61 protein-coding genes (2 of these 61 only partly in view) are annotated in these 55,972 nt (G+C 42.6%); 36 read left to right on the top strand and 25 right to left on the bottom strand.

Annotated features, from left to right (window positions below):
* The 6 genes from BWD47_RS16325 to BWD47_RS16300 form a co-directional block, all read right to left on the bottom strand.
* A protein-coding gene (locus BWD47_RS16325) for a dipeptidase (protein WP_075594311.1) crosses the window boundary here: on the bottom strand, window positions 1-368 show its 5' end (the start). 826 nt of this gene lie to the left of the window's left edge; only the first 368 of its 1,194 coding nucleotides appear in the window; it begins with the start codon at window positions 366-368; its stop codon lies off the left edge, out of view.
* Between the two features lie 60 nt (window positions 369-428).
* Window positions 429-686 (bottom strand): YheU family protein, encoded by a 258-nt coding sequence (locus BWD47_RS16320; protein ID WP_036973480.1) that lies wholly within the window; start codon window positions 684-686, stop codon window positions 429-431.
* A complete protein-coding gene (locus BWD47_RS16315; RefSeq protein WP_074989876.1) occupies window positions 661-1,662 on the bottom strand; it encodes a hydrolase in 1,002 nt (333 codons plus the stop codon). The genes BWD47_RS16320 and BWD47_RS16315 overlap by 26 nt, the downstream gene beginning before the upstream one ends.
* Window positions 1,663-1,804: 142 nt before the next feature.
* Complete coding sequence (locus BWD47_RS16310; RefSeq protein ID WP_074989877.1) at window positions 1,805-1,945, bottom strand: DUF3149 domain-containing protein; 141 nt, start codon at window positions 1,943-1,945, stop codon at window positions 1,805-1,807.
* Window positions 1,946-2,189: 244 nt separating this feature from the next.
* Window positions 2,190-2,606 (bottom strand): TIGR02444 family protein, encoded by a 417-nt coding sequence (locus BWD47_RS16305; protein ID WP_075594310.1) that lies wholly within the window; start codon window positions 2,604-2,606, stop codon window positions 2,190-2,192.
* A complete protein-coding gene (locus BWD47_RS16300) occupies window positions 2,593-4,512 on the bottom strand; it encodes an ATP-binding cassette domain-containing protein (RefSeq protein ID WP_036973477.1) in 1,920 nt (639 codons plus the stop codon). The genes BWD47_RS16305 and BWD47_RS16300 overlap by 14 nt, the downstream gene beginning before the upstream one ends.
* Window positions 4,513-4,641: 129 nt before the next feature.
* Between BWD47_RS16300 and BWD47_RS16295 the strand changes: the two genes are divergently transcribed.
* Window positions 4,642-4,845: a YheV family putative zinc ribbon protein gene (locus tag BWD47_RS16295; protein ID WP_036973475.1), complete on the top strand. Its 204-nt coding sequence runs from the start codon at window positions 4,642-4,644 to the stop codon at window positions 4,843-4,845.
* A gap of 20 nt (window positions 4,846-4,865) precedes the next feature.
* Here BWD47_RS16295 and BWD47_RS16290 read toward each other — a convergent pair whose 3' ends face one another.
* Entirely contained in the window at window positions 4,866-5,078 is a 213-nt protein-coding gene (locus BWD47_RS16290; protein WP_036973473.1) for a SlyX family protein, read from the bottom strand.
* Complete coding sequence (locus BWD47_RS16285; RefSeq protein ID WP_075594309.1) at window positions 5,065-6,063, bottom strand: WD40 repeat domain-containing protein; 999 nt, start codon at window positions 6,061-6,063, stop codon at window positions 5,065-5,067. Before BWD47_RS16285 ends, BWD47_RS16290 begins: the two co-directional genes overlap by 14 nt.
* 201 nt (window positions 6,064-6,264) lie before the next feature.
* Here BWD47_RS16285 and fkpA point away from each other — a divergent pair, with 201 nt between their 5' ends.
* A complete protein-coding gene (fkpA, locus tag BWD47_RS16280) occupies window positions 6,265-7,020 on the top strand; it encodes an FKBP-type peptidyl-prolyl cis-trans isomerase (RefSeq protein WP_065979435.1) in 756 nt (251 codons plus the stop codon).
* A gap of 42 nt (window positions 7,021-7,062) precedes the next feature.
* Here fkpA and BWD47_RS16275 read toward each other — a convergent pair whose 3' ends face one another.
* The gene (locus BWD47_RS16275; RefSeq protein WP_174403897.1) at window positions 7,063-8,115 is read right to left on the bottom strand and encodes an LD-carboxypeptidase; all 1,053 of its coding nucleotides are present in this window, start codon (window positions 8,113-8,115) and stop codon (window positions 7,063-7,065) included.
* 147 nt (window positions 8,116-8,262) lie between these two features.
* A complete protein-coding gene (locus tag BWD47_RS16270; RefSeq protein ID WP_036973468.1) occupies window positions 8,263-8,733 on the bottom strand; it encodes an Rsd/AlgQ family anti-sigma factor in 471 nt (156 codons plus the stop codon).
* Window positions 8,734-9,346: 613 nt separating this feature from the next.
* On the opposite strand from BWD47_RS16270, the gene hemE reads away from it, so the two are divergent.
* Window positions 9,347-10,411 (top strand): uroporphyrinogen decarboxylase, encoded by a 1,065-nt coding sequence (gene hemE, locus BWD47_RS16265; RefSeq protein ID WP_036973467.1) that lies wholly within the window; start codon window positions 9,347-9,349, stop codon window positions 10,409-10,411.
* A gap of 59 nt (window positions 10,412-10,470) precedes the next feature.
* On the opposite strand, the gene sthA is transcribed toward hemE, so the two are convergent.
* Together sthA and BWD47_RS16255 are read right to left on the bottom strand one after the other, a co-directional pair.
* On the bottom strand, window positions 10,471-11,901 hold the full coding sequence (sthA, locus tag BWD47_RS16260) for a Si-specific NAD(P)(+) transhydrogenase (protein ID WP_036973466.1): 1,431 nt from the start codon (window positions 11,899-11,901) through the stop codon (window positions 10,471-10,473).
* Between the two features lie 13 nt (window positions 11,902-11,914).
* Window positions 11,915-13,048 (bottom strand): fatty acid desaturase, encoded by a 1,134-nt coding sequence (locus BWD47_RS16255; protein ID WP_065979432.1) that lies wholly within the window; start codon window positions 13,046-13,048, stop codon window positions 11,915-11,917.
* A 116-nt stretch (window positions 13,049-13,164) separates the two neighbouring features.
* Between BWD47_RS16255 and fabR the strand changes: the two genes are divergently transcribed.
* The 6 genes from fabR (at window position 13,165) to BWD47_RS16225 (ending at window position 19,553) form a co-directional block, all read left to right on the top strand.
* Window positions 13,165-13,782 (top strand): HTH-type transcriptional repressor FabR, encoded by a 618-nt coding sequence (gene fabR, locus BWD47_RS16250; RefSeq protein WP_036973464.1) that lies wholly within the window; start codon window positions 13,165-13,167, stop codon window positions 13,780-13,782.
* A 370-nt stretch (window positions 13,783-14,152) separates the two neighbouring features.
* Complete coding sequence (gene leuA / locus BWD47_RS16245) at window positions 14,153-15,700, top strand: 2-isopropylmalate synthase (RefSeq protein WP_036973462.1); 1,548 nt, start codon at window positions 14,153-14,155, stop codon at window positions 15,698-15,700.
* Entirely contained in the window at window positions 15,697-16,773 is a 1,077-nt protein-coding gene (leuB, locus tag BWD47_RS16240; protein ID WP_036973461.1) for a 3-isopropylmalate dehydrogenase, read from the top strand. The genes leuA and leuB overlap by 4 nt, the downstream gene beginning before the upstream one ends.
* A gap of 57 nt (window positions 16,774-16,830) precedes the next feature.
* Window positions 16,831-18,231: a 3-isopropylmalate dehydratase large subunit gene (gene leuC / locus BWD47_RS16235; protein WP_036973457.1), complete on the top strand. Its 1,401-nt coding sequence runs from the start codon at window positions 16,831-16,833 to the stop codon at window positions 18,229-18,231.
* On the top strand, window positions 18,231-18,830 hold the full coding sequence (leuD, locus tag BWD47_RS16230) for a 3-isopropylmalate dehydratase small subunit (RefSeq protein ID WP_065979429.1): 600 nt from the start codon (window positions 18,231-18,233) through the stop codon (window positions 18,828-18,830). The genes leuC and leuD overlap by 1 nt, the downstream gene beginning before the upstream one ends.
* A 129-nt stretch (window positions 18,831-18,959) precedes the next feature.
* Complete coding sequence (locus tag BWD47_RS16225; RefSeq protein WP_075594308.1) at window positions 18,960-19,553, top strand: hypothetical protein; 594 nt, start codon at window positions 18,960-18,962, stop codon at window positions 19,551-19,553.
* Between the two features lie 74 nt (window positions 19,554-19,627).
* On the opposite strand, the gene BWD47_RS16220 is transcribed toward BWD47_RS16225, so the two are convergent.
* Complete coding sequence (locus BWD47_RS16220; protein ID WP_371915646.1) at window positions 19,628-19,951, bottom strand: hypothetical protein; 324 nt, start codon at window positions 19,949-19,951, stop codon at window positions 19,628-19,630.
* A gap of 168 nt (window positions 19,952-20,119) precedes the next feature.
* Here BWD47_RS16220 and BWD47_RS16215 point away from each other — a divergent pair, with 168 nt between their 5' ends.
* Window positions 20,120-20,566 (top strand): TerB family tellurite resistance protein, encoded by a 447-nt coding sequence (locus BWD47_RS16215; protein ID WP_036973451.1) that lies wholly within the window; start codon window positions 20,120-20,122, stop codon window positions 20,564-20,566.
* A 4-nt stretch (window positions 20,567-20,570) separates the two neighbouring features.
* Here the strand turns inward: BWD47_RS16215 and BWD47_RS16210 are convergent, their stop codons facing one another.
* Window positions 20,571-21,140, bottom strand: coding sequence for an NADPH-dependent FMN reductase (locus tag BWD47_RS16210; RefSeq protein ID WP_036973450.1), 570 nt, complete (start codon window positions 21,138-21,140; stop codon window positions 20,571-20,573).
* A 113-nt stretch (window positions 21,141-21,253) separates the two neighbouring features.
* On the opposite strand from BWD47_RS16210, the gene BWD47_RS16205 reads away from it, so the two are divergent.
* Window positions 21,254-22,147: a LysR family transcriptional regulator gene (locus tag BWD47_RS16205; protein ID WP_036973449.1), complete on the top strand. Its 894-nt coding sequence runs from the start codon at window positions 21,254-21,256 to the stop codon at window positions 22,145-22,147.
* Here the strand turns inward: BWD47_RS16205 and norR are convergent.
* Window positions 22,144-23,706 (bottom strand): nitric oxide reductase transcriptional regulator NorR, encoded by a 1,563-nt coding sequence (gene norR, locus BWD47_RS16200; protein WP_036973447.1) that lies wholly within the window; start codon window positions 23,704-23,706, stop codon window positions 22,144-22,146. The two genes, BWD47_RS16205 and norR, sit on opposite strands and share 4 nt — an antisense overlap.
* A gap of 158 nt (window positions 23,707-23,864) precedes the next feature.
* On the opposite strand from norR, the gene BWD47_RS16195 reads away from it, so the two are divergent.
* On the top strand, window positions 23,865-25,097 hold the full coding sequence (locus tag BWD47_RS16195) for an NnrS family protein (RefSeq protein ID WP_074989185.1): 1,233 nt from the start codon (window positions 23,865-23,867) through the stop codon (window positions 25,095-25,097).
* Window positions 25,098-25,119: 22 nt separating this feature from the next.
* Window positions 25,120-26,283, top strand: a complete 1,164-nt coding sequence (gene hmpA, locus BWD47_RS16190) for an NO-inducible flavohemoprotein (RefSeq protein ID WP_074989186.1) — start codon at window positions 25,120-25,122, stop codon at window positions 26,281-26,283.
* A 107-nt stretch (window positions 26,284-26,390) separates the two neighbouring features.
* Here hmpA and BWD47_RS16185 read toward each other — a convergent pair whose 3' ends face one another.
* The 3 genes from BWD47_RS16185 to BWD47_RS16175 form a co-directional block, all read right to left on the bottom strand.
* Window positions 26,391-26,765: a hypothetical protein gene (locus BWD47_RS16185; protein ID WP_074989187.1), complete on the bottom strand. Its 375-nt coding sequence runs from the start codon at window positions 26,763-26,765 to the stop codon at window positions 26,391-26,393.
* On the bottom strand, window positions 26,758-28,392 hold the full coding sequence (locus tag BWD47_RS16180) for a S41 family peptidase (protein ID WP_074989188.1): 1,635 nt from the start codon (window positions 28,390-28,392) through the stop codon (window positions 26,758-26,760). The genes BWD47_RS16185 and BWD47_RS16180 overlap by 8 nt, the downstream gene beginning before the upstream one ends.
* 98 nt (window positions 28,393-28,490) lie before the next feature.
* Window positions 28,491-29,150, bottom strand: a complete 660-nt coding sequence (locus BWD47_RS16175) for an endonuclease (protein WP_074989189.1) — start codon at window positions 29,148-29,150, stop codon at window positions 28,491-28,493.
* 114 nt (window positions 29,151-29,264) lie between these two features.
* On the opposite strand from BWD47_RS16175, the gene BWD47_RS16170 reads away from it, so the two are divergent.
* Complete coding sequence (locus BWD47_RS16170) at window positions 29,265-29,618, top strand: VOC family protein (RefSeq protein ID WP_036973434.1); 354 nt, start codon at window positions 29,265-29,267, stop codon at window positions 29,616-29,618.
* On the opposite strand, the gene BWD47_RS16165 is transcribed toward BWD47_RS16170, so the two are convergent.
* Window positions 29,593-30,318, bottom strand: coding sequence for a hypothetical protein (locus BWD47_RS16165; RefSeq protein WP_065979421.1), 726 nt, complete (start codon window positions 30,316-30,318; stop codon window positions 29,593-29,595). The two genes, BWD47_RS16170 and BWD47_RS16165, sit on opposite strands and share 26 nt — an antisense overlap.
* A 147-nt stretch (window positions 30,319-30,465) precedes the next feature.
* On the opposite strand from BWD47_RS16165, the gene BWD47_RS16160 reads away from it, so the two are divergent.
* Window positions 30,466-30,846 (top strand): hypothetical protein, encoded by a 381-nt coding sequence (locus tag BWD47_RS16160; protein WP_065979420.1) that lies wholly within the window; start codon window positions 30,466-30,468, stop codon window positions 30,844-30,846.
* 3 nt (window positions 30,847-30,849) lie between these two features.
* On the opposite strand, the gene BWD47_RS16155 is transcribed toward BWD47_RS16160, so the two are convergent.
* Window positions 30,850-31,287 carry a PaaI family thioesterase gene (locus BWD47_RS16155; protein WP_036973431.1) on the bottom strand — a complete coding sequence of 146 codons (438 nt, stop codon included), beginning with the start codon at window positions 31,285-31,287 and terminating at the stop codon, window positions 30,850-30,852.
* 173 nt (window positions 31,288-31,460) lie between these two features.
* Here BWD47_RS16155 and lexA point away from each other — a divergent pair, with 173 nt between their 5' ends.
* The 5 genes from lexA to BWD47_RS16130 all read left to right on the top strand — a co-directional run bounded on the left by lexA (window position 31,461) and on the right by BWD47_RS16130 (window position 36,800).
* The gene (lexA, locus tag BWD47_RS16150; RefSeq protein WP_036973430.1) at window positions 31,461-32,078 is read left to right on the top strand and encodes a transcriptional repressor LexA; all 618 of its coding nucleotides are present in this window, start codon (window positions 31,461-31,463) and stop codon (window positions 32,076-32,078) included.
* Window positions 32,079-32,621: 543 nt separating this feature from the next.
* A complete protein-coding gene (coxB, locus tag BWD47_RS16145) occupies window positions 32,622-33,764 on the top strand; it encodes a cytochrome c oxidase subunit II (protein WP_036973429.1) in 1,143 nt (380 codons plus the stop codon).
* Window positions 33,764-35,359 carry a cytochrome c oxidase subunit I gene (ctaD, locus tag BWD47_RS16140; RefSeq protein ID WP_036973428.1) on the top strand — a complete coding sequence of 532 codons (1,596 nt, stop codon included), beginning with the start codon at window positions 33,764-33,766 and terminating at the stop codon, window positions 35,357-35,359. The genes coxB and ctaD overlap by 1 nt, the downstream gene beginning before the upstream one ends.
* Window positions 35,359-35,889, top strand: a complete 531-nt coding sequence (locus BWD47_RS16135; protein WP_036973427.1) for a cytochrome c oxidase assembly protein — start codon at window positions 35,359-35,361, stop codon at window positions 35,887-35,889. Before ctaD ends, BWD47_RS16135 begins: the two co-directional genes overlap by 1 nt.
* A 35-nt stretch (window positions 35,890-35,924) precedes the next feature.
* Entirely contained in the window at window positions 35,925-36,800 is an 876-nt protein-coding gene (locus BWD47_RS16130) for a cytochrome c oxidase subunit 3 (protein WP_036973425.1), read from the top strand.
* Here BWD47_RS16130 and BWD47_RS16125 read toward each other — a convergent pair.
* A complete protein-coding gene (locus tag BWD47_RS16125) occupies window positions 36,700-37,011 on the bottom strand; it encodes a DUF2909 domain-containing protein (protein ID WP_075594307.1) in 312 nt (103 codons plus the stop codon). The two genes, BWD47_RS16130 and BWD47_RS16125, sit on opposite strands and share 101 nt — an antisense overlap.
* Before the next feature lie 14 nt (window positions 37,012-37,025).
* On the opposite strand from BWD47_RS16125, the gene BWD47_RS16120 reads away from it, so the two are divergent.
* From BWD47_RS16120 to BWD47_RS16060, 13 genes are all read left to right on the top strand, one after another.
* A complete protein-coding gene (locus tag BWD47_RS16120; protein WP_036973424.1) occupies window positions 37,026-37,766 on the top strand; it encodes an SURF1 family protein in 741 nt (246 codons plus the stop codon).
* Window positions 37,756-38,250, top strand: coding sequence for a hypothetical protein (locus tag BWD47_RS16115; RefSeq protein ID WP_036973422.1), 495 nt, complete (start codon window positions 37,756-37,758; stop codon window positions 38,248-38,250). The genes BWD47_RS16120 and BWD47_RS16115 overlap by 11 nt, the downstream gene beginning before the upstream one ends.
* 21 nt (window positions 38,251-38,271) lie before the next feature.
* Window positions 38,272-39,261, top strand: a complete 990-nt coding sequence (locus tag BWD47_RS16110; RefSeq protein ID WP_036973421.1) for a heme A synthase — start codon at window positions 38,272-38,274, stop codon at window positions 39,259-39,261.
* Between the two features lie 9 nt (window positions 39,262-39,270).
* Window positions 39,271-40,179, top strand: coding sequence for a heme o synthase (cyoE, locus tag BWD47_RS16105; protein ID WP_036973419.1), 909 nt, complete (start codon window positions 39,271-39,273; stop codon window positions 40,177-40,179).
* The gene (locus BWD47_RS16100) at window positions 40,176-40,790 is read left to right on the top strand and encodes an SCO family protein (protein ID WP_036973418.1); all 615 of its coding nucleotides are present in this window, start codon (window positions 40,176-40,178) and stop codon (window positions 40,788-40,790) included. The genes cyoE and BWD47_RS16100 overlap by 4 nt, the downstream gene beginning before the upstream one ends.
* Before the next feature lie 172 nt (window positions 40,791-40,962).
* Entirely contained in the window at window positions 40,963-41,235 is a 273-nt protein-coding gene (locus tag BWD47_RS16095) for a lipid asymmetry maintenance protein MlaB (protein WP_036973417.1), read from the top strand.
* 9 nt (window positions 41,236-41,244) lie between these two features.
* A complete protein-coding gene (locus BWD47_RS16090; protein WP_036973415.1) occupies window positions 41,245-41,607 on the top strand; it encodes a response regulator in 363 nt (120 codons plus the stop codon).
* Window positions 41,608-41,622: 15 nt separating this feature from the next.
* Window positions 41,623-43,701, top strand: coding sequence for a chemotaxis protein CheA (locus BWD47_RS16085; RefSeq protein ID WP_065979416.1), 2,079 nt, complete (start codon window positions 41,623-41,625; stop codon window positions 43,699-43,701).
* Complete coding sequence (locus BWD47_RS16080) at window positions 43,698-44,183, top strand: chemotaxis protein CheW (RefSeq protein WP_065979415.1); 486 nt, start codon at window positions 43,698-43,700, stop codon at window positions 44,181-44,183. The genes BWD47_RS16085 and BWD47_RS16080 overlap by 4 nt, the downstream gene beginning before the upstream one ends.
* Before the next feature lie 29 nt (window positions 44,184-44,212).
* The gene (locus BWD47_RS16075; protein ID WP_075594306.1) at window positions 44,213-46,540 is read left to right on the top strand and encodes a methyl-accepting chemotaxis protein; all 2,328 of its coding nucleotides are present in this window, start codon (window positions 44,213-44,215) and stop codon (window positions 46,538-46,540) included.
* A gap of 258 nt (window positions 46,541-46,798) precedes the next feature.
* Complete coding sequence (locus tag BWD47_RS16070; RefSeq protein WP_075594305.1) at window positions 46,799-47,629, top strand: protein-glutamate O-methyltransferase CheR; 831 nt, start codon at window positions 46,799-46,801, stop codon at window positions 47,627-47,629.
* Window positions 47,613-48,230, top strand: coding sequence for a chemoreceptor glutamine deamidase CheD (gene cheD / locus BWD47_RS16065; RefSeq protein ID WP_036973407.1), 618 nt, complete (start codon window positions 47,613-47,615; stop codon window positions 48,228-48,230). The genes BWD47_RS16070 and cheD overlap by 17 nt, the downstream gene beginning before the upstream one ends.
* Before the next feature lie 8 nt (window positions 48,231-48,238).
* A complete protein-coding gene (locus BWD47_RS16060; protein WP_075594304.1) occupies window positions 48,239-49,270 on the top strand; it encodes a chemotaxis response regulator protein-glutamate methylesterase in 1,032 nt (343 codons plus the stop codon).
* Here the strand turns inward: BWD47_RS16060 and BWD47_RS16055 are convergent.
* The gene (locus BWD47_RS16055; protein WP_036973405.1) at window positions 49,260-50,291 is read right to left on the bottom strand and encodes a polysaccharide deacetylase family protein; all 1,032 of its coding nucleotides are present in this window, start codon (window positions 50,289-50,291) and stop codon (window positions 49,260-49,262) included. The two genes, BWD47_RS16060 and BWD47_RS16055, sit on opposite strands and share 11 nt — an antisense overlap.
* On the opposite strand from BWD47_RS16055, the gene dinF reads away from it, so the two are divergent.
* The gene (gene dinF / locus BWD47_RS16050; RefSeq protein ID WP_075594303.1) at window positions 50,268-51,602 is read left to right on the top strand and encodes an MATE family efflux transporter DinF; all 1,335 of its coding nucleotides are present in this window, start codon (window positions 50,268-50,270) and stop codon (window positions 51,600-51,602) included. The two genes, BWD47_RS16055 and dinF, sit on opposite strands and share 24 nt — an antisense overlap.
* 4 nt (window positions 51,603-51,606) lie before the next feature.
* Here the strand turns inward: dinF and BWD47_RS16045 are convergent, their stop codons facing one another.
* Window positions 51,607-51,876, bottom strand: coding sequence for a hypothetical protein (locus BWD47_RS16045; RefSeq protein ID WP_065979411.1), 270 nt, complete (start codon window positions 51,874-51,876; stop codon window positions 51,607-51,609).
* 12 nt (window positions 51,877-51,888) lie between these two features.
* Window positions 51,889-52,464 (bottom strand): Fe-S biogenesis protein NfuA, encoded by a 576-nt coding sequence (gene nfuA, locus BWD47_RS16040; protein ID WP_036973401.1) that lies wholly within the window; start codon window positions 52,462-52,464, stop codon window positions 51,889-51,891.
* A gap of 144 nt (window positions 52,465-52,608) precedes the next feature.
* Between nfuA and BWD47_RS16035 the strand changes: the two genes are divergently transcribed.
* Complete coding sequence (locus tag BWD47_RS16035) at window positions 52,609-55,158, top strand: M14 metallopeptidase family protein (protein ID WP_075594302.1); 2,550 nt, start codon at window positions 52,609-52,611, stop codon at window positions 55,156-55,158.
* On the opposite strand, the gene BWD47_RS16030 is transcribed toward BWD47_RS16035, so the two are convergent.
* Window positions 55,155-55,856, bottom strand: a complete 702-nt coding sequence (locus BWD47_RS16030) for a ComF family protein (RefSeq protein ID WP_036973399.1) — start codon at window positions 55,854-55,856, stop codon at window positions 55,155-55,157. The genes BWD47_RS16035 and BWD47_RS16030 overlap by 4 nt on opposite strands.
* A 58-nt stretch (window positions 55,857-55,914) precedes the next feature.
* Here BWD47_RS16030 and bioH point away from each other — a divergent pair, with 58 nt between their 5' ends.
* A protein-coding gene (gene bioH / locus BWD47_RS16025) for a pimeloyl-ACP methyl ester esterase BioH (protein ID WP_075594301.1) crosses the window boundary here: on the top strand, window positions 55,915-55,972 show its 5' portion. The gene runs 680 nt beyond the window's last position; 58 of the gene's 738 nt are visible here — the first part of the coding sequence; its start codon is at window positions 55,915-55,917; the stop codon falls past the right edge of the window.

Here is a 55,972-nt window from a genome sequence, read left to right as displayed (position 1 = left end):
TCAGCCATTGCAAATTTATCTGGGGCACGCTGTACAATGGCTTCCATGCTATCGATTAACTGATTAGCAAGTTGGTAGCTTTTACCTTTGCCTTCAAACTCGAGGTTAGCTGGAATGTAAATTGACATAAAAGGGGCGTTTAGGCCGCCTTGCACTGCACGCGGATAGTCAAAATCGCCGTCATCAGTCGCTTTAGTTACATCGGCCCATTTATCGTGAATACGGTAAGGCACATCAATGTGTGTATCAATTAAAATCGTGTCTTTTGCTAGTTTGATGGCTTTATCTGATGCCGTCGTCTCACTTGCATGAGCTTGGCTGATTAAGGCCAACGAAACAGCGGCAACCAATGAGCTTAGTTTTTTCATTCTTAATGGCTCTTTAAAGTTAAAAAGCCATTGTGAAGGGTTGTAGAAAAAGTTACAAGTTTAGTCGTTAAACGACGCTTGATACTCTGGGTCGGCTTGTAATGCGATAAACTCGGCTTTTGAAATAATGGTGACAGATTCATGTAGTTCAGAAAAGAACACCATTGCGTCACCTTTTTTTAGTTGCTGAGTAACCTGCGCCACCTTACTTTCAATACTTACCTCTTGCTCGCCATAGTCAGTGCCTTCACGTAATACATAGCTTTCAATTAAATTGTAAAGTGTCTCTTTATCAAGTTTTTCGTGTGGAATGATCATCGCTGCTCTTTTTAACTAACTGTTGAAAATACTCAGGCACTATACGCTCAAGCCAGTACTCGGGTTTAAACGGATTATTACCGCTAATAAAACCAACATGGCCGCCTTTTTCGGAGATACGCAGAGTAACATGTTCACTGACATCTGTGCTATCGGGCACGGCTTTAATTGATAGCATCGGGTCATCTTTTGCGTGCACAATAAGTGTCGGTGTTGCGATCGTTTTTAAAAACGGTTTGGCGCTTGCTTGTTGATAGTAATCTTCAGCGCCAGCAAAACCATGCAAGGGAGCCGTTAGTAAGTTATCGAACTGCCATAAGTCATCAATAGCCATTAATTTTTCTGGGGTAAGACTAATTTTCTGTTCTATTTGTGGCAGCTTTCTTTGCATTGATTTTTTCATGCGATCAAGCAAATACTTTTGATAAATTTTACCTAAACTTTTACGTATTACTTCGCATGATGCCGATAAATCAAAAGGAGCCGATACCACGGCTGCACCATGTAAGTTCGATTGGCTACCTTGCTCACCTAAATATTTAGCAAGCACATTACCGCCTAGCGAAAAGCCAACAGCGAAAAGAGGACGTGAGGGAAATGTGTTTTTTAGGTGGTTGATAAAAAAGCGTAAATCTTCGGTCTCGCCACTATGATAAGCACGCGCAAGGCGATTAACTTCGCGTGAGCAATTACGAAAGTGCATGAGCACTACCGCAAAGCCTTGCTGCTTGAGCTTTTTCATCATGCCTTTGGCATAAAAGCTATTAATGTTGCCCTCTAGGCCGTGTAACACAATGGCTAATGGAGCATGTTCATTGTGTGGCTGTGCCCAAGCAAGTTCTAAAAAGTCACCATCTGGGGTGTCGATTGTTGATAAGTCGTAGCGTGTATTATGAAAAGGACGAAAGAAGCGCGGCATTATGGTTTGCAAATGGCGATTGCGCATCCACCACGCAGGCTTAAACTCAGGTAACATAGTTGACACTTTCAAGACAAAACAAGCGCCCATTGTAGCAAGTTTTTGCTTTTTTAGAACAGGTGGCAATTTTGTGTTGTTGCAAATAAAAAGCCCCTAAACAATAAAATTGGATGGGGGCTTTGTGCGTCGTGCTTAATTCTTACTTAGGAACTTCTGCGTCGTGAACTTTCTTGATGAAATATCCGACGTAAAAAAGGCATAAAACGATAACAACTGCCAAAATGCCAAATGACATAAATAAGACGGGGTCGCTAAAAAAATCTCTAAAGAATACGTTCATGGTTGTGCCTCCTAATGTCTATGGGTTAATCATAGGCTGGCTTTGGGGTGGGTGATATGATCCAGATCAAGCTATTTTCCTGAAGCCACACAAGGCGATTTAGAAGTTGATTTGGATCAAGTTTGATAGGCTATTAGCGATTAGACGTCAGTCGATCGAGAGGCGTTTTGCTTCAGATAAAGCCTTAAGGGTATGGCTTACTACTTACTATGAGTGGCGTTGGATTGACTGCGCACTCACCACTTTACTTAATATATAACCCTATATTATTCGCATTGGAACATGGCGTTAGAGTCATCGTATTCAGTGCGTTTATAAGAAGCTGTTGCTGTTGTTTTTCGAGTTTTAATTCTGCACTGAGTAATTCTTTACGAATCGTGGCGTAATCAGCAATTTCGGTTTGATTGGCTTTTAGGTAGGCGCGAGTCTTACGTAGAGGCTTTAATACCTGCTCGTCAAATTCAATAATGCATAATTCAAGCTGATTAAGTTGAGAGTTGTTTAAAGCAAGCCCAAGAGAATCTAAATAATACAATAGCAGACACAGGTTAACGTTTTTACCTTGCTGGTTTTGGTAATCTAACAGGCTTGCTTGCATGTCATCTTTACTATAAAGCTGACATGCAAATTGCCAAAAATCGTCACTGTTAAGCAAGTTCATCGGCAAACGCTTGTTCTTTTTCTTCCATCTCTTCAAGGGCCATCAGTAGCTCTTCTTCAATGTCATTTACTTTTGGCGTTAATGTCGCTTGTTTTGCGAGTAACTCTTTGAGTTTTGCTTTGTTGTCATCGTTATAAAGCGCGTTATCGCCAAGTGCCTCTTCGATTTCAGCTAATTCCGCTGAGTGTTTATCAAGTTGCTTTTCGAGCTTTTCAATTTGCTTTTTAAGTGGTTGTACTGATTTTCTAAACTCGGCTTCTAAGCGCTTTTGTTCTTTACGATTGATGCTTGAATGCGCTTTCGGTGCGCTGTCTTCAGTTGTTTTTGCAGCTTCTTTGTTCGCATTGAGTAACCATTGGTAGTACGCGTCAAGATCATAGCCAAACTGGGTTACTTCTCCGTTATCAACAAGGTAATATTCATCGGCTGTGTTTTTCAACATGTGGCGATCGTGCGATACGGTGACCATTGCCCCTTCAAAACCTTGTAGAGCCATTACAAGAGCATGTCGCATTTCTAAATCAAGGTGGTTGGTGGGCTCATCGAGTAACAGTAAGTTGGGCTTTTGATACACCAACATAGCCAGTACTAAACGTGCTTTTTCGCCACCCGAAAATGGAGCAACTGGCTCAAGTGCTTTATCGCCAAAAAATGCAAAGCCCCCTAAAAAGTCGCGCAGTGATTGCTCTGTTGCCTGCGGGTTTAAACGTTGTAAATGCGTAACGGCACTGGCTCTTAGATCCAACGATTCGAGTTGGTGCTGCGCAAAGTAGCCAATATTTAATCCTTGATGCTGAAACACTTCGCCCGCTTGCGGTTTGAGATCTCCAGCTAATAATTTTATTAGCGTTGATTTACCCGCGCCATTTCGACCAAGCAAGGCAATACGGCTGCCCGGTACGAGGTTAAGCTTAATGCTGTGTAAAATGGTGGTATCGCCATAGCCCGCTTTGGCTTGGTCAAGTGTCATGAGCGGGTTCGGTAGTGCGGTTGGTTCAGCAAACTCAAAATCGAAGGGTGAATCAGCATGTGCTGGCGCCAGCTTTTCCATACGTTCCAGTGCTTTTACCCGGCTTTGTGCTTGTTTTGCTTTACTTGCTTTGGCTTTAAAGCGAGTAATAAACTGTTCAAGATGCGCAATTTGTTCTTGTTGCTTTTCGAACATGGCCTGTTGCTGTAATAAGCGTTCTGCTTTTTGGCGTTCAAATTGCGAGTAATTGCCTTTATAAATATTAATTTTTTGCTGGTCGATATGCCAAATTTGATCAACCACCGCATCGAGAAACTCACGGTCGTGTGAGATAAGCACAAGTGTGCCAGTATAGGCGCGTAAAAAGCGCTCTAACCAGTAAACAGCATCAAGGTCTAAGTGGTTGGTTGGCTCATCTAAAAGCAATAAATCGGCATCGCGAATAAGGGCTTGTGCCAAGTTTAAGCGCATACGCCACCCCCCCGAAAAGGCACTCACAGGGTTGTCAATTTGCTCATTGGAGAAACCTAAACCATGTAGCAGTTCACCGGCTTTTGCTTCAATGCTGTAACCTTGGATATTTTCAAGCCCAATATGTGCCTTTGCTTGTGCCGCGCCATCATTATTTTGCTCGGCTTCGCGCAGTGCGATTCTGAGTGTGTAATAGTCAGGATGGCCTTGGAGTACGTAATCAAGCGCACTAATATCGAGAGCCGGTGTTTCTTGCTTTACAGAAGAAATGGACCAGTCTTTAGGAATACTGCATTCACCAGCATCGAGTTGTAATTCAGACTTTAATAGCGCGAACAATGTGGATTTACCACAGCCATTAGCCCCGACTAGGCCTACTTTATGCTCAGGGAATAAGGTTGCAGAGGCACCTTTTAATAAGGCATTACCACCACGAAGAAGCTCGATGTCTGAAATTTGGATCATGAAAGTTTACTTGCACACCACAGTTTTAATTGCGCATATTATAACACGGATCGTATTAGGCTTCGCAATCGTATCAAACACAGAATTATTAGGCTAAAATAGCCGCCTAAATGGCACCGGAGATCATGTATGAGACAAAAAAAACGCTTTATCGCAGGGGCATCATGCCCAGAGTGTAATGCGATGGATACGATGATGCTTTATAAAGAGCATGATGTTGAGAAAGTAGAATGTGTGCAGTGTGGCCATAAAATGACTCAGCCAGAAAAAGCAGTACAAGCCTCAACACGCCAGTTTGAACAAGTGATTGGGGTGTTTAAGCCGGGCGATTAACCCGGCTAAATTTTTCAATATTAATAATGTGGCGGAGGCGGCTCATGCATCTGCGACATTAAAGAAGGTTGTTGTGCTTCTTTAATTTTTTCTGCAAGCAATTCAGTCTGGCGCTTCATTTTTGCAAGCTGTTGCTGATGCGCTTTAAGCTCATCATTTAATATTTCAATTGTTTCATCTTGAAAAGCGACTTTTGCTTCAAGTTCCATTAGACGATGTTCAATTGTGTTCATTTGATTCTCTTACATTAAAACTTTCAGCGAATCCGCTGGAGCTTTCGGTTAATAACGCTTGGTTGTTATCAGTAAACGCAACATCTAACACCACGGCCGATTTCGGGCGACTTCCTTCACGAGGAACCACTTGCCACGTTTGCAATTTTTTACCTGAGTCTAGCTGCCATAATTCAACAAGTCGATTGGGTGACCCGGTTGCGATTAAGGTGCCTTCATCGTTAAAACGCACTGCGGTAAAAATTTTCTGACGCGCAATATACGCCAGTTTGCTAACAAGATCACCTGTAGTCAGTTGCCATACATTTGCTTGCTTCATACTGTCAGCTGTAAATGCATAGCGGCCTTGTGGATCGAGGGCGACTTGAGTAACGCGAGTCGGGTGGTTAAAGCGATGTATAACTTGCCCTGTACGGGTATCCCAAAAGTAGGCAACATAGTCATTAGAACCACTGATTGCGTAATGACCATTCGGTGAAAGGTCAACAACATTCACTTTTTCTTGGTGGCCAAGGAACTCTATGCGTCTTCCGGTCTCTAAGTCGAGGTAAACGACTACACCGTCGGCGCGGCCATATAACACGCTGCGTCCTTGGTCGCTAATCGCGATATCTCTAATTGTTGAGGCGTGTATTTTATAGTAGCCCGTGTTTTTACCTGAGTTAATGTCCCACACAGCAAATGTGGACTTTTCTGCGGTGACAGCATGGCTATTGTCGTAAGAGATTGCCACAGTGTGAACGAGGCTATCTTGAGCTTGTTGTTGAAACCATTGGTATTTTAATACCTGCTGTTGATTATCCCACAGCGCGACCCCATGGTGTATAGATGAGATCACGCTGTATTTGCCATCATGCGAAATAGCAGATGCAAACGCACCTTTAGCCGCATGTTCATAACGTGCAGTGGATTGCTCATGTTGCTCAGAGCAGGCAACAACTAAGCTTAGGCTTAGCAGATACAAAAAAGTACGAAATATCGACATATTACGGGTATTTCCCCTTAACTCTTCGTGATTGAGAGGTTAGACTAGGGCTCATTAAAGGCCTAGGTTGTTATTCTAATCACTGATCATGCGTTTGCATGAAGTTTAGTTATTAGACAAGCAGCCTACCATGTAGGTCGTTAATCTTTAACTAGTAATAATACAATAATTGACAACTGCAAAGTGTGTCGGAGATATAAAATGAGAAAGACGATTAAATTGTCATTGATTGCAGCGTCAGTTTTAGCGCTTACAGCTTGTAATCAAGAAGCAAAAAAAGAACAGCAAGTTGAAGTTAAACTAGAGACTGAAGCACAACAACAAGCATACGGTATCGGTGCCTCTGTTGGTAATTTCTTGAATCAAGACTTAGCTGACAAAAAAGAGTTAGGTGTTGAATTAGATGAAGCGCTATTAAAGCGTGGTTTTGAAGACGCACTTGCAGGTAACGCAAAATTAGACGACGAAAAAATTCGTGAAGTGTTAACAGCGCTTGATCAAAGCATTCGTACTAAGCAACAAGAAAAAGCAAAAGTAGAAGCTGAACAGAGCAAAGCTGAAGGCGAAAAATACCTAGCAGAGAACGCGAAGAAAGAAGGCGTGACAGTAACTGAGTCTGGTTTACAGTACGAAGTGATTTCACAAGGTGATGGCGAAAAGCCAGTTGCAACTGACGTGGTAAAAGTACACTACAAAGGTACTTTACTAGATGGAACTGAGTTCGATAGCTCTTATTCACGTAATGAGCCAACGACTTTCCCACTTAACCGTGTGATCCCAGGTTGGACTGAAGGTTTACAGTTAATGCCTGTTGGCTCTAAGTACAAATTCACTATCCCAGCTGATCTTGCTTACGGTGAGCGCGACCTAGGTAAGATCCCTGCTAACTCAACGCTTGTGTTTGAAGTAGAACTACTTGAAATTCAAAGCGAAGAAAAAGCAGCTGCTGCAGAGTAATTTTTTACTCAATGAGAAAAGGGCCTAAAGTAGGCCCTTTTTTTAGCTGCTAAATGCTGTTTCTTTCATTTGCAGCGTGCCTTTATCGGCATCAAGTGCCACCACCGTACCGACCGGTAAAATAAACTGGCGTTTAATATGACCAATCATTGCACCGCGATAAGCCGGAATGCCTAATGGCTTAATATAATCAGCAAAGATATCATCCAAGGTTAATGAGCCATAGCCTCGACCTGGCTTACAGTCATTACAATCACCAAATACAAACCCCGCTATTTTATCTAGTGCGCCCATAAGTTTAAGGGTGCTCATCATACGGTCAATACGATAAGGGGCTTCATCAATATCTTCTAAAAATAAAATAGCCCCATTAAAGTCAGGTAAGTAGTCAGAGCCTGCGAGTGCTGTGAGTACAGTGAGATTCCCCCCGATTAAACGGCCACTGACCTGACCCGCATTGATGGTTTGGGTTAAGTATTGGCTGTTGACTAGTTCATCGTCTGCTTTGGGTAAATTTTGGTAGCGCATTAACTGACGTTGTTCAAACATGTTTTTAAATTGCGCAACATGAAATGGATTCCAATCGCTGGTGGCATTAGGGCCATGAAAACTAATAAGCCCGGCTTTAGCGAGTAATGCATTATGTAATGCCGTGATATCAGAATAGCCCATAAGAGGTTTCGGATTATTTCGAATTGTTGCATAGTCTAAAAGTGGCAGGATGCGAGCCGCACCCGACCCACCCCGTAAGCACACAATCGCATCGACATGTGGGTCGGCAAATAAGCTGTTTAAGTCACTCGCTCTTTGTGCATCTGTGCCAGCTAAATGACCGCGTCGGGCTAAAATATTAGGGGCAAGCTTTGCTTTATAGCCGAGTGCTTCTATTACACCTTTTGCGAGTATGATGTCAGCGTGCTCAGCGGTTGCCGCTGATGGGCTGCACAGACCAATGGTTCCCCCTTTTTTTAATGGCTTTGGTTTTACTAAAGTGGGAGTTGCAGTGTGTGATGCGCCAATCAGTGGTTGGCTGGTTGCTAAACTTGCACCTGCTGCAAGAACAGAAAGAGATTTTAAGAAAGTACGTTTGTTCATCGTGCGCCTCATTTTTTTACTATGAGTAACGCATTAAAATAATTATTTCAAATTTTTGTTATGAAATGGAATATAACATTCTATTAAGGTAGGCAGATAACAAGACTTTCCAGCAGAGAAAGTGTTCTCTGCTGCCGTCTTACTGTGTTAGCTGGTGTGGTTTGAATAGAGATTATCGATTAGTTCATCTTCTAATTCAAAGCGCAGCTCAAGTGCTTCACCTAGCACTGATAAATCTTTATCAAATTCATCGAGCAAGTCATCTGAGTCAACTTCAGCGTATTTGTCGTTAAAGTCTAATGCAACATCGGTAGTTTCAGAAATTCGTGGGTAGAGCGCATTGGCTAGCTTTTGGCTTTCTGGGCCTTTTTCTTCACAGGCCTTGGCAATGTCGTCATACACTTCGAAATGTCCCGCTGACAGGTAATCCATCAGTATTTGACAAAAGTTTTGGATTTGCAGTTGATCAGGTAGGGCGTGATCTTTCTTTTCATACGGTGAAAATCCCGCAATACGGCAAAACAACACAAGTAGCTCTTGACGTTCTGTAAGCCATTTATCGATGACAGAATGGCTACCTCCCCACTTTTGTTGAGCTTTTTCCAAACGCGTCAGCATATTTCATCTCCTCGCTGAGTTGGTTTTCCTTCCCTATATAAGAAGGAAATATGACACAAAGATCAACTAAATTCTTAGTGTCTAATTGCAACAGATTGTTAAAAGCCAACTTAGAGGCGCATATTTAAGCAGCGTTTTTCTGCTTCTTTACACTGTTGTCTAAGGCTGGACTTTTATGCTCTAACAGCAGTGTATGGGAAATAATTAAAAACTACTAGTGTTTATTTTGGATTATCAATCTAATGAGGTAGAGGGGGTATCTTGTTGATTAAGAAAAGAAAAAACCACCAAAATTGGTGGTTTAATTCTTTTTCCGGACTTGTTAAAACAAGCTTTCTTATAGTTATGGGAAGATTTTTGTTCTTATTGTTATACAATTTTTATTATTGTTTTTGTTAACGCGGGATAAGTTATACCAAGCTTTTTTCGATGTTGCAAATTTATTAATAAAAAGTTTTAAAATTATTTTAATTTCGTTCAATAATTGTGCGGTTTTATGTGGCGTAGCTAAAAACTATGATCTATGTCTAGGGTCGGTTATCTATCCATAGTGAGCGGCGCAATATGGTGATACAATCAGCGCAATTTCATTCAGTTCTAGGATCTAAAACGCATGAGCGAATTAAAAAACGACCGTTATTTACGTGCACTACAAAAGCAACCTGTCGATGTTACACCGGTATGGATGATGCGCCAAGCAGGCCGTTATTTACCTGAATACCGTGCTACACGTGCTCAAGCAGGCGACTTTATGAGCTTATGTAAAAACGCCGAACTTGCTTGTGAAGTGACTTTACAGCCATTACGTCGTTACCCGCTTGATGCTGCGATTCTATTCAGCGATATTTTAACTATCCCAGATGCGATGGGATTAGGCCTTTATTTCGAAACCGGCGAAGGTCCTAAGTTCGAGCGCCCAATTTCATCATTAGCGGATGTTAAAAAGATTCCTAATATCGATCCAACTGATGAATTAGGCTATGTGATGAATGCGGTAAGCACCATTCGTCGTGAACTCAAAGGTGAAGTGCCACTGATTGGCTTCTCAGGTTCACCTTGGACACTTGCCACATACATGGTTGAAGGTGGAAGTAGCAAAACATTCGGGAAAATCAAAAAAATGGCGTTTGCAGAACCGCAAACACTACACCTATTACTCGATAAATTAGCTGATTCAGTGATTGATTACCTCAACGCACAAGTGAAAGCAGGTGCGCAATCATTGATGGTTTTTGATTCATGGGGGGGAGTGTTAAGCCCGCGTGATTACAATGAATTCTCACTACAGTATATGCATAAAATCGTTGATGGCTTAATTCGCGAGTACGACGGTCGTAAAGTGCCGGTAACACTATTTACTAAAAATGGTGGTCAGTGGATTGAAGCAATTGCAGCAACAGGCTGTGATGCAGTAGGCCTTGATTGGACAATCAATATTGGTGATGCAAAGCGTCGTGTTGGTGATAAAGTGGCACTACAAGGTAATATGGACCCATCAATGCTGCACGGTACGCCAGAGCGTATTCGTCAAGAAGTGGCCACAATTTTAGAAGACTTTGGTACAGGTTCTGGTCATGTATTTAATTTAGGGCATGGTATTACCCCAGATGTTGACCCTGAACATGCCGGTATATTTATTAACTCAGTGCATGAGTTAAGTGCTAAATATCACAAGTAAGTCGCTCTAGTTATAAAAAAGCCCGCAATATGCGGGCTTTTCTATATACGTTCAATCGCTTATTTAAATAAGCGATTTAAACCATTTAACGCAGCAACTCGGTAGGCCTCAGCCATGGTTGGGTAGTTAAAGGTTGTATTTACGAAGTAATCGATGGTGTTACCACCGTTCTTTTGTTCCATAATTGCTTGCCCGATATGGACAATTTCAGACGCACGTTCACCAAAACAATGCACACCAAGCACTTCTTTAGTATCAACATGGAATAAAATCTTTAAGCTACCTACCTCAGTCCCGGCAATTTGTGCGCGTGCCAAATGCTTAAACTGTGCACGGCCAACTTCGTATGGAATTTTAGCTGCGGTAAGCTCTTGTTCGGTTTTACCCACTGAGCTCATTTCAGGAATCGTATAAATACCGGCAGGAATATCAATAATCAATTTTTCTTCGCAGTTACCACATGCAATGGCATCAGCAGCAATACGACCTTGGTCAAAGGCAGCACTCGCAAGGCTTGGGTAACCAATAACATCACCTACAGCATAAATGTTATCAACCTCTGTTTGGTATGTTTCATTTACTTTAAGCTGGCCACGGCTATCGGCTTTTAAACCCACAGCATCGAGGTTTAGAGTGTCGGTATTACCTGTACGTCCGTTAGCAAACAAAATACAGTCTGCTTTGACACGTTTGCCCGACTTCAAATGCATCACGACACAGTCATCACGGGTTTCGATGCGATCAAACTCTTCGTTATGGCGAATAACAATGCCGCTATTCCAAAAGTGGTAACTCAGTGCATCTGAAATCTCAGCATCCATAAAGGCTAGTAAGCGATCACGGGTGTTAACTAAGTCAACTTTCGCGCCTAAGCCTTTAAAAATAGAGGCGTATTCACAGCCAATCACACCTGCACCATAAATAAGCACGCGATGAGGGTCGTGTTCAAGGCCTAAAATGGTATCGCTGTCGTAAATTCGTGGATGCGAAAAATCAACGCCTGGTGGCCTGTAAGGGCGAGAACCCGTTGCGATAACAATGGTTTGTGCAGTTAATGTTTCAAATGAACCGTCGATGTGAGTAATTTTCACTGTGTGTTTATCAATAAACTCAGCATCGCCTTGGTACATATGAATACGATTACGGTCGTAAAAGCTACTGCGTAGGTTAGATTGTTTCGAAATGACATTACTAGCATGGCGAAGAATATCAGGGAAAGTGAGGCGGTTAGGGCGCTCGCTGATATTAAAAAGTGGGTTCGCTTTGTATTCAATGTAACGACTAACAGAGTGGCGTAAGGCTTTTGAAGGAATAGTGCCCCAATGGACGCAACCGCCACCTACTGATTCTTGGCGCTCAATAACAGCTACTTTTTTGTTACTTTTAGACAGGTTCATGGCGGTGCCTTCACCGCCAGGACCTGTGCCTATGATAATCGCGTCGTACTGATACGAAGGCGTATCTTTTTGCTTTACGTTTTGTTTGGCCACAGCCGCTCCTATGTTAACTAAAAGAGGCTTTTAATAACCTCGCATTTAGTGCAAGCCAAGCCTGCTTTTGGTTTTCCCAAGCGGCTTCAAGCTCATGATATTGTGTCATTACTGCTGATTTTTCGCATTGTTTTATCATTTTATTTTTTTTGATTTCTAACACGCGTTTTTGCAGGGCACAAAAGTGTTGCAGCTTTTTCAGCAATAATTCGTACTCAGATTGTAATAATGTAAGCTTATCTTGGGCTAAAGGCAATTTTGCGAGCTTATCTTGGGTTTTATTCATCAAGGTTTCTGCTTTCGCTTTTTCAATACGTTCAACAGGCGTACGTTTGAGCTTTGAGGCTAAACCCATCGCGGCCAATGAGCGGATCATCCACTTAGTAGGGTCATAGTGATACCATTTTATGCCGTTACGATAGTCGCTGGCAAAAATATGGTGGAAGTTATGATAACCTTCGCCATAAGTGAATAACGCTAAAAAACCGTTATCACGTGCAGTATTTTTTTCTGTGTATGGACGAGAGCCCCAAATGTGCGCCACTGAATTTATAAAAAAGGTAAAGTGTTGGCTTAATACCAAACGTAGCAGACCCGCAAGTAATAGCATGCCCCACACATCACCCAGCATTAAACCCAGCGCAAGTGGAATACCAATATTAGTGGCTAATACTAACTTCATGTAATGGCGGTGTTGCCACATTACCACTTTATTTTTCTGTAAATCTCGGCAGTTGTTGTAGTTGCCATACTCATCACCTTGATAGTCACGTAGCATCCAGCCTATATGGCTATACCAAAAGCCGTTGGTAGCTGCGTAAGGGTCTTTGACAGGGTCGTCGACTTGACCATGGTGAATACGGTGATCACTACTCCAATGCAGTGCGCTGTTTTGCAGTGCAAATGCACCACCAAGGGCAAAAAAGGCTTCAATCACTGGATGAGTATCGTAAGTCTTGTGTGCCCACAGGCGATGATACCCTGCGGTAATCGACATACCCGCATAAAACATACACGCAACGAATGCAATCCAATGTGCGCTGGTAAATCCATAGGTAATTCCATACCATGGCACTAAAGTAACGGCAGCCAAAAAAGTAAGGCTAAAGAATAGGACATTGGTCCAAATAATAGGTGGTTTTTTCATCTTTCAAAATCTGAGCGTACACTTGTACGCTAAAATAGTGTTTCAAACTCTCCGCGTCAAGTATTAGACTGTCTCATTAACCGAAAAATCATTAAAAATTCACGCTGGGAGTTTCCATGTCGGGTGTTAGAGCGCAACAGAAACAAAAAACACGACAAGCACTAATCGAAGCAGCATTTAATCAATTGAGTGCGGATCATAGTTTTTCTAATTTAAGCTTGCGTGAAGTTGCCCGTGAGGCCGGTATTGCGCCTACCTCGTTTTACCGTCACTTTAAAGACATGAACGAACTTGGCTTAACCATGGTAGATGAAGCGGGTTTAACGCTGCGCCAATTGATGCGTCAAGCACGTAGGCGAATAGCCAGTGGTGGCAGTGTCATTACGACATCTATTGTGACTTTTATGGAGTTTATCGATAACTCGAGTAACCAGTTTAGGTTGCTGCTGCGTGAACGTTCTGGCACTTCTAAGGCATTTCGTGCTGCTGTCGCGCGTGAAATTAAACACTTTATCTTAGAACTTGCTCACTACCTTGAAAGCGAAACCCCATGCGATGCCACCCATGCGTATATTCAAGCGGAGGCCATGGTGACTTTAGTATTTAACGCCGGTGCTGAGGCACTTGATATTGAAGGACAGCAGCGAGAAGAGTTAGTAGAGCGTCTAATTTGGCAACTACGTTATATTGCTCGCGGCGCCACAATGTATGTGCGAGACAACAATCATTCTTAAAAGTTAATCTAAACACGGGAGTCGGCTGTAAACGATAAATTAAACGCTGTCGACTTAGGTTTTGGATTTATTATTCAAAATGTGCGGTTTAATGGATTTTAAATTTCTATTATTATCGATTTTCAATCTACTTTTTAGAAAAATTATGCTTGCAAGCCTGTTTGTTGAATGTTAAAAATACAGCTCACTGAACACACATTTAGTAAATAAAGATGCAAATGACACGTTTAATTACATTAAAACTGAACCTCTTACTGCTTAAGCGAGTAGGCGGGGCTTAGTGTATTTGCATTTGTAAAACATTATAAAACCCCGCAAGCGCGGGGTTTTTTTTATCTCGCTAATGGGTCATTGGGAACGAGGACAGTTTATGAAAGATAAGGTTTGGATTTTTGACACAACGTTACGTGATGGTGAGCAAGCGCTTAAAGCGAGCCTAACAGAAGACGATAAAATTCAACTTGCGCATACCATTAGCCGCTTAAACGTGGATGTAATGGAAGTGGGTTTTCCGGTATCAAGCCCGGCAGATTTTCGCTCAGTACAGCGTATTGCGACCGAAGTAAAAGGACCAATTATTTGTGGTTTAGCGCGTGCGGTTGCAAAAGACATTGAAGCCTGTGGTGAAGCGCTACGCCCAGCAGAGCAAGGGCGTATTCATACCTTTATTGCAACCAGTCCATTACACCTTGAACATAAACTACGAATGAGCTTAGACGACGCCACCGCCATGGCTGTAAAGTCGATTAAGCTTGCTCGTCACTATACTGATGACGTGGAATTTTCGTGTGAAGATGCTGGCCGTACACCACATTGGGATTTATGCCGTATCGTTGAAAAGGCCATTGATGCAGGTGCATCGACCATCAACTTACCTGATACCGTGGGCTATGTAACGCCAGACGAGTATGCGGCGATGATCCATCACTTAATGAATAATGTGCCCAACATCGATAAGGCGCGCTTAAGTGTGCATTGTCATAACGATTTAGGTTTAGCAGTGGCGAATTCAATTGCTGCGGTGCAGGCGGGCGCTCGCCAAATTGAGTGTACGATTAACGGCATAGGTGAGCGTGCAGGTAACTGCTCGCTTGAAGAAGTGGCGATGATCATGAAAATGCGTGAAGACCACTTAAAAGTGCATACCGATATTCACAGTGAAGAAATTTACCGCGCTTCTCGTCAAGTGGCGAAGATATGTAATATGCCGGTCCAGCCAAACAAAGCCATTGTTGGTGAGAATGCGTTTGCGCACAGCTCGGGTATTCACCAAGACGGCGTTTTAAAAGCGCAGAATACTTACGAGATCATGTCGCCAGAAAGTGTGGGTGTGCCCAGTAATCAATTAAACATGACATCGCGTTCAGGGCGTCATGTTATTGAGCACCGTTTAGAAGAGTTAGGTTATCAAAAGTCTGACTACGACATGGATAGCTTATACGAGAGCTTTTTAGCATTAGCAGACCAAAAAGGCACGGTGTATGACTATGACTTAGAAGCGATGATTTACTTCAATCAAATCAGAGATAAAGACGAGAAGTATCAACTTGAGTTTGTTAACTCAACGTCTAATTCGCAATCGGTTGCCAGTTCTACGATTGGCATGACCATTGACGGTGTATCTAAGCAAGAAGCTGCAACGGGCAATGGCCCGGTAGAAGCCTCGTTTTTGGCAATTGAGCGTTTAACGGGTATGTCGGTTGAGATGATTGAATACAACCTTGAAGCCACAGGGCAAGGCGCAAGTTCATTAGGCCAAGTAAATATTATTGCTAAATACGATGGTCGCCCTTATCACGGTGCGGGCATTGCGGCAGATGTCGTTGAAGCCTCAGTGCGTGCCATGATCCGTGTGTATAACTTAATTTATCGTGCACAAAAAGTGTCTGATTTAAAACAACAAAGGAAAGCAGGATGAGTCAATCTAATTACAGCATCGCCGTATTAGCAGGCGATGGCATTGGTCCAGAAGTAATGGCTGCAGCAGAAACCGTATTGGATGCTGTAAGTGAAAAGTTTGGTTTTACATTGACTCGTCATCACCATGCGATAGGTGGCGCTGCGATTGATGAATTTGGTCAAGCATTGCCGCAAAGTACACTTACTGCGTGTGAAAATGCTGATGCTATTTTATTTGGCTCTGTAGGCGGCCCAAAATGGGAGAACTTACCACCGAATGAGCAACCTGAGCGTGCTTCGTTGTTGCCACTGCGTAAGCATTTTGGTTTGTTTTGTAATTTACGCCCCGCACAGTTGCTACCAGCCTTAAGTGCAGCTTCACCACTTCGTGCAGATATTAGCGCACAAGGCTTTGATATTTTATGTGTACGTGAGTTAACGGGCGGTATTTATTTTGGTGAAAAAGGGCGCAGCGGTGAAGGCGAACAAGAGACCGCATTCGACACGCAAACCTATTCGCGTAAAGAAATTGAACGCATTGCTCGCTTTGCGTTTGAAGCGGCAAAACTACGTAGTAACCATGTTACATCGGTTGATAAAGCCAACGTGTTAGCGTCAAGTGTACTGTGGCGAGAAGTGGTCACCGAAGTCAGCAAAGACTACCCAGAAGTAAGCCTCGATTACATTTATGTTGATAATGCGGCGATGCAATTAGTGAAGCAACCAAGCCAATTTGATGTACTACTTTGCGATAACCTATTTGGCGATATTTTGTCGGATGAATGCGCGATGATCACAGGCTCTATGGGCTTATTACCATCGGCGAGTTTGAACCAGTCTGGCTTTGGTTTGTATGAACCTGCGGGTGGCTCTGCCCCCGATATTGCAGGAAAAGGGGTGGCAAACCCGATTGCGCAAATTTTAAGTGCTGCACTTATGTTGCGTTACTCGCTTGGACAAGATGAAGCGGCACGGACTATCGAAAAAGCGGTGGCAGAGGCGGTTGAAGCCGGTGTGGGTACGCCTGATATCTATCCAAATGCAGGGTATACCACCAGTGATGTTGCTGCAGCAATTGTTGCACGTATTTAATTAAAATTGATTGCGCTGAACTCGTCATTCAGTGCAGCTAAAACGAGGGAATAGCAAGTGGCCCAAACCTTATATGATAAAATTTGGCAAGCCCATGTGGTCGCCAGTATTAATGATCAAACCGATTTACTGTATATCGACCGTCATTTAGTTCACGAAGTAACATCACCACAAGCGTTTGCAGGTCTGCGTGAGAAAAACCGCAAAGTGCGTTGCCCAGAAAAAACCTTTGCAACCATGGATCATAACGTTTCAACAAAAAGCCGTTCGTTAGATGCTGCAAGCGAAGTGTCTAAAAACCAGTTAATGGCACTGGATGCAAACTGTAAAGAGTTTGGTATTCAACTTTATGATTTAAATTCGATTAATCAAGGTATTGTGCATGTAATGGGGCCTGAGCAGGGCATTACCTTACCGGGTACGACCATTGTTTGTGGTGACAGTCATACTTCAACCCATGGTGCGTTTGGTGCACTTGCGCACGGTATTGGTACCTCCGAGGTCGAGCACGTATTAGCAACCCAAACCTTACAGCAGAAAAAAGCCAAGTCGTTAAAAATTCAAATTAATGGTCGTTTACGCCCAACAGTCACAGCGAAAGACCTAATTATGGCGGTCATTGGTAAGCTAGGGACCGCGGGTGGCACTGGCTATGTAGCTGAATTTTGTGGTGAAGGCATTGAAGCACTGTCAATGGAAGCACGCATGACGCTGTGTAACATGAGCATTGAAATGGGCGCAAAAGCCGGTTTAATTGCACCTGATCAAACTACCTATGATTACTTAAAAGGTCGCCCATTTGCACCAAAAGGCGATGACTTTGACGCAGCAGTTGCCTATTGGCAAACACTAAAAACGGACGAAGGCGCGCAGTTTGACCATGTTGTTGAATTACAAGCAGCCGACATTCAACCGCAAATTACTTGGGGCACCAGCCCTGAACAAGTTATTGGCGTAGATGAGTGTATTCCAGACCCAGACCAAGAGCCTGATTTAATTAAAGCCGATGCGATTCGCAGTGCGCTTAAATACATGGGTTTAAAAGCGGGTGACAAGCTGTCTTCAGCAACGGTTGATACGGTATTTATTGGTTCATGTACTAATAGTCGTATTGAAGACTTACGTGCCGCTGCACAGATTGTTGAAGGTAAGCAAGTTGCAGCCGGTGTAGAGGCATTGATTGTTCCAGGCTCTGGCCTTGTTAAAAAGCAAGCAGAAGACGAAGGACTTGCTGATATCTTTAAGGCAGCAGGGTTTGAATGGCGTGAGCCGGGGTGTTCAATGTGTTTAGCAATGAATGACGACCGATTAGAAGCAGGTAAACGCTGTGCATCGACCTCAAATCGTAACTTTGAAGGACGCCAAGGTCGCGGTGGGCGCACTCACTTAGTTAGCCCAGCAATGGCTGCGGCAGCTGCAATTCATGGTCGTTTTGTTGATATCAGAGGAGAAGCCTAATGAGCGTATTTTTTAGTGGCTTAATGGCCCCGTTAGATAAAAACAATGTAGATACTGACCAAATTATTCCAAAGCAGTTTTTAACTTCGACAAGTCGTGATGGCTTTGATGCGGCGCTTTTTTATGATTGGCGTTACTTAGATAATGGCGAGCCAAACCCTGAGTTTATTTTGAATCGCCCTTGTTACCAAGGTGCGCAAATTCTTTTAACTCGCGATAATTTTGGTTGTGGTTCATCGCGTGAGCATGCGCCATGGGCATTAAAGCAATATGGTTTTGAAGTCATTTTAGCGGAAAGCTTTGCAGATATTTTCTTTAATAACTGCGGCAATAACCAAATGCTTGCTATCGCATTACCGGCAGAAACACTTGAGCGATTATTTGTACTGAGTGAACAGCATGATGATATTCATATCGAAGTAGATTTAGAAAATCAGCAACTTCGTAGCGATAAATTTGAGACCATTCATTTTGATATTCGTCATGACATTAAAGAGCGTTTATTAAGTGGCCTAGATTTTATCGGAGTAACCGAGACTCTTAACGGCCAAATAGATGCTTTTGAAAAGCAACTTGCAGCCACGAGACCTTGGCAATAAACGTGTATTACATGTGGAACCTAAACGCGGCGTAAGCCGCGTTTTTATTTATTACTTATCGTGATTGCTTTCTTTGTCATGTATAAATCGCTAATCTAAAACACGTATTTTTTATTTAAGGAACACACCATGAAATATTTAGTGGCTTCAATGCTAGTGACAGCATCAACCGCTGCATTAGCTCGCCCAGCGCCGTTAGTATCTATTCCAAGTCATGATGGCTTTTTTAATAATATTGCAGCGCATTGTGGCAAAGCGTATGAGGGAAAAGTTACGGTTGATAATGCCACTGGGCCAAGCTCGTTTGCAGGTAAAAAGCTTATTATGCATGTGCGCCACTGTAACGAGCGTGAGTTGCAAGTACCATTTCATGTTGGAGATGATGCGTCGCGTACATGGATCATAACTAAAACAGGCAGTGGTTTGAGTTTAAAGCACGACCATCGCCATAAAGATGGCAGCGATGATGCGTCTACAATGTATGGCGGTCATACTGTTGATGCTGGCTTTGTGAATGCTCAGTCATTTCCTGCAGATCAATATTCAAAAGAGTTGTTTGCAAGCCAAGGTATTCCGCAGTCGATGGGTAATACGTGGCAAATGTATATTTACCCAAAACAATTCACCTACCGTTTAGTGCGTGAGGGTCGTGAGTTTCGTGTTGACTTTGACTTAACAAAACCGATTACACCTCCAAACGCTCCGTGGGGCTACACTGATTAACTAGCTTCAAGTAAACTCAAGAAGTTGGCGTTAATAGTAGCCGCTGGATACCGATTTATTATCCAGCCTTTTGGTTAATTAGCGTCGTCTTCACATTGCAATACTACGGTTAAAGGTGGCTGGTAGGCACGTGGTTTCGTAGGAAAGCGCTCGTACTCTTGTACGCCATCAGTCACTCTTAACATAAAAGGTTTGTCCTTACATAACCGGCTAGCATGACGCAGTAAAAAGACGCTTTGATTTTTGAAATGTGGGTAATCATCAGATTGAATTTCAAGATGATAACGACCATCTGCCAATTTGGTTTGATAGTAATGGACTTTCTCATCAAAGTCGTAGAGTTTCTCGGTTTCGCCTTTTGCGGCCTGGGCAGCACTGCACCCCGCAATCAATATCATCGCGCTGAACAGTAGTGCTTGTGTACTTCTAACTCCACTCATAAACACTTAACTCCATGTGATTAATGCGTTAATTCATCGCATCGTTGAACCATGAATTAGCATCCATAGTCAAACTAAGGTAACGTTACATCTATACGTAGTTTAACACCCAAAAGGGACAATGTGATGCTCAGTAAAATAAAACAGCTCTTTTCAGCAATGGACAACAGCCAATCTAACATTAGCGAACATGACCTCAAAACGGCTGTTGCTGCACTATTAATTGAGGTGATGCGCGCTGACAATGAGTTACAAGATGATGAGCAACAGGCACTGAACAACACCTTAAAAAAATACTTTTCTTTATCAGACGAAGAAGTGCTGGAGCTTGTAGAAGGTGCATCGAAAAACTTAGATGAAGCGATTGATTACTTCCAATTTTCCAAGCAAATTAACGCTCAGTGCAGTGCCGAGCAGCGCATCGATATCATCGAGCTGTTATGGCGTTTAGCGTACGCTGATGGCGAACTTGATAAACATGAAGAATTAGTTATTCGCCGTGTCGCGAGTCTTCTGTATGTGACTCATGAAGACTTCATCGCTGCAAAATTAGCAGCGACAAAGTTGAGTTAAACGCTTACTTATTTAATTTACTGGCGACACTGACAAGCTGCTGTGCAAGGCTGGCAACTTGTTCGGCAGTATCGGCATCGTTAATGCGGCCTTGTTCATCTAATTTCGTGTGGATAGCGGGCACTGCAAGTTGGTCAGCTAATACTAGGCTACCGATGCCGGATAAAATATCGCGTACATGATTTAAACCACGTAGGCCGCCTAAACCACCAGGTGATGACGCAAACAGTGCCGTTACTTTGTTACGAAATGCAGGCACTGCACCTTGCTCAGTTCGCGAAGCCCAGTCGATGGCATTCTTTAAAGGTGCTGTAATAGAGCCATTATATTCTGGGCTTGCTAATAAAATACCGTCGGCAGCACGTAGTTTATCTTTTAAACGTTGTGCACCTGCAGGTGTACCTTGTGCTTCTATATCTTCATCGAATAGTGGTAAGTCTAAATCGCTTAGTTTAAGCACTTCTACTTCAGCACCGCTTTCAAGGGCGAAGCGTGCTGCTTCATTAATTAGTTTTTGATTAAAGCTGTCTTTACGTAAGCTGCCTGCGAGGGCAATGATTTTTGGTGCTGTCATGATGGCTTCCTTTTAAGCTTCACGGTTGATATCTTAACTTTAGCAAAAAACAGCTTGCAGAAAAGCCAAATAAACGCAAAACTTATGTGCATATACGCACATAAGAGGGCGCTATGGCAATTCAATTTGATGATTGGCAAGATGTAAAAGTTGCTTATGAAGTCGCACGACTAGGCACATTAACTGCCGCGGCAGAATCTTTGGGTGTTCATCACAGCACGGTACTCAGAAGGGTTAATAACTTAGAAGAGAATCTTGATGCACGCTTATTTCATCGCCATGCGCGTGGTTACACCGTGACAGAAATAGGTGCAAAGCTCTTTGCGACAGCGAAAGCGATTAATGCAGAGCTCGAAAAGCTACACAACGATATTATTGCTGCCGACAGTCAACTGCGTGGCAGTTTATTACTGACAACGGTCAGTGGTTTCATTGATGTATTAAGTGAAGTATGCGAACAGTTTCAGAGCCTACACCCGCAAGTACGGCTTGAAGTGATCCTTGACCAAAACCGATTACGTCTTGACCATGGTCAAGCTCATATTGCTGTACGTGCAGGCCCTCGCCCTGATGAAGGAGATTATATTGCTCAGCATTTGGCTGAGTTATCGTCCGGGTTTTATGCGTCAAAAAGCTACATTGAAAAATATGGTTTGCCGAAAACCTTACAGCAGTTAGAGCAGCATAGTTTTGTGTCGGGTGTAGCTGGTTACAACGCTAAAGTGCCTTATTTTGCTTGGGTTGATGAGCACATAGCACCCGCACAAATCAAGCTTAGAGTATCAGAAACATCAGAAGCAACGCGTGCTATTGTTAGGGGGCTGGGCATTGGTGGTTTACAGCATGAGGTCGCAGATCAATACCCAGATTTAGTGCCTGTGCTTGCAAAAGAACTCGTTTGGCCGACCGACCTCTGGTTGGTAACACATCACTTGGTGCACCGCACCGCGAAAGTACAGGCGTTTAGCCAGCTACTAAAAGCCTATTTTAAAAAATTAAAAAACTAGAGCGACTTTTTTACGTTAATACCCAAGCGTTTGGCCAGCCTCACAAGGTTGGCCCTGTCGACTTTAAGCGTGCGGGCAGTGGCTGCCCAGTTTAAGTTGTGCTGTTCTAGTTGCTGCATAATCATCTGATAACTAAACGCATCGGTAGCTTCTTTTAATGACAGCGAGGATGTATTGGTATTGATAAGCTGAGTCGTTGTGTGCGTGTTTGTAGCACGTTTTTCTATATCACAGTGCTGTGGTTCAATGGTGATGATTTTCTGTTGCCATTGTTGTTGTTTGGCTTTCAAAGCAGCTCTACTTATCACGTGTTCAAGCTCTCTCACATTACCAGGCCAATCATATTGGCGTAGCAATATTTGCGTGTCGATACCCAGTTTTAGCTGTTTTATAGCAAGTTTGCGCGCAGTTTGCTCAACAAAAAAGCCAGCCAAAAGAATCACATCATTTTCGCGCTCTTTTAGTGCGGGTACGTTAAGTGGGTAAACGCGCAGCCTATGATAAAGATCTGCGCGAAAACGTCCTTCAGCAACTTCTTGTTTTAAATCGCGATTTGTTGCTGCAATAACGCGTACATCAACGTAACGACTTTGATCTTCACCCACGGTTTGCACTTCGCCACTTTGCAGTACGCGCAACAACTTACTTTGCATTGCTAAGGGTAATTCACCAATTTCATCAAGAAAAAGTGTTCCGCCATCAGCGAGTTGAAATTTACCTTGGCGAGTTGAATGGGCGCCAGTAAATGCGCCTTTGCTGTGCCCAAAAAATTCACTTTCTGCCAGATTCTCAGGTAACGAAGCACAATTAAGGTGGATTAAGGGTTGTTCTCGTCGCTTCGAATTGAGATGAATATTACGTGCAACAAGCTCTTTCCCGACTCCAGTATCGCCTTGTATCAGTACGCTAAACTCCGATGCAGCCACTAATTGAATATCATTTTTTAGTATTTGCATACAGTGGCTATTACCAATTATTTCAACACCTTCTCGGGTTAAAGCCTCAAGATTAAGTTGCTGAGCTAGTTGGTGATTGTGCTGTGCATGTTGCTGGTAATGCTGCACTGTAAGGAGGGTTTCAACATGTGCTGCGACTAATTGCATAAGCTGTGTGAGCTGAGTATGGGGGACATCATCAAAAGCATATTCGTTGAGGCTATCAAAGGTTAAAACAGCCAGTAATTGTGAATCTTGCTGTTGACTGTAAAGGGGCAGCCCCATGCATGCATGTACAGGAAAATCCCCCTCACGACTTTGTAATAAACCATCATAAGGGTCAGGAAGCTCACACTCTTTAGCAAACTTGAGCGGTTGGGTGCTTCTGCAAATTTCAAATAAACGAGGGTGCTCGTTTATCTCAAAGCGTCTGCCAAGAGTGTCTTGAGACAAGCCGCGCTGGGCGACGGGTTTTAACGTTTCGCCCTGCTTAATAAGTAGGGCAACGGCATCACAGTGTATCCATTCACTTATACAGCTTAGTAGATCGCTGAAGTCGTTTTTGTTTGGATTTACGTGGGCAAGTGCCAATGCAATATCGAGGATGCTTTTTTGGCTTGTCATGTCAAATTGACCTAAATGTGTTCTTTTGTCTTTTATAATGGTGAGTCATTATGACACATAAGGCAATGATTTGTTTTTAATTTATTGAAAATAAATGGTTTTTATTTTTGGCGTGAACTGTGCAATAGGCTGACTAATTCGGGCAAATAAGGGTTGCAATGAAAGTCATTAATTTAACAGAGCCAATGCCAAAAAAAATCCATGTTTATCAGCTAAGTAAATGGCCAGTATGGGGATTAGCATTTAGACCTTTCTTTTTAGGGGCTGGTATTTTGGCTGTTTTATCTATGAGCTACTGGCTGCTAATTCTGAGTGGCTATGCAAGTTGGCAGTTAACAATGCCTGCTACGCTGTGGCATGCCCATGAAATGCTATTTGGGTTTGCAGGGGTCGTTGCTATGGGATTCTTACTGACCGCAGCGCAAACGTGGACAGGTGTGCCAAGTGTTAGCGGTATTAAATTGTGTTTACTTAGTGTGACTTGGGTTATCGCACGCGGCAGTTTCTTTGTTGACGTAAATGGTATTAGTCAACTTAACCTTTACTTGGTAGGGGGATTTCAGCTTGTGTGGTGGTTGGCTGGTATTGCTATTTTGACTGATATGCTCTTACAGGCTAAAAGCCGTCATAATTATTTGTTCATTTTTATTACCGCCATGCTATGCGCGTGCAATATGATTTTCCTCAGTTTGGTCGTTTTGCAAAAGTTTTCCTTTGCGCTAAGTATTGTTGATACCGCCGTTTTACTCATGGTGTTATTGGTGGGGGTTGTTGCGGGGCGTGTTGTGCCTTTTTTTACCGCACGCGGTCTTAATATTACTGAACAAGTGCGCAGCCCTAAGCTTGATAAGCTACTGCTATTCAGTTCGTTATTTGCCATTGCTTGGTATTTCTTAAGCCAGTTATTTTTTAACACATTGAGTGTTGGCTGGGTATTCGCATGGCTAGCTACCTTGCATTTTTATCGCAGTATTTTGTGGTGGCATGCAGGTGTATTAAAAGTGCCTTTATTGTGGTCTCTGCATTTTGCTTATTGGGCACTGGCAATAGGTTTAGCGTTAATCGCTGTTAGCTTTTACAGCCCACTCATACTCTTTAAAGATGCGTTGCATCTTGTCACTGTTGGCACGATTGGCTTAATGATTCTTGCCATGATGGTGCGTGTATCGCATGGCCATACAAGTCGTCCTTTACAGGTGCCTGTACTCGTGAATGTCGCCTTTATGCTTATTGCAGGAGCTGCCATTGTCCGTGCTCTGCTCCCCGCTATTTTAAACCATCACCTTGCGTGGCAATTAAGTGCATTGCTATGGGTGCTGGGTTTTATTTTATTTTTATTTCATTGTGCGCCCATTTTACTTAAACGTCGTGTTGATGGCCGTCCAGGTTAACTACTCTTGAATAGGAAAAAATATGTTATCTGAAAAAACGATCCAGGTTGTAAAAAGTACACTGCCTTTGCTTGCAGAAGCAGGTCCGCAAGTTACTGAGTACTTTTATGATCGTATGTTTAGTTATAATCCTGAGCTAAAAAATATTTTTAATATGACCCATCAAAAATCAGGGCATCAGCAATTTGCATTATTCAATGCGTTAGCTGCTTATGCTGCAAATATTGATAATCTTGAGGTCTTAAAAAGTGCGTTAGCGCGTATTAACCATAAACACACGAGTTACCATATTTTGCCAGAACACTACTCGATTGTTGGTGGGCATTTAATTGCGACCTTAAAAGAGTTATTGCCAGAGCAATTTACCCCTGAGGTTGAATATGCGTGGCGTGAAGCATATGCATTGCTTGCCGATGTATGCATTACAGAAGAAATGGCGCTATATCAAAAAACTAAACAAGCTAAAGGGGGCTGGTTTGGTACTCGTTTGTTTACGATCACTAAAAAACACGTTGAGTCAGATTCTATTACCAGCTTTACCCTCACTCCTTGTGATGGAAAGCCCGTTGTGTCGCACTTACCTGGTCAATACTTAGGTATAAAAGTCCACTCTAAAAAGACTGAGAATACTCAAATTCGCCAGTACTCTATCTCACAAAAAAGTAACGGTGAAAACTATCGGATCAGTGTGAAGCGAGAAGGACTGGTTTCTAATTATTTACATAGTTTAGATGAGGGCGAGCACATAGAGGTCTACCCACCCGCGGGTGATTTTGTTTTACGTGAAAGTAACTGCCCTGTGGTATTCATTTCTGCAGGGGTTGGTCAAACACCCTTGTTGGCCATGCTGCAAAGCTTACTTGACAAGCAACCTAGCCAGCCTATTCATTATTTACATGCCTGTGATAACGCTGCGCAATATGCATTTAAAGATTATTTGCTGTCAGAAGTTAATACACACCAAGGGCTGAGTTGTTTTACATGGTTTAAAGAAGGAGCCGGAGCCGATTTTACTGGTTTGATGGATGTTGCTTTACTGACTGAAAAGTTACCGCTTAGCGATGGCGCGTTTTATATCTGTGGACCCATTGCTTTTATGGCTTTGATTAAACAGCAACTTGTTAATTTAGGTGTGGCAGCCGAGCGTATTCATTACGAAGTGTTTGGTCCTCATCAAAGCCTATAATAGCGATATCTGACAAGGGTTAATTATTGACAATTGCATGGATAGCAACGCTATTCATCAGAAGCACTAGAAAATGAAAGGCGCAGTAACATACTGCGCCTTTTTTGCTATTTGACTTCGCATTCCACATTGGGCAGTGGAATACGCAACTCTTTTTTAGGGTAGTAAAGTACGCATTGATCAGCGGCTTTTTGCAATATGAACTTTTCAGATGGAATGCTATGTGCCCCCATAATTGGCATTCCATCTGGACCTTTACTGGTGCCGTGATCAATCAATAGTTCTGCGCTTTTTGTAAACACATCATCAGCGAGCGTTACTAAGCTCCCACCTTTGGCTGACTGAATCGCTTGTTGCAACTGAGTGATGACACCTGGGTTGACTCGCGTTAGTGTGGCATTTTGTGGTTGTTCGGCTTGGGTACTTTTACACGCCACTAAGCTTGTTAACATAGCGACAGTCAGCACATGTTTTTTACTCATTGCTCTTTCCTTTCGCTGAAACTGGACGAGTTAAATCCATGTTTTCTCTGTAAATAGGACGATTTGGTGAAAGCGATAACCCAGTCTCTTGTTCTGCTTGTGATGCAAAGTTTAGCTGTTTAGTTGCTGATGCTTGTGCCACAACAGGACAGCTATCATTTTCAATATGATAAAGAGCGGCCGCGAGGAGTCCTTCTTGTTGGTCGCCTAAAGAGTGATCAAAGTCATCAGCAACGACACATCCTTTCACATCAGCTGCAAATTGTGGTGTTGGTGTTGGGTTTAAGCCATCGGCGTATTCACCAAAACCTTTAAAGTTGGCACCGGTAAACTGAATTGTGTAATACGTCGTGGCGCAGTTATGCGTTGGGGTAAAGCCATAGGGTTTACCACAGGTTTTACCACCAATTAAAATAACTTCAGCATCAATGCCTTTTAAGCCATTTATAAAAGCTTCTGAGGCAGAACAAGTGCTTTCAGTGCTCAGTACATAGACTTTTGCTAAGTTAAGATCTGGCAGGGTATTATTAGTTACCTCAAAAGTTGAGTAGTCCACTTCAATATCAACGAACGGAAATGGGCTTTCGACAGGTTGTTTGTCGTTTTTAATGGTTTGATAGTAATAGAAACCTTGAGTATTAGCAGGGCCTGCGACCATATAAGCAAGCTGCGATGACAGCGCTAACAAGCCGCCACGGTTATATCTAAAGTCGATTACGAGTTCATCAATATTGTCGGCTTTAAACTGATTGACCGCATCAATAAGTCCTTGCTGAGCAATACTAATATGGCTATTAAATTGCATGTAGCCAACTTTGAAACCGTTTTCGGTAGTGATGGTGCCAACGTTTTGCACCGGCGTTTGGGTGATATTTCCGGCGACGATATTAATCGACTTTTCAGTGCCATCATTGCTGCGCAACTTAAAGTTGTGAGACTCGCCAGCTGTTGGACTAAAAAGTACTTCGTTTAATGTATCGACGCCTGCTGCGGTATTGCTATCAATGCTTACATTGTCAACCGATAGAATAGTATCGCCGCGCTGTAAACCTGCTTTAGCGGCTGGCGAATCATCTTCTAGATAAGCAACGCGCAACTCACGCGGAGGAGTATTCTTAATAAATGCCCAGTTAATTCCGTAGCCAGATACGACACCTGATTGCGCTTCTTTAAAGTAATCTTCGGTCGGTTCGCTAAAGTGGAAGTTATCTTTGTTAGCACCTGAGTCTGTTTTTTGGAACGTTTTTAACTGTGCAAAATAAGCGGCCACTGAATTAAAGTTATCTGGGTTATTATCTTCAATTTCATCGTACCAAAGGTAAGTTTCATTGCTCCAAGAGCGTAACCACATTTTCTCTGTAAATTCAGAGCCTGCTTTATCTGGGTATGGTTGGTTATTGTTGTAAGGATCATTGCCCGTGCGTGGTATTGCACATTGGTCTTTAAATTCACTCGATGAGGCAAAAGTACCCGCAGTCCATGTTGGTCCAGAATTTGTTGGGGGTGGTGTAGGCGTGCTTGTATTTGGGTTGGTTGGCGTTGATGAACCTCCGCCACCACAGCCAGATAAAGAGAGGCCTGACACCGCAAAAAAGATTGCTACTGCGAGTTTGTTATTTTTAAACATTTGTTTACTTTCCTGTAAATGATTGTTTAAAAAATATCAACAAGAAAGAGGTAAGGCAATAGAGTACGGTTGTAGTTTTGTAAACAGGTGTACAAATTTTACAGTGCTTTTCTATTGCTTATTTCGGCTATCTCGAGTTTTTGCCATGACTCAAACAAGGTGCGTTGCTTATCTGATATTTTTAAGTCATAGGTTTTTTGCATATAAAAATAGGTGTCTGCTATACGTTTTCTTGCATAAAGTGGTGGTTCGAATACGCGCTGTTTAAAATCTATTTTCACAGGGCATGCGCCGTAGTTGGCGCTGCTGGTTGTAACCATTCCATAGCGGAAATTTGAGCGGTCGGCATTTATTTCACCAATTGCAGGGGCTAGATTATGGATGTCAGCCTCCATTTTACGAAACTTTTCACTGACTTTTCGGCAGTTTTTACGCCCGCCATTTTGCCAACATTGTAATTGGTGCCCAAACTCCCACGCAGGGACTATATGTTCCCATTCAATTCGTTTCGCGCGTGCATTTTCTTTACCAGAGCGAGTGATTTCGTTACGTGGTATGTACCCGCAGACGCTCGGGTCGGGCACCAGTTTTTTTCCTTGGCGTTTAATATCACACCCGCAATATAAGCTTTTAGCATTTTCGGGTAAGGTTTTAATAAGGTATTTTTTGGCGCTAGAAAAGTTTGAAAATTGTTCTGCAGACGCCGTAAAGCATAACAACAGGCATAAAGTTGCTGATAAAAGTAAACGCATATCCATCACATAAGTGAACTACTGGAAACACTATTGTAAAACGCAGAGCTGAAAAGAAAAAGAGCACGCGCCAAAAGTAAACTATAGTCATTAATAAATACAGTCTATGGGAGTTGAACAATGCGGTTGGGTGCGTTTTCTGTGAGTTTAAATGTACAAGATATCCATGCTTCAAAGCTATTTTACGAGAAGTTGGGGTTTACTCAGTTTGCGGGTGAGATAGAGCATAATTGGTTGATTATGAAAAACGGTGAACATTTAATTGGTTTGTTTCAGGGGATGTTTGATAAAACCATGCTGACTTTTAACCCCGGCTGGGACCAAAGTGCGAGACCTTTAAGTGAGTTTAGTGCTTATGATGAACTAGAGGCGCACTTTAAACAACAGGGGCTGGCGGTACAAAAGGTCGGTGATGCCAGTTTTATTGTCACCGACCCTGATGGTAACCCTATTTTGATTGATCAGCACGTGTAATCGGTTTACGGCGTCTGATACGGACATTTTGTAGTAATAAAATAATGCCCGTAATACAAAATAATACGCTACTTGCGGCAAAGCTAATTAGTAATGGGTTGTTGAAATTTTCTCGTTCATCATAATCCATGATATGCAGCATCCAGAAAAAGTCAAAAATGCGCCACAAAGTGCTACGAACAGTAATGACTTTACCGGAGTCGCCTTCTAAATAAACGGTTGTATTTAACCAATCGTTATAGCTCACTTGCCACACATTGGAGCGGTGACCGACTTCTCTCGCTCCTTTTTCTAGTAACTGCGCACCCGCGACATCCGCCTTGATGAGTAAGTGTGCATTGGCATTGGCAATAATTTCAGTTTTAGTTGGTGTGCTCATAGCACGACCTGATTGACCGTCAAAGTTAAACACGCCTTTATTAGTCGTCACTTCGATGATGGGAGTGGTTAAAAAATGACGGTATTGAATGCTATCAATTTGCTGAAATTGTTTGGTTATTTGGTCAAGAGAAGCGGGGTAATCATGCAAGGTAAATGGATTATCTAAGCTACGATTGGCTAAATGTTTACCATGTACTTTTTGAAGGGGTATTGAGCTCATTACTAAGCCCCCTAATAACCAAAAAAAGAGTTGTATGGCGAGTAAGTAACCCAGCCACTTATGCCCTTTACGGGCATATTTAAATACGCGCTTATTCATTGATTACCTCTTATTATTTTTTTATTGGGCAGCGGTATAGACAGAGCGACTCAACGCTCTTGCAGCATTTACTGTATTCTAAATTTGGTTTATGTACAAAACTGAGTTAAAGTTTCAGAGATATCAATAGAGGGTAAAAACGAGAGTATGTCGGAAATTCAATTTTTAAATGTAGATCTGGAACTTGAATCAAAACACGATATGAGTGCGCTGGTAGCTGATTTAAAGAAAAACGCCATGGTTTTACATTACGACCAAGATGAATACCGTCAATTAGCACGTATTGAAGCCGCGGCTGATATCGGCACACCAGATAAAGCTATCAACCAATTATGTGAACTTATAGAGTCGTGCTCACGCAATGCATTAAAGCAATGGTTGTCTTGCTCAAAGCGTACTTTCGATATTGGGTTTGAGTCGGGTGACTCACCTAAATGTTTTAATCAAGCCCTGCACGCAGACACCTTATTACGTATTTCAGCGATTGGCGCAGGGCTCGAAATTACTATTTATCCTGTTGAGCGTTAATCACTAACGCTTGACTACCGCTGCGGTCATTCGTGATACGCAGCATAGTTCACCTGCCGCATTCGTTATTTTAATTTCCCATACAGATGTTCGCTTACCTAAGTGCAGTGGCTTTGCCGTGGCTGTTAAGAGGCCTTTTCGAGAGGCTTTAATGTGATTGGCATTTATTTCTTGGCCAACAGCATAATATGCGGTGAAGTCGACCACAAAATTGGCTGCATAACTTGCTACAGTCTCTGCTAAAACAACATTAGCACCACCATGGACCATCCCCATAGGGTTATGATGCTCTGGAATAGCGGGCATAGTGGCCACTAAATAATCGTCGCCGATTTCGGTTATTTCAATGCCCATTGTTTTCATTAATGTGCCTTGCCCAGTAATACCCTGTTCGAGTTCTTTACATAATTCGAGGGTGAATGGTTGATACCAAATGCTCATTGTGTTTCCTTCGCAAACTAACTTCTTAAGTGAAATATCGGTATACAATATGGTATCTATCCCCACCGTTCAATGCTTGTTTTTTATCATGAGAGGAAGGGGAATTTAAATTTGCGATTTTCAGATAACTGTATATACTCACAGTTAAATGTACTGTATGGAAAACCAGTTGTATGCGCCCATTAACAAAACGCCAATCGCAAATTTTAGAACTTATTAAAGTATTTATTAAAGACACTGGTATGCCACCTACGCGTGCTGAAATAGCGCAAACATTGGGATTTAAAAGTGCCAATGCCGCTGAAGAGCATCTAAAAGCACTGGCAAAAAAAGGCATGATTAAAATGAAGCCTGGAGCAAGCCGAGGCATTCAATTAGTCGAAGAAGACGAGCCAGAACAGCTTGGCTTACCACTGATTGGGCGTGTTGCCGCGGGTGAACCTATTTTGGCGCAAGAGCATGTAGAAAGCCATTGTCAGGTTGACCCTGCATTGTTTAAACCCGCTGCAGACTTCTTATTGCGAGTTAACGGCATGAGTATGAAAGACATTGGCATCATGGATGGTGACTTACTGGCAGTACACAAAACGCAAGTTGCAGAAAATGGCCAAGTTGTTGTGGCACGTGTCGATGACGATGTGACTGTAAAGCGCTTAGAAAAAGCAGGACGTAAAGTATTTTTGCATGCTGAAAATGAAGAATTTGCCCCGATTGAAGTGGACTTAGAGCATGAGTCATTTAATATTGAAGGCTTAGCGGTTGGGGTTATTCGCAACGCTGATTGGATGTAGCTTTTTATATTACGCGTTAATCGTTACAAGCAGAGTAATTACTTTATCTGCTTTGCTAAACTTTTTTGAAACAACGCACCAAATTGATTCAATTTGGTGCGTTGTTTGTTTTTGACCGTTTACCTAAGATTTGTTCACCCTTACTTTCTACATAAAGCCTTATACGGCGCAGTTTTCCTTTCTTTTTAAGTTTTTATACTTGCCTTAAGTATTAATTAACGCGCTGATTATAGTTGTTATTTTTGCACCAAAATAAACATTTATTACCACAAAAACTTGCTTATTGCTCATTTTTTAACTAATTGGTTAAGTACATTGTATTAACACCTATTTACGAAAAAGACACACAACAAATGTGTAAGGGGGTTAAACAATGAGTGTGTCGTTCACTGCGTCGTGATGATACACAGACCCAAGCTGTTTGCAGATGACACATCAACCATCGATTGGTTTGGGTATTTAAACAATAAAAAAAACGAATGGGCACCAGCTGTAACGCCTTTTCGCTTTGCGTCTTGCAATAGCATTAAAAGGAGCTGTCACATGGGTAAACTGCGTTACACCTTGTGGCTTATATTGGTAGCACTTCCGCAACTTGCTTTGGCAAATAGCCAATTCAATATGCGTAAAGGTGTCACTGATATAAGTAATAATGTTTATGAATTACATATGACGATATTTATTATCTGTTGTGTGATTGGCATCATCGTATTTGCGGTGATGTTTTGGGCTTTGATACATCATCGTAAGTCTAAAGGGGCAAAGCCTGCCCAATTCCATGAAAGCACGAAGGTCGAGATACTTTGGACTGCAATTCCATTTGTGATCTTAATCGCTATGGCGATCCCTGCCACCAAAACGCTTATTGCCATGGAAGATGCTTCAAAAGCAGATATTACAATCAAAGTAACAGGGTCGCAGTGGAAGTGGCACTATGAATACATGGGAGAAGATATTGCTTTCTATTCGATTTTAGCGACACCGAAAGATCAAATAGATAATCAAGCCGAAAAAACAGAGCACTACCTACTCGAAGTCGACAAACCTCTGGTGTTACCAATCAACAAAAAAGTACGTTTTTTAATGACCTCTGATGATGTAATACATTCTTGGTGGGTTCCTGATTTTGCCGTGAAAAAAGATGCCAATCCCGGCTTTATTAATGAAGCATGGACACGCATTAACGAGCCCGGTATGTACCGAGGTCAATGCGCAGAGTTATGTGGTAAAGACCATGGTTTTATGCCGGTGGTTGTTGAGGCATTGCCAGAAGATGAGTTTGCGACTTGGCTTGCAGACGCAAAACAAGCGAAAGAACAAGCCGCTGCTGCAGATGCCGCATTACTTGATCAAACTCTTTCGAAAGATGAATTAGTTGTTTTAGGCGAGCAAGTCTATATGGCCAGCTGCGCAGCCTGCCATCAGCCCACTGGCATGGGATTGCCGGGTGTATTTCCAGCCTTAAAAGGCAGCCCAATCGTGTTGGGCGATGTGAACGATCATATTGATATTGTTTTACATGGTAAGCCTGGTACAGCGATGCAAGCGTTTGATAAACAGCTTTCAATAAAACAACTTGCAGCAGTCATCACTTATAAACGCAATGCGTGGGGTAACAATACCGGTGATGTCATTCAACCGAGTCAGATTCAAGCAGCAATTGATGCAGCAGCGGAGGCGAACTAATGAGTAACGTTATTAATGAGCAAGCCACTGAGCATGCGCATCACGACCACCATCATCCAGCGAAAGGTTTCAAGCGTTGGTTATATACAACCAACCATAAAGACATCGGTAGTTTGTACCTGATCTTCTCATTGACGATGTTTTTAATTGGCGGCGCCATGGCTATGGTGATCCGTGCTGAATTATTCCAACCAGGTTTACAATTGGTTGATCCTCACTTTTTTAACCAAATGACCACAGTACATGGGTTGATCATGGTATTTGGGGCTGTGATGCCCGCCTTTACAGGGCTTGCAAACTGGATGGTACCTATGATGATAGGTGCGCCAGATATGGCCTTACCACGAATGAACAACTGGAGCTTTTGGATTTTACCTTTTGCCTTCCTTATTTTATTGGCATCGCTGCTTATGCCCGGTGGTGGTCCCGCTTTTGGTTGGACGTTCTATGCACCGCTTTCAACGACTTACAGTAACGATAATACCGCGCTGTTTGTGTTTGCAGTGCATATTATGGGTATTAGCTCAATTATGGGCGCTATCAATGTCATTGTGACAATTGTAAACCTTAGAGCGCCGGGTATGACATGGATGAAACTGCCTCTATTTGTATGGACGTGGCTGATCACGGCTTTCTTACTGATTGCTGTTATGCCCGTGCTGGCAGGTGCCGTGACAATGGTATTGACCGATAAGTACTTTGCGACCAGTTTTTTTGATGCTGCTGGTGGCGGAGATCCGGTGATGTTCCAGCATATTTTCTGGTTCTTTGGTCACCCTGAAGTCTACATTATGATCTTACCGGCGTTCGGTATTATCTCAACGATTGTGCCGACCTTTTCGCGCAAAAAATTATTCGGCTATGCGTCCATGGTGTATGCAACCTCATCAATAGCACTCTTAAGCTTTATTGTTTGGGCACACCACATGTTTACGACAGGTATGCCGGTTGCTGGCGAATTGTTCTTTATGTACGCGACGATGCTGATTTCGGTGCCAACTGGGGTAAAAGTGTTTAACTGGGTGGCAACAATGTGGCGAGGCTCTATTAGCTTTGAAATACCCATGATGTTTGCAATCGCCTTTATTGTGTTATTTACGTTGGGTGGTTTTTCGGGGCTTATGCTTGCTATTACACCGGCCGATTTTCAGTATCATGACACCTACTTTGTGGTTGCCCACTTCCATTATGTATTAGTTACAGGTGCTGTGTTCTCCATTATGGCTGGGGCCTATTATTGGCTGCCGAAGTGGACGGGCAATATGTATAACGAGACCTTGGCTAAATGGCACTTTTGGTTATCGCTTGTTAGCGTTAACGTGCTGTTTTTCCCAATGCACTTTGTGGGGCTTGCAGGTATGCCCCGCCGTATTCCAGATTACGCACTTCAATTTGCTGATTTCAATGCCATCATCAGTATCGGTGGGTTTGCGTTTGGTTTATCGCAACTGCTGTTTGTTTTAGTGGTCTTTAAGTGTGCCAGAGGCGGCGAAAAAGCCCCCGCTAAAGTATGGGATGGCGCTGAAGGATTGGAGTGGGAAGTTGACTCACCAGCACCGTATCACACCTTTGAGACGCCACCGGAGATTAAGTAATGAATCACGCACCTTTGCTTAAAAAGCTGTTGTTAGCATGTTTAGCTATGTTTGCATTTGCCTTCGCATTGGTGCCACTTTATGACGTGTTTTGTGATGTTACGGGCCTCAATGGTAAACCCTCACTTGAACAAGCCAAAGTCAGTGAGCATGTAAATACTGAACGTCAGGTTGATGTGAGTTTTACAACTCATGCGCAAAGTGGCGCCCCATTCAAAGTGGAGTCTGAGCAGTACAGCGTCGCTGTGCAGCCAGGCGCCATGCGAGAAGTTAAGTTTAGTGCTAAAAATACCAGTAATACTGACAAGGTAATGCAAGCTATCCCAAGTGTTTCACCCGGTAAAGCAGCAAAATATCTACATAAAATTGCTTGTTTTTGTTTTGATCAACAGCCGTTAAAAGCAGGAGAAGAAGTGGAATTCACTTTACTGTTTTATGTTGATACTGAACTACCCGATGACGTGGAAGAGCTAACATTGTCGTACACCGTGTTTGATATTAGCGGGCAAGTTGTGGCCAAGAACGATTAAGCCGCCAAGCTAATTGCTAATTAGGAGCAAACAAAATGAATCAAAATTACGAAAAATATTATGTGCCAGCCGAGAGTCCTTGGCCAATTGTTGGGGCTGTCGCAATGTTTTTAATTGCAGTAGGCGCAGGCCTCACTGTAATGCAAGTAAACGGCGAAGGAAACAGTGGTCAGTTCGTCTTATATCTTGGTATTGCGATCCTCATATATATGGTTTTTAGTTGGTTTAAAAACGTGATTGAAGAGTCGCACAAAGGGTTATATTCAGCACAAATGGATCGCTCATTCAGACAAGGTATGAGTTGGTTTATTTTTTCTGAAGTGATGTTTTTTATGGCGTTCTTTGGGGCATTATTTTACGCCCGCATGATCTCGGTACCTTGGTTAGGTGGTGCGGGGAATAATGCCATGACCAACGAGGTACTTTGGCCTTCATTTGAGGCCGTATGGCCATTGTTGACAACCCCTGCGGGAGAGACAACACAAGCAATGGGTTGGCAAGGCTTACCGCTGATTAATACCCTTATTCTATTAACTTCATCGGTCACTATCCACTTTGCGCATGTTGCCATAGAAAACAATAAGCGGGGGGCACTCAAAACGTTCTTATCACTCACTGTGTTGCTTGGTGTGGTGTTTTTGGCTCTGCAAGTTTATGAGTATATGCATGCATACCAAGACTTGGGTCTAACCCTTGATGCGGGAGTGTATGGCAATACCTTCTTTTTGCTGACCGGCTTTCACGGCATGCATGTGACCTTAGGGACAATTATTTTATTTGTGGTACTGCTGCGAATTTTTAAAGGTCACTTTACCAGTGAAAAGCATTTTGCCTTTCAAGCTGCGGCTTGGTACTGGCACTTTGTTGACGTGGTGTGGTTGTGTTTATTTGTATTTGTGTACGTGCTGTAGCGTTATGAATTGGCGATGGGTTAGTGTGAATAAAGCCCAGTTTTAATGCTGCAATAATGATGATCAGTACCATGGCAGAGAAAAACACTCGTCGACCTAAATAGTGAGACATCGGTCGCGAGTGTTGCTTAGTAGACATCATCACAAATAGTGCCCGAAACAGATTAAACACGATATATAACAATAACAGTGTAATGATGATTTTTATCATTTTAGGTTTCCTAGATGCAGTTGATTTTAAGGCGTAAACAAAAGCTTAGCTCAATTATTGCAATTTGCGTTGTGTCACTTGCTGTGCTGGTGTGTTTACGGCTGAGTGTATGGCAGTATCAACGTGGTGAGCAAAAACAACAGCAATTAAGCCAGCTTGAGCAGTCAGAACAGCAAGGTGTAATGGACTGGCAGGCATTTCAATTATTACCTAATCAGGTTGATAAAACAGGTTTAAAGCTGACTTTGAATGGGCTCATCAATACGCAGCGTTATTGGCTGTTAGATAATCAGATTTACCAAGGACAAGTAGGATACGACCTACTTGCTGCTGTAAAAATTAATGATGATATAGCGCCTGTCATTGTTAATTTCGGCTGGTTGAAGGCACCGGTTGATCGTAGTCAACTCCCCACCGTAAATTGGCCTCAACCTTCACACATATCTACCACAGTGCAACTCAAACAAGGTCAGCTGCAAGGCTTTACGCTAGCAGATGAAATTGGCGCTGAAGCTGGCTGGCCTAAGCGTATTCAAGCAATTGATTTAGACATTTTTAGTCGTCAACTAGCGCAACCTCTGCAACCGTTTTTAGCCTACCGCCTTGCAGCTGATGACATAGCGACTCCTCATTACGAAAGTGTAGTGATGGGGCCAGATAAGCATTATGCCTACGCTGTGCAGTGGCTGCTCATTGGTGCGGCCTGTGTTGTTATAGCTTATTTTGCGATGAGAAGGAGACGTAATGAAAGTTAATCCACTTAGTTTATTTGCTCTATGTTGCTTTGTGCCACTGGCGTTAGCGTATACAGCATTGAAACTTGATTGGCTGCCCAGCGGTTCAAGTAATTACGGGGAGCTGTTAGAAACAGAAGTAAAGCTTGCAAATTGGCAGCAGGGCGATCCGAAACCATGGACGATTGCGCTTAACTACCCAAAAAGCTGTCACTCGGTTTGTGAAGCCCAGTTAGCCAGCTTAGACAACCTTCATATTGCCTTGGGTAAGAATCAGCAAAAGGTTGATGTTGCCGTTCTTACAAATCAGCAAGATATAGCCACTAGTTGGCGACAATTAGATGAAAACTCCGCGCTTAAAGCGGGAGATTTATATTTGGTCGATCATATGGGCTTGGTGGTACTGCACTATCCTTACACTGATGAGCCAGAACAAAACAGATTAATTCAAAAAGGGTTACTGAAAGATCTAAAAAAACTACTTAATTATGCGCGTTCAAGTTAAAGCTCAGTAAGGATGCAAAAGATGTATAAAAATTATAAATATTTAGTCTTAATTACGTGTTTTATGTCGGTGTTAGTCGTTGGACTGGGGGCTTATACACGGCTCAGTGATGCAGGTTTAGGCTGCCCGGACTGGCCCGGTTGCTATGGGTTTTTAACAGTGCCAAAGCACGAAACAGCATTACTACATGTTGAACAAAACTACCCAGATATGATGTTTGAAGCGGCAAAAGCGTGGAAAGAAATGATCCATCGTTATTTTGCCGGTGCGCTTGGGTTATTTATTTTGGCTTTGTTTGTTTTGGCTTGGTTAAAACGTCAATACCCAACTACCCCAGTTAAGTTAACGTTACTGCTCCTTTTGTTAGTGGTATTTCAAGCCGCGCTAGGTATGTGGACCGTTACCATGAACTTACAACCATTAGTGGTGATGGGGCATTTGCTTGGGGGATTCAGTATTTTGTCTTTAGTGTTCTTGTTGTACTTGAGGCTAACCACAAAACCCATTGTGGGTGGGGATGCGGGAGCTCGGCCATATTACCGATTAGCCTTGATTGGCTTAGTCGTCCTGATACTTCAGATTGCCTTAGGAGGGTGGCTTGCGGCTAATTATGCGGCACCGCACTGCAATGGGTTGCCATTGTGCAGTTATGCTCAACCTTTCTCGTTAAAGAGCGTTTTTCAACTGCCACTTGAACACAGTACTTATGAGTATGGTGTTTTATCGCAGCAGGCACGTATGTCTATTCACTTATTACACCGTATTTGGGCCCTTGTTACCTGTGTTGTATTGGCACTCATTATGTGGCGTATCTATTCGCACTCTTATTCTCGAAAAATAAAGCATTGCACGGTCACCGTGTTAATAGCCTTACTGTGTCAAATCTGTTTAGGCCTTGCGGTTGTTCATTGGCATTTCCCTTTAAGCGTAGCGCTTGCTCATAACTTAATGGCAGCCATGTTGTTATTAACAATGGTTAGACTATGTTTCCACTTAAAAGCAAGAACTTAGGAGGCGATAATGGCCTTAACATTACGTACTGAAAAATCAATATTTTCTCATGGTCATGCGTTGTTAAAAGACTATCTTGCGATTAGCAAATTTAAAGTCGTTGCGATGCTTGTTCTCACCGCATGGGTCGGTTTAGCACTTGCTCCTGATATGGGGCGAGGTCTTTTTGTTCAATTGGCAAGCTTGTTGGGTATAGGTTTACTTTCAGCCGCTGCTGCGGTGATTAATCATGTTGTTGATAGTGAAATTGATAGCAAGATGGCGCGCACTCGCCACCGTCCTGTCGCTAAGGGGCGTTTGAGCAAGCAACATGCTTTAAGTTTTGCAGCTGCTATTGGTACTGCAGGCTTTATGATGTTGATCATTTGGGCAAACACCTTAACGGCGATACTGACACTTTTTGCGTTAGTGGGTTATGCATTTATTTACACTTCTTTCTTAAAGCGTGCCACACCGCAAAATATTGTTATAGGGGGGCTGGCCGGTGCTATGCCACCCTTATTAGGATGGGTGTCTGAAACGGGTCATATGGCGGCAGCGCCTTGGCTACTTGTTATGATTATTTTTACCTGGACTCCGCCTCACTTCTGGGCGTTAGCGATTGCACGTAAAAGTGACTATGAGCGCGCAAAAATTCCGATGTTACCCGTTACTCATGGTATCGAATTTTGTAAAACATGTGTGGTCGCTTACTCTGTTTTACTGGCATTGGTGTGTGTATTACCTTATTTAATTGGTATGTCAGGGGGCATATACTTAATGGCGGCAAGTGCGTTAAATGCCATTTTCGTTTATAAAGCATTAAAGCTAAAACTGGGTGGGAAAGATGATACCGCGATGGACTTATTTCGTTTTTCAATTGTGCATTTAATGCTACTCTTTATCGCCTTATTTATTGATAAATGGTTGCTTTTATGACGCATTTTTTAGTGGCACTTTGCTTGGGAGTGGTGTTTTTTTTAACGGGCTGTAGCCCCGAAAAATCACCTCCCGATGTGGATGCGCTGGTGTATCAGCAAGCCAAGCCTGTTAAGTCATTTACATTGATTGATCAGCATGGCGACACCGCCGATAATAGTCGCTTCAAAGGTCATTGGAATTTAGTCTTTTTAGGTTACACAAGTTGCCCTGATATTTGCCCAATGACGTTGGCTAAATTGACCAGTGTGCAACAGCAGTTGAGCCAAGATTACACGGTACAAGTGTGGTTTGTAGCGGTTGATCCAAAACGAGATACCACCGCAAAACGCAAAGCCTATATTGATTATTTTAACCCTGATTTTTTAGCCGTATCAGGCCCTCATAAACAACTCTTTCCCTTTGTTAGAGATTTAGGGCTCATTTACGCGATTAATGACAGTGATGAGCAAGAATATGCTGTTGATCACAGTGCGTCAGTCGTGATGGTTGACCCCGATGGCGCGGTACGCGCAATTTTCAAGCCCGAGTTTAAACAGGGCAATGTTCCGCTTATTAACGCCAGTACGTTAACAGAAGAGTTTAAAAAAATTGCAGATTATTATCACTAAGTATCTGTATAGACAAGTGTGATTATTTTCGAGGGAGCGATTGCTCCCTTTTTTGATTTCAACATGTAAGCTACTAAAAAATTTTACAATTTTTTAATTCAATTAATGGCAATTTTAATAACTCGGTCTAAGCTTTTGTTATGAATTGTTTTAAGCAGGGAAAGTGCCAGTAATGTTGAAGCTTCCTACTGAATTAGCCATCACTCAAGTCGAATCACTACATCAAGATTTGTTGCAAGAGTTGTCAGCAAACGATGATATTTGCCTTGATATTAGTGAGGTGACTCGTGCCGATACGGCCTCAATTCAGCTGTTATGTTCATTACAAAAGCATTTGCTTTCAGTCCAACACAAAATTATTTGGGTAGGCGAAAGCAAGCCGTTGCAAGAGGCAATAAATAGTTTGGGCTTAAGTCATTATCTTGTACTTGAGAATACCAATTAAGAGGTTTTTATGAAAAGAATTTTAGCTGTTGATGACTCTGCATCTATGCGACAAATGGTAGGTTTTACGCTAAAAAAAGCAGGCTTTGAAGTCACGGAAGCAAAAGATGGCAGTGAGGCGTTGAACATAGCTAAACAGCAAGGTTTCGATGCCGTTATATCCGATGTGAATATGCCAGTGATGGATGGTATTACGCTCATACGTGAATTACGTAGTTTACCAAACTATAAATTTACCCCTTTATTGATGCTAACGACCGAGTCTGGCCTTGATAAAAAATCCGAAGGAAAAGCAGCGGGGGCAACGGGATGGATTGTTAAACCATTTAATCCTGAGCAATTGTTAGCGGTTTTAAAAAAAGTGATTCGCTAACAATAGGAGCGGGGCATGAGTATAGATCTAAGCCAATTTTATGAAGTGTTTTTCGAAGAAAGCTTTGAAGGACTGGATGCTATGGAGGCTGAGTTATTAAACTTAGTTCCGGGCGAAGAAGACTCAGAAACAATCAACACTATTTTTCGCGCCGCGCATTCTATTAAAGGGGGCAGTGGTACATTTGGCTTTAATTCTGTTGCTGATTTTACCCATGTTTTAGAAACGCTGTTAGACCAAATTCGGGAAGGTTCACGAGATTTAACGGCCGAACATGTAAACTTATTACTAAAATCAGTGGATTGTTTACGAGCTTTACTTAGAGCATTGCAAGCAGAGCAGCAACCCGACTTAACCGAAGCGGATGAACTGCGAATCAAATTCGAAGAAATACTCGGTATGCGTGCGGCAAGTAAAGTGGCAGAGCCTGTGCAGGAGCCACTCAGCGAAAACAGTATTAATACTTTCCAAATCGATTTTAAACCACATCATCACCTATTTAAAACCGGCAATGAACCGCTGTATATGATCAGTGAATTAGCTGAGTTAGGTGACTTAGAAACTCAAGCGTTTCAAGATGCTGTTCCTGATATTACCGACCTCGCCCCCGAAGATTGCTTTTTGTCGTGGCGTTTTTTCTTAACCACAGAAAAAGACCAGAGTTGTATCGAAGAAATTTTCGAATGGGTTGAGGATGACGCCGATATTACGATTACCTTATGCGGCGGTTTATTTGGTGATGAAGTCGCTGTGAGCGCGGCGCCATCAACGCAGGTCGAGACTGACAACAAAAATGAAAAAGCAGCCACCAAGCCCGATGCCGAAGTAAAGAAAGTCTCTGCTGTAAAATCAACAACAACCAACACCGAATCCACCTCAATCCGTGTTGGTATTGATAAAGTTGACTCCTTAATCAACATGGTTGGTGAGTTAGTCATTACGCAAGCTATGCTGACTCAATTAGGTGAGCAAGAAATTACTGAAGCCACGATTGCATCGTTGCAAGAGGGGCTTGCTCAACTTGCACATAACACCCGCGATTTACAAGAAAGTGTTATGCGTATCAGAATGTTGCCTATTAGTTTTGTGTTCAGTCGTTTTCCTCGTTTAGTCCGCGATATTTCGCAAAAACTAGACAAACAAGTCGAACTGAAACTACTTGGTGAGCAAACTGAGTTAGATAAAACGGTGATGGAGAAGATTTCTGACCCGATGGTGCATTTGGTTAGAAACTCGCTTGATCATGGCCTTGAAACGGTCGATAAACGTGTTGCTGCCGGTAAAAATCCGGTTGGTACCGTGACGCTTAATGCCTTTCATCAAGGTGGCAATATTGTCATTGAAATTATGGATGACGGACAAGGCCTCAATACCACCAAAATACGCGAAAAAGCCATTAAAAATGGCTTGATATCAGAAGCCGACGATCTGTCTGATAATGAAGTTAACGAACTAATTTTCTTACCCGGCTTTTCAACGGCTGACCAAGTGAGTGACTTGTCGGGTCGCGGTGTTGGTATGGATGTGGTTAGACGAAATATTGAAGCCTTGAGTGGTTCCGTTGAAGTGTCGTCTGCCCCAGGTGTTGGTTCAACGTTCACCATTCGCTTACCACTCACGCTGGCTATATTAGATGGTCAACTTGTTCGTGTGGCTGAGCATACCTACATTATTCCACTTATTTCGATTATTGAATCGTTGCAAATCGATATCACGAAGGTCAGTCGAGTTGGAAAAGATTTGGATGTGTTGCGGCTACGCGATGAATACATCCCGATTTTACGTTTATACAGTATTTTTAATCATCAAGGTGCGATTGAAACACTGGATAAAACCTTACTGGTGGTGGTGGAAAGTGACAACCAAAAAATTGGTTTATTGGTTGATGACTTATTATCCCAGCAACAGGTTGTTATTAAGAGCTTAGAGGCGAATTATCAAAAGGTCGATGGCGTCTCAGGGGCAACAATCTTAGGGGATGGCCGCGTTTCACTCATTGTTGATATTAGTGGCTTAATTAAGTTATCAGGGCTTAGAAAGCCCGGCAGTCAAGAGCTAATAATAGAGTCAAAAGCTAACTTGGAGGCGTCATGATTGCAGCACACGATGACCTACATAATAAGCTGAATATTGAGCAAGACCAAGATGTTAAACAGTTTCTAACCTTCTTTATGGCTGAAGAAGAGTACGGTGTAGATATTTTAACTGTGCAAGAAATACGCAGTTGGGAAGAAATAACGGTTATTCCAAACTCACCCGATTTCGTCAAGGGGGTGATCAACTTACGTGGCACGATAGTGCCTATTGTTGATTTGCGGTTGCGATTTGGTATTCCGGCTATTGAGTATGGGCCACTCACAGTGGTGATTGTACTGAAAGTAGAGTTAGAGAACGCAAGTAAAATTATGGGCATCGTTGTTGATGCTGTTTCGGATGTCTATAGCATTGCTGAGCATGAGGCAAAAGCAGTGCCACATCTATCTGACTCAGATAACGCACAGTACGTTGCGGGGTTAGTAAATGTGGGTGAAAAAATGGTCGCGTTACTCGACCTACAAAAAACAATGGACATTTAATTGGGTAGATTAACAAGAAGGTGAAGGGTATGGGATGGTTTAGCAGTCCTAAAAATGTTGAGTCAAATAATGATTTGGTTGTTGCAGCATTAAATAAATCGCTTGCAGTGATTGAGTTTCAACCGTCTGGGTCGATCATTACTGCCAATGCAAATTTTTTAAATACCATGGGCTATCGGCTAGAAGAAGTTCAGGGTCAACATCATTCTATGTTTATTGCAGAAAAAGATGCACAAAGTCCCGAATACCAACAGTTTTGGCAGCGCTTGCGCAGCGGTGAATTTATTTCGGATGAATTTAAACGGTTCGGTAAAAACGGCAAAGAAATTTGGATCCAAGCAACCTATAACCCAATTATTGATAGCAATGGTAGCGTAGTCAAAGTGATTAAATTCGCCAGCGATATCACTGCACAGAAGGAGCTTGAAAAACAATCTAAACGTGATGCTGACCTGTCAAATGCACTGCGTGTATGCCAAGCAAATGTGATGATGGCTAACAATGATTTAGAAATAGTGTTTGTAAATGAGCAAGTGAAGCAAATGCTCAAAGCACGTGAAGCCGCATTGAAAACAGTGCTGCCTAGCTTCTCTGTTGAAAATTTAATTGGCACCTGTGTTGATGATTTTCATAAGCATCCTTCACATCAACGTGAATTACTAAAGAATTTATCTGAACCCTATAAAACGACGCTGCGCTTAGCAGGTCTTATTTTTAGCTTGATTGCAACCCCTTGGGTTAATTCGTCGGGTAAGCGTTTAGGAACAATTGTTGAATGGCAAGATATCACTGACAGTGTCAATAAAGCAGAAGCCGAAAAGCGTGAAGCTGAAGAGAATCTACGCGTACGTCGCGCGCTTGACCGCGTAGGCACTAACACCATGATTGCCGATGCGAATAACGACATCATCTATATGAACGAAGCGGTGCTCAATATGATGAAAGTGGCAGAGAGCGATCTTCGTAAAGACCTGCCTAACTTTAACAGCAGTAATTTACTCGGTCAGAATATTGATGTGTTCCATAAAAACCCTGCACATCAACGTAATTTATTATCAAAACTGAGTGATACCTACAGCACTGAGATTCAAGTAGGTGGACGTACTTTTGGTTTGGTAGCTAACCCTATTTTTACCCCTGAAAACGAACGAATTGGAACGGTTGTTGAGTGGGAAGATAGAACCGCAGAAGTTGCTATCGAGAAAGAAATCGCTGGTCTGGTAACCGCTGCAGGTAAAGGTGATTTAGAGGCACGAGTTGAAATTGCGGGTAAAACTGGCTTCTTCTTACGTTTAGCACAAGGCCTAAATAGCTTAGTGGGTATTGTAGATGATGCCGTAAAAGACACTGCCAATATGCTTGATGCTATGGCCAATGGTGATTTATCTAAGCGTATTGAACAAGAGTACCAAGGTTCATTTGATAAATTAAAACGCGATGCGAATGCCACGGCTGATAAGTTAACGGAGGTTATTAACCGCATAAATACATCAGCGACATTGGTGGCCAGTGGTGCAGAAGAAATCTCGCAAGGCAATGCAGACTTAAGTCAACGTACTGAAGAGCAGGCATCTTCGCTTGAAGAAACGGCATCAAGTATGGAAGAGATGACCAGTACAGTTCGTCAAAATGCCGATAATGCAAAAGAGGTTAACGAGCTTGCCGAAGAGACTCGTAGCAAGGCACAAAAAGGAGGTGAGGTTGTCAACCGTGCCGTAACGAGTATGTCGGCTATTAATGAATCGAGTAAGAAGATAGCAGATATCATCAGTGTAATTGATGAAATTGCCTTCCAAACTAATCTACTTGCATTAAATGCCGCGGTAGAGGCTGCACGTGCTGGTGAACAAGGGCGTGGCTTTGCGGTTGTTGCGGGTGAAGTGCGTAATCTTGCACAGCGCTCAGCTGCTGCGGCAAAAGAAATTAAAGAGCTTATTCGCGACAGTGTCGGCAAAGTTGAAGATGGCACATTATTGGTGAATGAATCAGGTTCAACGTTACAAGAAATTGTCACAGCGGTACAACGCGTAACGGCCATGATTTCGGATATTGCGCAGGCATCGGAAGAGCAAAGCTCAGGTATTGAGCAAGTAAATAAAGCCATTGCACAAATGGATGAAATGACACAGCAAAATGCGGCGCTTGTTGAGCAGGCATCTGCAGCAGGTGAATCAATGGCAGAACAAGCCAATGATATGCGCCGCTTGCTTAACTTCTTCTCGCTATCGAATCAAGAGGAAACAGACATCACAAGCAGAGTGACAGCGTCACCGATTAAACAATCGAGCCCGTCTGGGCGCTCAGCTCCCAAAGGAAATAACTTTGTTGACCCAGGCGATGAGTGGGAAGAGTTTTAATACGCTTGCCGTTTCACCATAGTGAATGTCAATGGTGTGAACTAACACAGCTTATTGAGCAAAAAGACACGGCAAGGTGACCAAGGTAAGGGGACCATGAGTAACCGCTTACCTGCAGTGGGTTACCTTACGTATCGGTGCAATCATGCTTAACACGCTTATGATCGTCTCGCTGTTTTTACCCGCGGGACTGATTAACCACTTAAGTTAATGGTTTGACTATAATGCGCGCACTCTTTGAGGCTAGTGGGTCCAGACATGAAAGAGTTTTTACTGACAGACAGTGATTTCAAAAATATTTCGTCACAGGTATATGATGCTTGCGGTATTGTGCTTGCTGAACATAAACGAGAAATGGTGTATTCACGCCTAGCAAGGCGTATACGGCTTCATAAGCTTAAAAGCTTTAAAGAGTACTTAGATTACTTAGAAGAGCATAAAGAGCATGAGTTTAGCGAGTTTATAAATGCAATTACCACCAACTTAACCTCTTTCTTTCGTGAGCCTCATCATTTTAGTTACCTAAAAAATACCATTGTACCTAAGCTGCTCGTTTCTAATGCGAAGAGCAAGCGAGTACGTGTTTGGTCGGCTGGGTGCTCTACAGGTGAAGAGCCTTACACAATTGCAATGACCCTAAGTGATTTATTTCCAAAAGATTGGGATGTGAAAATACTGGCCACCGATCTTGACTCTAATGTGCTCGCGAAAGCACAAGCAGGCACTTACACGGCTGCGAATGTAAATGGCTTAGAAGACAGTCAGCTTCAGCGTTGGTTTCTAAAAAGCCACGATGGACAGCTTTATAAAGTGAAACCAGCGCTACAAAAAAACATTTTTTTTAAGCGCTTAAACTTACTGCAAAGTTGGCCAATGAAAGGTCCTTTTGATGTGATTTTTTGTCGCAATGTGGTGATTTACTTTGATAAGTCGACCAAAGATACACTCTTTCGACGCTATTATGAGTTACTTAGTAACTCAGGCCATTTATTTTTGGGGCACTCAGAGACACTCGGCAAAGATCACAGAGAATTTAAGAATTTAGGCCAAACGATCTACCAAAAGGTGGTCTATGAACACTCATTATAAAGCAGTTTTACCAGGGTTTGAGCATGTAAAACGCTTTTGGGATAACCGCAGGCAAAAGGTGATAGCGAAAGTATTGCCGGGTGAATTCTATGTTTCAAAATCGGATGAACTCATCACCACGGTGTTAGGGTCTTGTATTGCAGCGTGTATCTACGATGATGGGTTAGGCATTGGTGGCATGAATCACTTTATGTTACCGATTGAAAAAGGCGTTGATCCCGCCAATGCGCATAGCCTTAATTGCCGTTATGGCAACTGGGCTATGGAGTACTTGATCAATGAAATTCTGAAAAATGGAGCCTCAAAACGAAACTTAAAAGTAAAGTTATTCGGCGGGGGTAAAATTATTCGCTCAATGACAGATATCGGGGTGGGTAATATTCGTTTTGCAAATGCTTATGTACTTGAAGAGGGTTTAGATTTAGTATCTCACGATGTAGGTGGACCTTGGCCTCGTAAGATCATCTTTGATCCGCAAACGGGAAAAGCACAGGTGAAAAAGCTACGTGAACTACATACAGATAAACTTGAAGAACGTGAAGTTAAATACTTACACGAAATTGAGCAACAAGATGCAAAAACGGATATTGAGCTATTTTAGGAGAGCATATGATCAAAGTCCTTATTGTTGATGATTCTCCTTTGATACGCGGATTGCTTAAAGAGATTCTTGAGCAAGCAGATGATATTCACGTTGTGGGGTCTGCAGAAGACCCCTACGAAGCGAGAGAACAAATAAAACGCCTCAACCCTGACGTGTTAACGCTTGATATTGAAATGCCCAAAATGGATGGTTTAAGTTTTCTTAAAAACTTAATGCGTCTACGGCCTATGCCGGTGGTAATGATATCAACATTAACACAAAAGGGATCGCCCATTACCCTCGAAGCGCTTGAAACGGGAGCGGTTGATTTTATAGCAAAACCGACCGCTAACGTGTCTCAAAGTTTGCAACGGTATGCGCATTTATTACATCAAAAAATACGTACAGCGGCTGGTGCTCGGGTTCGCGCATTCAAGGAGCAGAACCTAGAAGCCGATAGCGCCTTATCAACCTTACAATTTAAAGCAAATAGTGTGCTGGCGATTGGTGCTTCGACAGGTGGCACCGAGGCAATTAAAGAGGTTTTGGTGCGTATGCCTGAGCAATGTCCACCTATTGTCATTACGCAGCACATTCCGCCAGTATTTAGCACTTCGTTTGCTATGCGTATGGATCGTACCTGTAAAATTAATGTCAAAGAGGCAGAGCACGGTGATAAATTACGCCCCGGTTGGGCTTACATTGCACCTGGCGATCAACATTTAAGTATTGTAAAACAAGGTTCTGCTTTGTATTGCCAACTCGATACATCGGAATTAGTTAATCGCCATCGACCTGCAGTGGATGTATTGTTTAATTCGTTATTGGTTGCGTGTCCAAAAGCCACGATTGCCGCGTTACTCACTGGCATGGGGAGTGATGGCGCGAAAGGGTTACTGGCATTAAAACAAGCGGGGGCTTATACAATTGCACAAGACGAGTTATCGTCAGTGGTGTGGGGCATGCCAAAAGCCGCTATCGAACTGGATGCGGCTCATGAAATTGTGCGTCTTGATAAAATTACCGCGCAAATGCTTAAGCAAGCCGTTAAGGTGTGATCACCCAAGGTTGTGAAAACCAATAATAGCTGCCTTTTTTCTCAATCGAAGGGGCCGTACAATTAAAACGTGAACGGCCACTTTTCAATTTAGCTGGCGAGATAATTTGCACCGTGTCTTTGCTTGTCCAATTTAAGTCTGCTTGACCAATCCCCGAGACATAGCACGCAAATTGGCTTTTATGAAAGTCTTGCATATCAAATTGAATACTTAAGCTAGGTGGATTCTCGTTAGTAACACTGTCTGAGTAATTTAACGCTTTGATAGTGAAAGCCTGTGACGCTAATTTTGTCGATAATGTATCAAGTTTTGAGTAAAAGCCTGATGCAGGGAAGCGTGGTAAACGGGTAAAGTCAGAATGAATACCCACCGCACCTGAGTGTTGACCAATACCAACAAAGCCAATTGACTTAACCAGTGCTTGAAGTGAATTATTAAATTCGCCATAGGGATAGGCTACGTATTTATAGTCATGACCAATCTCTTCTTTGATACGCTTTTGTGCTGCGAGAATGTCGTTTTTAGTCCGTGCTTGCCATTGTGCGTCAGTTTCACCCTGTTGCTTTAAATGCATGTAATTATGCGCTTGGGTGTGATTACTAATAAGTGCCCCTTTTTTAGAAAGCGCTTTTAATTGCTGCCATGTCATGACATAGCTTTTACCTTCATCAATCAGTTTTGGATTAACAAAAATAGTGTAGGGGTAGCCGAACTTCTCAAGAATTGGCGCGGCTTGTTCATAATTGTTTTTATAACCATCGTCAAAGGTAATTGCGACGGTTTTATCGGTTAATTCTTTGCCAGATTGCAGTGAACTAATTAGCTCATTTAATGGCACTACAGTAAAGTGATGATCTTTTAAATACTGCATGTGTTTTATAAATGTTTCACTGCTGACACTGGTGACCGCAGGAAGGGTTTCACTCACATGATGATACTGTAAAATAACGGCGCCGTGGGCACGCATTGATAAACCTAACAGGACTGCAAAAATTACATGAAACATTTTCTTAAACGTCATAAGGCACACCATAAAAGTTTGCTGTTATTAGCCGGTCCAATGATCTTATCAAATATTACTGTCCCACTGTTAGGATTAGTTGATACTGCCGTGATTGGTCACTTAGGAAGTGCTCACTACTTGGCGGGGATAGCATTAGGCTCTACGGTTATTTCGTTACTATTTTGGCTGGCAGGCTTTTTAAGAATGAGTACGACGGGGCTGGTGGCACAAGCTTACGGTAAAAATGACCTTACTTTGCTAGGTGAACTGTTAAAGCATAGTTTGTTGCTTGCAACTGGGGTTGCGTTGTTATTAATCGCGCTCAGCACACCAATTCAATCCTTAATGGCTTACTTGTCAAATGCCAATCAAGCTGTGTTAGAACAGGCGTATAGCTATTTTTCTGTTCGTATTTTTAGTGCGCCAGCGGCCCTGTGTAATTTGGTGCTATTAGGGTGGATGCTTGGCGTACATTATGGACGAGGTCCATTTTATTTATTATTAATTACCAATATCACAAATATTGTGCTCGATATTTACTTTGTGGTTTTTCTTAATTGGGGAGTGGCGGGCGCGGCTTGGGCCTCGCTTATTGCCGATTATATCGCATTCGGTTTTGCTGTTTTTCTGGTGTTACAACTTGCTAAAAAGCAAGGTATTAATTTGGCCGTTAAAGCATGGTTAAGCGTAGCTAAAATAGGCGAGCTGCTTAATTTAAACCGCGATATTTTCATTCGTTCACTGGCACTGCAATTGTGTTTTAGCTTTATGACTTTTTATGGCGCTAGAATCGGTGAAACAACATTAGCAGCTAATGCCGTACTGCTGAATTTTCTGATGTTGGTGAGTTTTGCTTTAGATGGTATTGCTTATGCGAGCGAAGCAAAAGTAGGCAAAGCCAAAGGGGAGCAGAGTGTTGAACAGATCAAACTTTGGGTGAATTTAAGCTTGTTCTGGGGAGGGCTCTTTGCACTCTTTTATAGCCTGATTTTTTTAGTGTTTGGTGGCGCTATTATTCGCCTTTTAACCGATGTGCCTGAGGTTGTCAGTATGGCTACACACTACTTACCTTGGGTCATTATATTGCCCATTGTGGCTATGGGGTGCTTTTTATTCGATGGTGTATTTGTTGGTTTAACACGCGCAAAAGACATGCGAAATACCATGCTAATAAGCGCGACATTTGGTTTCTTTGGGTTATTTTGGTTGGTAAGCGACTGGCAAAATCATGGATTATGGTTCGCTATGACAAGCTTTATGTTATTGCGTGGCGTTACGTTATGGCTACGTTATCGCGCAATGGTTAAGCAACAACAGTTGTTAATTTGAGTGGTTATTTCCACAGGTCAGGGTCATCATTTTTAGGGGATGTACGCTTAAGCACTTGTGCGAAACGGTTCGCAAAAATACCTAAGTAGCCCCAAAAAGCAAAAAACAATGCAACAGCTAAAATGACAAGCCCTACGAGCTGGAAAATTGCGGGTCCATAATAGCCGATAGCAATGAATATCACGGCTAGCACAAACAGTGCTAAGCCGCGAAGAAAGCGTTTTAGGCTTAATTTGGGGTCGCTACCTAAGCGAAAAACCCACTGCTTAAGCATCTTAAGCGCTAATTAGTAGTATGAGTGCTCACCTGGGTTGTGATCAGTAATATCTCTCACCCCTGTGATCTCATCAAATTTAGCGATCATTTCTTTTTCGATGCCTTCTTTTAACGTCACATCGATCATTGAACAACCATTACAGCCACCACCAAATTGCAGTACTGCAATACCATCGGCTGTAATTTCTACAAGGCTTACTTGGCCACCGTGGTTAGCAAGTTGCGGGTTAACTTCGGTTTCAAGCATATGTTGAACACGTTCTTGAAGCGTCGCATCGTCGGTCAGCTTACGTGCTTTTGCATTCGGTGCTTTAAGCGTTAGCTGAGTACCCATTTTGTCAGTCACAAAATCGATTTCAGCTTCTTGTAAGAATGGAGCACTTTCTGCATCAACAATGGCATCAAAACCATTAAATGGTAAACGAATGTCGCTTGCTTCAACTGCGTCTTCAGGGCAGTAAGAAACACCACACTCAGCTTGCGAAGTACCTGGGTTTACAACAAACACACGAATGTTAGTTTGTTCAGCTTGGTCTGCTAAAAGTTTAGCAAAATGAGATTGTGCAGATTCAGAAATAGAAATCATAAAACGAACTATACTTGACTAAATTACTCGGATACTGCCTATCATACTCCGCTCATCGTGTTGTCGCCAGTGTTGAGCGTAAAAAGTTGCATCTATTTTATCGAATGGTAGCGTGAAAACATCAAACAATAACAGGTGCTATCTATGCGTTTAATAATAACAATATTAACCATGCTAGTGAGTTTTTCAGCATTAGCAAAACCACTTTCCTATTATTTTGAAGAAGATGTGAAATTTGATCCGCTTATTCCAACCCCGCAAGAGGTTTTAGGTTACGAAGTGGGCGAGTGGCATGTACGCCATGATCAACTTGTTCAGTATATGCAAATATTGGCAGACAAAAGTGAGCGTATTAACATTGAAGTAATTGGCCGGACGCACGAGCAGCGAGCCTTGGTCATGTTAACGATTACTGCGCCAGATAAATTAGGTCAAGTAGAGCAGATTCGTAAAGCACATTTAGCTCGCTTAAGCGGTGGAAATACTGACTCAAGCAAGCAACCTGCGGTTGTGTGGATGGGTTACAGTGTGCATGGCAATGAGTCTTCAGGTAGCAACGCATCGCTATTAGTTGCTTATTATCTTGCAGCGGCACAAGGGCCTGAAATTGACACCTTATTAAACAACACCGTTATTCTATTAGACCCTTCTTTGAATCCTGATGGCTTAGCGCGTTTTGCGAATTGGGCAAATAGCAATCGAGGCATGAACTTATCATCGGACCCTGAAACACGTGAGCACCGTGAAAGCTGGCCGAGCAGCCGTACTAACCATTATCTTTTTGATTTAAATCGTGACTGGTTGTTACTACAACACCCTGAGTCACGTGCGCGTATTGCCCAGTTCCATCACTGGAAGCCTAATATTTTAACTGACTTTCATGAAATGGGCCCAAATAGCACATTCTTCTTTCAACCGGGAATACCAACGCGTAAACACCCAATTACACCAGAAGAAAATGTGACATTAACGAAAGCAATTGCAAATTATCATGCAAAGACGCTTGATGAGCATAATGCGCTGTATTTTACTGAAGAAAGCTTTGACGATTTTTACTATGGCAAGGGGTCAACCTACCCAGATGTAAATGGTGGCGTGGGTATTTTATTTGAACAAGCCAGTTCTCGTGGGCACTTACAAGAAACAATTAACGGCCCGTTGAGTTTTCCATTTACTATTAAAAATCAACTGTTAACGAGCTTATCTACATTCCAAGCAGCGATTGATAATCGCCAAGACTTACTAGACTATCAAGCTGAGTTTTACACTAAAGCTACGGATCTTGCTGGCGATGAAGATTTTAAAGGCTATGTGGTAAAAGGCGGCGCTGATAATAGCCGCATGGCGTATTTTTTAGACGTGTTAAAGCAACACCAAATCAATGCGTATCTGCTTGAAGAGCCCTTAAAAGTGAATGGTCAGAGCTTTTCTGAAAAAAGCTACTATGTGCCATTAGCACAGCCACAATTTCGTTTAGTAAAAGCGATTTTTAGCGAGCAACAACGCTTTGTTGACAATACTTTTTATGATGTTTCGGGCTGGACATTGGCCCATGCATTTAATTTAGAGTTTGCCAAAGTGAGCAGCAATTGGGGCTTAAACATTGCAAAAATGCCGTGGCAGAAAACGGTTAAATCAAGCTTCGCTGCGTTACCACAAAGCTATGCTTATGCATTTAAGTGGGATGACTACCTTGCTCCTAAAATGTTAAATAACTTACTTAAGCAAGGTGTTCAAGCACGTGTTGCGCTTAGTTCACTTACAGCAAAAACACCCGCAGGTGAGGTTGCTTTTGAGCCAGGCAGTATTTTATTACCAGCCGGTATTCAAACAGACCCTAATTGGGTGCGTTATTTAAACCAAGCACAAACAGATTTCGGTATTGAAATTGTTCCCATCAGCTCTGGTTTAACAGTGAAAGGGGCTGATTTAGGGTCTCGTTCTATGGCTGTTGTTAAAGCACCTAAGGTACTGCTTATTGGTGGCGAAGGAACCAGCCAGTATGAGCTTGGCGAAGTGTGGTATTACCTTGATCGCTTTGTTGACATTGCCCCGAGTATTATTGAAATGGAGCGTTTAGATAATATTAACCTCGATAAGTACAGCCATATTGTGCTTGCGCATGGTAATTATAATCGCCTTGATGATGCGACTAAAATTGCAATAAAAGCGTGGGTTCGTAAAGGCGGGGTAATCTGGGGCCATAAAGGCGGTGCTAAATTCTTAGCGGATCAGCAACTATTAAAAGCGAATTATTTGTCACGCCGTGATGTTGCAAGTGCATTTGATACAAAAGGCCTTACTTATGCCGATAAAGATGACTTAGCAGGGCGCCAACGCATTGCAGGTGCCATTTTTAATACTCACGTTGACTTATCGCACCCACTGACGTTCTCGCTTGAGCGCAATACCTTACCTGTATTTAAAAATAGCACTTGGTTACTTGAAAAATCGGAGGCACCATTTGTTAATGTGCTTACTTATACAGACACGCCATTACTTGCAGGCTTTACTGATGATGTCAATGTGGAGCAGGTAGCCGGTGCTGCAGGTTTAATTGCGCACTCTTACGGAAAAGGCAGTGTGATTGGTATGACTGATAATCCCGTTTTTCGTGGTTACTGGTATGGAACAAGCCGATTACTAAGTAATGCATTGTTCTTTGGTCATGCATTTAGTGCATCGGGTGACTAATTAAGGGGAGTCAAACACGTAAGGATTGCCCATACTTGTTTGGCCCCTGCCTGTTTTAATGCCTCTGTTGCTGCGTTTAATGTAGCACCAGAGGTCATCACATCATCAACAATAGCCACCGATTTCCCTGTCAGATCTTGCTGACATACAAACGCATTTTTTACATTCTTTACCCGTTTTGTTTTACTTAGTTTTGATTGTGGCTGGGTGGCTTTTTGTTTATGAAGAGGCGTAATAACGTCTTGCTGTAAGCCCTCTAGAACCGGTAACCACGTTTGGCTTACTTGGTTATAGCCACGCGATAAAAAACGCCTTTTATGTAACGGCATTATGATAAATACATCAGGCCAGTGTGTGTTTGCTGCAAGGGCATGCTGCAGCTGTTTGGTTATGATTTGCTGTAAAGCCACTTTATAATGCTGTTGATTGTTAAATTTTAACTGTATGAGCCATTGTTTATAGGGTGCTTGATACCACGCACAGGCAATGAGATGATCAAAATGACAGTCAGGAAAAGCGTCACAAATATCGGGGCGATGTAAAAGGTTTGGATGACGTGCTAAGTCAAAAAGTGCAAGGTCATCCATACAGTGTGGGCAGAGTGACTGATTACTTTCAATGTGGCCCTTGCAACCCAAACAAAAATTTGGGAACAGCGCATCTAAAGCGACTTTAAACGCCTGAATTAAGCCCGCCATTGCATTCATTCCTTTAAACGCTATTATGAGCGCTAAGTGTGGTTGAGAGTTTATAAATATGCAAAATGAAATGGTGTTGTTACATGGCTGGGGAATGAATCAAGGTGTGTGGCAAG

The sequence above is a fragment of the Pseudoalteromonas sp. PAB 2.2 genome (assembly GCF_001938575.1).
GTDB lineage: Bacteria > Pseudomonadota > Gammaproteobacteria > Enterobacterales > Alteromonadaceae > Pseudoalteromonas > Pseudoalteromonas lipolytica.
The sequence above is the reverse complement of the archived record's forward strand: the minus strand, read 5'-3'. Positions and strand labels throughout refer to the sequence as shown.

What these genes read in the sequence shown, in the direction of transcription:
- BWD47_RS16320 (WP_036973480.1), bottom strand. Translation starts at nt 686, where the DNA reads ATGATCATTCCACACGAAAAACTTGATAAAGAGACACTTTACAATTTA.
- BWD47_RS16315 (WP_074989876.1), bottom strand. Translation starts at nt 1,662, where the DNA reads ATGTTACCTGAGTTTAAGCCTGCGTGGTGGATGCGCAATCGCCATTTG.
- BWD47_RS16310 (WP_074989877.1), bottom strand. Translation starts at nt 1,945, where the DNA reads ATGAACGTATTCTTTAGAGATTTTTTTAGCGACCCCGTCTTATTTATG.
- BWD47_RS16305 (WP_075594310.1), bottom strand. Translation starts at nt 2,606, where the DNA reads ATGAACTTGCTTAACAGTGACGATTTTTGGCAATTTGCATGTCAGCTT.
- BWD47_RS16300 (WP_036973477.1), bottom strand. Translation starts at nt 4,512, where the DNA reads ATGATCCAAATTTCAGACATCGAGCTTCTTCGTGGTGGTAATGCCTTA.
- BWD47_RS16295 (WP_036973475.1), top strand. Translation starts at nt 4,642, where the DNA reads ATGAGACAAAAAAAACGCTTTATCGCAGGGGCATCATGCCCAGAGTGT.
- BWD47_RS16290 (WP_036973473.1), bottom strand. Translation starts at nt 5,078, where the DNA reads ATGAACACAATTGAACATCGTCTAATGGAACTTGAAGCAAAAGTCGCT.
- BWD47_RS16285 (WP_075594309.1), bottom strand. Translation starts at nt 6,063, where the DNA reads ATGTCGATATTTCGTACTTTTTTGTATCTGCTAAGCCTAAGCTTAGTT.
- fkpA (WP_065979435.1), top strand. Translation starts at nt 6,265, where the DNA reads ATGAGAAAGACGATTAAATTGTCATTGATTGCAGCGTCAGTTTTAGCG.
- BWD47_RS16275 (WP_174403897.1), bottom strand. Translation starts at nt 8,115, where the DNA reads ATGAACAAACGTACTTTCTTAAAATCTCTTTCTGTTCTTGCAGCAGGT.
- BWD47_RS16270 (WP_036973468.1), bottom strand. Translation starts at nt 8,733, where the DNA reads ATGCTGACGCGTTTGGAAAAAGCTCAACAAAAGTGGGGAGGTAGCCAT.
- hemE (WP_036973467.1), top strand. Translation starts at nt 9,347, where the DNA reads ATGAGCGAATTAAAAAACGACCGTTATTTACGTGCACTACAAAAGCAA.
- BWD47_RS16255 (WP_065979432.1), bottom strand. Translation starts at nt 13,048, where the DNA reads ATGAAAAAACCACCTATTATTTGGACCAATGTCCTATTCTTTAGCCTT.
- fabR (WP_036973464.1), top strand. Translation starts at nt 13,165, where the DNA reads ATGTCGGGTGTTAGAGCGCAACAGAAACAAAAAACACGACAAGCACTA.
- leuA (WP_036973462.1), top strand. Translation starts at nt 14,153, where the DNA reads ATGAAAGATAAGGTTTGGATTTTTGACACAACGTTACGTGATGGTGAG.
- leuB (WP_036973461.1), top strand. Translation starts at nt 15,697, where the DNA reads ATGAGTCAATCTAATTACAGCATCGCCGTATTAGCAGGCGATGGCATT.
- leuD (WP_065979429.1), top strand. Translation starts at nt 18,231, where the DNA reads ATGAGCGTATTTTTTAGTGGCTTAATGGCCCCGTTAGATAAAAACAAT.
- BWD47_RS16225 (WP_075594308.1), top strand. Translation starts at nt 18,960, where the DNA reads ATGAAATATTTAGTGGCTTCAATGCTAGTGACAGCATCAACCGCTGCA.
- BWD47_RS16220 (WP_371915646.1), bottom strand. Translation starts at nt 19,951, where the DNA reads ATGATATTGATTGCGGGGTGCAGTGCTGCCCAGGCCGCAAAAGGCGAA.
- BWD47_RS16215 (WP_036973451.1), top strand. Translation starts at nt 20,120, where the DNA reads ATGCTCAGTAAAATAAAACAGCTCTTTTCAGCAATGGACAACAGCCAA.
- BWD47_RS16210 (WP_036973450.1), bottom strand. Translation starts at nt 21,140, where the DNA reads ATGACAGCACCAAAAATCATTGCCCTCGCAGGCAGCTTACGTAAAGAC.
- BWD47_RS16205 (WP_036973449.1), top strand. Translation starts at nt 21,254, where the DNA reads ATGGCAATTCAATTTGATGATTGGCAAGATGTAAAAGTTGCTTATGAA.
- norR (WP_036973447.1), bottom strand. Translation starts at nt 23,706, where the DNA reads ATGACAAGCCAAAAAAGCATCCTCGATATTGCATTGGCACTTGCCCAC.
- BWD47_RS16195 (WP_074989185.1), top strand. Translation starts at nt 23,865, where the DNA reads ATGAAAGTCATTAATTTAACAGAGCCAATGCCAAAAAAAATCCATGTT.
- hmpA (WP_074989186.1), top strand. Translation starts at nt 25,120, where the DNA reads ATGTTATCTGAAAAAACGATCCAGGTTGTAAAAAGTACACTGCCTTTG.
- BWD47_RS16185 (WP_074989187.1), bottom strand. Translation starts at nt 26,765, where the DNA reads ATGAGTAAAAAACATGTGCTGACTGTCGCTATGTTAACAAGCTTAGTG.
- BWD47_RS16180 (WP_074989188.1), bottom strand. Translation starts at nt 28,392, where the DNA reads ATGTTTAAAAATAACAAACTCGCAGTAGCAATCTTTTTTGCGGTGTCA.
- BWD47_RS16175 (WP_074989189.1), bottom strand. Translation starts at nt 29,150, where the DNA reads ATGGATATGCGTTTACTTTTATCAGCAACTTTATGCCTGTTGTTATGC.
- BWD47_RS16170 (WP_036973434.1), top strand. Translation starts at nt 29,265, where the DNA reads ATGCGGTTGGGTGCGTTTTCTGTGAGTTTAAATGTACAAGATATCCAT.
- BWD47_RS16165 (WP_065979421.1), bottom strand. Translation starts at nt 30,318, where the DNA reads ATGAATAAGCGCGTATTTAAATATGCCCGTAAAGGGCATAAGTGGCTG.
- BWD47_RS16160 (WP_065979420.1), top strand. Translation starts at nt 30,466, where the DNA reads ATGTCGGAAATTCAATTTTTAAATGTAGATCTGGAACTTGAATCAAAA.
- BWD47_RS16155 (WP_036973431.1), bottom strand. Translation starts at nt 31,287, where the DNA reads ATGAGCATTTGGTATCAACCATTCACCCTCGAATTATGTAAAGAACTC.
- lexA (WP_036973430.1), top strand. Translation starts at nt 31,461, where the DNA reads ATGCGCCCATTAACAAAACGCCAATCGCAAATTTTAGAACTTATTAAA.
- coxB (WP_036973429.1), top strand. Translation starts at nt 32,622, where the DNA reads ATGGGTAAACTGCGTTACACCTTGTGGCTTATATTGGTAGCACTTCCG.
- ctaD (WP_036973428.1), top strand. Translation starts at nt 33,764, where the DNA reads ATGAGTAACGTTATTAATGAGCAAGCCACTGAGCATGCGCATCACGAC.
- BWD47_RS16135 (WP_036973427.1), top strand. Translation starts at nt 35,359, where the DNA reads ATGAATCACGCACCTTTGCTTAAAAAGCTGTTGTTAGCATGTTTAGCT.
- BWD47_RS16130 (WP_036973425.1), top strand. Translation starts at nt 35,925, where the DNA reads ATGAATCAAAATTACGAAAAATATTATGTGCCAGCCGAGAGTCCTTGG.
- BWD47_RS16125 (WP_075594307.1), bottom strand. Translation starts at nt 37,011, where the DNA reads ATGATAAAAATCATCATTACACTGTTATTGTTATATATCGTGTTTAAT.
- BWD47_RS16120 (WP_036973424.1), top strand. Translation starts at nt 37,026, where the DNA reads ATGCAGTTGATTTTAAGGCGTAAACAAAAGCTTAGCTCAATTATTGCA.
- BWD47_RS16115 (WP_036973422.1), top strand. Translation starts at nt 37,756, where the DNA reads ATGAAAGTTAATCCACTTAGTTTATTTGCTCTATGTTGCTTTGTGCCA.
- BWD47_RS16110 (WP_036973421.1), top strand. Translation starts at nt 38,272, where the DNA reads ATGTATAAAAATTATAAATATTTAGTCTTAATTACGTGTTTTATGTCG.
- cyoE (WP_036973419.1), top strand. Translation starts at nt 39,271, where the DNA reads ATGGCCTTAACATTACGTACTGAAAAATCAATATTTTCTCATGGTCAT.
- BWD47_RS16100 (WP_036973418.1), top strand. Translation starts at nt 40,176, where the DNA reads ATGACGCATTTTTTAGTGGCACTTTGCTTGGGAGTGGTGTTTTTTTTA.
- BWD47_RS16095 (WP_036973417.1), top strand. Translation starts at nt 40,963, where the DNA reads ATGTTGAAGCTTCCTACTGAATTAGCCATCACTCAAGTCGAATCACTA.
- BWD47_RS16090 (WP_036973415.1), top strand. Translation starts at nt 41,245, where the DNA reads ATGAAAAGAATTTTAGCTGTTGATGACTCTGCATCTATGCGACAAATG.
- BWD47_RS16085 (WP_065979416.1), top strand. Translation starts at nt 41,623, where the DNA reads ATGAGTATAGATCTAAGCCAATTTTATGAAGTGTTTTTCGAAGAAAGC.
- BWD47_RS16080 (WP_065979415.1), top strand. Translation starts at nt 43,698, where the DNA reads ATGATTGCAGCACACGATGACCTACATAATAAGCTGAATATTGAGCAA.
- BWD47_RS16075 (WP_075594306.1), top strand. Translation starts at nt 44,213, where the DNA reads ATGGGATGGTTTAGCAGTCCTAAAAATGTTGAGTCAAATAATGATTTG.
- BWD47_RS16070 (WP_075594305.1), top strand. Translation starts at nt 46,799, where the DNA reads ATGAAAGAGTTTTTACTGACAGACAGTGATTTCAAAAATATTTCGTCA.
- cheD (WP_036973407.1), top strand. Translation starts at nt 47,613, where the DNA reads ATGAACACTCATTATAAAGCAGTTTTACCAGGGTTTGAGCATGTAAAA.
- BWD47_RS16060 (WP_075594304.1), top strand. Translation starts at nt 48,239, where the DNA reads ATGATCAAAGTCCTTATTGTTGATGATTCTCCTTTGATACGCGGATTG.
- dinF (WP_075594303.1), top strand. Translation starts at nt 50,268, where the DNA reads ATGAAACATTTTCTTAAACGTCATAAGGCACACCATAAAAGTTTGCTG.
- BWD47_RS16055 (WP_036973405.1), bottom strand. Translation starts at nt 50,291, where the DNA reads ATGACGTTTAAGAAAATGTTTCATGTAATTTTTGCAGTCCTGTTAGGT.
- BWD47_RS16045 (WP_065979411.1), bottom strand. Translation starts at nt 51,876, where the DNA reads ATGCTTAAGCAGTGGGTTTTTCGCTTAGGTAGCGACCCCAAATTAAGC.
- nfuA (WP_036973401.1), bottom strand. Translation starts at nt 52,464, where the DNA reads ATGATTTCTATTTCTGAATCTGCACAATCTCATTTTGCTAAACTTTTA.
- BWD47_RS16035 (WP_075594302.1), top strand. Translation starts at nt 52,609, where the DNA reads ATGCGTTTAATAATAACAATATTAACCATGCTAGTGAGTTTTTCAGCA.
- BWD47_RS16030 (WP_036973399.1), bottom strand. Translation starts at nt 55,856, where the DNA reads ATGGCGGGCTTAATTCAGGCGTTTAAAGTCGCTTTAGATGCGCTGTTC.